Annotated in this window: 49 protein-coding genes (2 of these 49 cut by a window edge); 15 read left to right on the forward strand and 34 right to left on the reverse strand. The window is 61.4% G+C overall.

What is annotated here, in order from left to right:
- The 5 genes from M0D66_RS24895 to M0D66_RS24915 all read right to left on the reverse strand — a co-directional run.
- On the reverse strand, positions 1-703 hold the 5' portion of the coding sequence (locus M0D66_RS24895; RefSeq protein ID WP_054034792.1) for a succinate dehydrogenase iron-sulfur subunit. It extends 2 nt beyond the left edge of the window; the window shows 703 of its 705 coding nt (coding positions 1-703); the start codon lies at positions 701-703; only part of the stop codon is in view: it crosses the left edge, with 1 base visible at position 1.
- 24 nt (positions 704-727) lie between these two features.
- A complete protein-coding gene (sdhA, locus tag M0D66_RS24900) occupies positions 728-2,503 on the reverse strand; it encodes a succinate dehydrogenase flavoprotein subunit (RefSeq protein ID WP_211705674.1) in 1,776 nt (591 codons plus the stop codon).
- Between the two features lie 4 nt (positions 2,504-2,507).
- On the reverse strand, positions 2,508-2,876 hold the full coding sequence (sdhD, locus tag M0D66_RS24905; protein WP_054034791.1) for a succinate dehydrogenase, hydrophobic membrane anchor protein: 369 nt from the start codon (positions 2,874-2,876) through the stop codon (positions 2,508-2,510).
- 4 nt (positions 2,877-2,880) lie between these two features.
- Positions 2,881-3,297, reverse strand: a complete 417-nt coding sequence (gene sdhC / locus M0D66_RS24910) for a succinate dehydrogenase, cytochrome b556 subunit (protein ID WP_054034790.1) — start codon at positions 3,295-3,297, stop codon at positions 2,881-2,883.
- Between the two features lie 157 nt (positions 3,298-3,454).
- Positions 3,455-4,255, reverse strand: a complete 801-nt coding sequence (locus tag M0D66_RS24915) for a GntR family transcriptional regulator (protein WP_054034789.1) — start codon at positions 4,253-4,255, stop codon at positions 3,455-3,457.
- Between the two features lie 505 nt (positions 4,256-4,760).
- Here M0D66_RS24915 and M0D66_RS24920 point away from each other — a divergent pair.
- The 6 genes from M0D66_RS24920 to acnA all read left to right on the forward strand — a co-directional run bounded on the left by M0D66_RS24920 (position 4,761) and on the right by acnA (position 13,177).
- Positions 4,761-5,744, forward strand: coding sequence for a malate dehydrogenase (locus M0D66_RS24920; protein WP_074289036.1), 984 nt, complete (start codon positions 4,761-4,763; stop codon positions 5,742-5,744).
- A 227-nt stretch (positions 5,745-5,971) separates the two neighbouring features.
- Entirely contained in the window at positions 5,972-6,985 is a 1,014-nt protein-coding gene (locus M0D66_RS24925) for a CoA ester lyase (protein ID WP_211705675.1), read from the forward strand.
- Positions 6,986-7,148: 163 nt separating this feature from the next.
- On the forward strand, positions 7,149-8,336 hold the full coding sequence (gene prpC / locus M0D66_RS24930; protein ID WP_211705676.1) for a 2-methylcitrate synthase: 1,188 nt from the start codon (positions 7,149-7,151) through the stop codon (positions 8,334-8,336).
- Between the two features lie 105 nt (positions 8,337-8,441).
- Positions 8,442-8,942: a hypothetical protein gene (locus tag M0D66_RS24935; RefSeq protein ID WP_200617449.1), complete on the forward strand. Its 501-nt coding sequence runs from the start codon at positions 8,442-8,444 to the stop codon at positions 8,940-8,942.
- Positions 8,943-8,967: 25 nt separating this feature from the next.
- The gene (locus tag M0D66_RS24940) at positions 8,968-10,419 is read left to right on the forward strand and encodes a bifunctional 2-methylcitrate dehydratase/aconitate hydratase (protein ID WP_211699800.1); all 1,452 of its coding nucleotides are present in this window, start codon (positions 8,968-8,970) and stop codon (positions 10,417-10,419) included.
- Between the two features lie 40 nt (positions 10,420-10,459).
- Positions 10,460-13,177: an aconitate hydratase AcnA gene (acnA, locus tag M0D66_RS24945; RefSeq protein ID WP_054034783.1), complete on the forward strand. Its 2,718-nt coding sequence runs from the start codon at positions 10,460-10,462 to the stop codon at positions 13,175-13,177.
- A gap of 109 nt (positions 13,178-13,286) precedes the next feature.
- Here the strand turns inward: acnA and M0D66_RS24950 are convergent, their stop codons facing one another.
- The 8 genes from M0D66_RS24950 to M0D66_RS24985 form a co-directional block, all read right to left on the reverse strand.
- Positions 13,287-14,456 (reverse strand): hypothetical protein, encoded by a 1,170-nt coding sequence (locus tag M0D66_RS24950; RefSeq protein WP_266211820.1) that lies wholly within the window; start codon positions 14,454-14,456, stop codon positions 13,287-13,289.
- Complete coding sequence (locus M0D66_RS24955; protein WP_266211822.1) at positions 14,453-15,760, reverse strand: HAMP domain-containing sensor histidine kinase; 1,308 nt, start codon at positions 15,758-15,760, stop codon at positions 14,453-14,455. The genes M0D66_RS24950 and M0D66_RS24955 overlap by 4 nt, the downstream gene beginning before the upstream one ends.
- 408 nt (positions 15,761-16,168) lie before the next feature.
- Positions 16,169-16,804, reverse strand: coding sequence for a response regulator transcription factor (locus tag M0D66_RS24960; protein ID WP_266211823.1), 636 nt, complete (start codon positions 16,802-16,804; stop codon positions 16,169-16,171).
- Between the two features lie 306 nt (positions 16,805-17,110).
- Entirely contained in the window at positions 17,111-18,172 is a 1,062-nt protein-coding gene (locus M0D66_RS24965; RefSeq protein ID WP_211705680.1) for an OmpA family protein, read from the reverse strand.
- Between the two features lie 150 nt (positions 18,173-18,322).
- Complete coding sequence (locus M0D66_RS24970; protein WP_093634416.1) at positions 18,323-19,162, reverse strand: ABC transporter permease; 840 nt, start codon at positions 19,160-19,162, stop codon at positions 18,323-18,325.
- 24 nt (positions 19,163-19,186) lie between these two features.
- Positions 19,187-20,455 carry an ABC transporter permease gene (locus tag M0D66_RS24975; RefSeq protein ID WP_200655289.1) on the reverse strand — a complete coding sequence of 423 codons (1,269 nt, stop codon included), beginning with the start codon at positions 20,453-20,455 and terminating at the stop codon, positions 19,187-19,189.
- A 170-nt stretch (positions 20,456-20,625) separates the two neighbouring features.
- Positions 20,626-21,675 carry an ABC transporter substrate-binding protein gene (locus M0D66_RS24980; RefSeq protein ID WP_054034777.1) on the reverse strand — a complete coding sequence of 350 codons (1,050 nt, stop codon included), beginning with the start codon at positions 21,673-21,675 and terminating at the stop codon, positions 20,626-20,628.
- A gap of 123 nt (positions 21,676-21,798) precedes the next feature.
- Entirely contained in the window at positions 21,799-22,896 is a 1,098-nt protein-coding gene (locus M0D66_RS24985; RefSeq protein WP_175049712.1) for an ABC transporter ATP-binding protein, read from the reverse strand.
- A gap of 130 nt (positions 22,897-23,026) precedes the next feature.
- On the opposite strand from M0D66_RS24985, the gene M0D66_RS24990 reads away from it, so the two are divergent.
- Positions 23,027-24,580 (forward strand): PLP-dependent aminotransferase family protein, encoded by a 1,554-nt coding sequence (locus M0D66_RS24990; RefSeq protein WP_211705681.1) that lies wholly within the window; start codon positions 23,027-23,029, stop codon positions 24,578-24,580.
- Positions 24,581-24,605: 25 nt separating this feature from the next.
- On the opposite strand, the gene M0D66_RS24995 is transcribed toward M0D66_RS24990, so the two are convergent.
- Positions 24,606-28,358: a DUF748 domain-containing protein gene (locus tag M0D66_RS24995; RefSeq protein ID WP_211705682.1), complete on the reverse strand. Its 3,753-nt coding sequence runs from the start codon at positions 28,356-28,358 to the stop codon at positions 24,606-24,608.
- A 297-nt stretch (positions 28,359-28,655) separates the two neighbouring features.
- Complete coding sequence (locus M0D66_RS25000) at positions 28,656-30,077, reverse strand: DUF1254 domain-containing protein (protein WP_200654551.1); 1,422 nt, start codon at positions 30,075-30,077, stop codon at positions 28,656-28,658.
- Between the two features lie 367 nt (positions 30,078-30,444).
- Here M0D66_RS25000 and M0D66_RS25005 point away from each other — a divergent pair, with 367 nt between their 5' ends.
- Together M0D66_RS25005 and M0D66_RS25010 are read left to right on the forward strand one after the other, a co-directional pair.
- On the forward strand, positions 30,445-32,979 hold the full coding sequence (locus tag M0D66_RS25005) for a heavy metal translocating P-type ATPase (RefSeq protein ID WP_266211825.1): 2,535 nt from the start codon (positions 30,445-30,447) through the stop codon (positions 32,977-32,979).
- Positions 32,980-33,120: 141 nt separating this feature from the next.
- Positions 33,121-35,094: a methyl-accepting chemotaxis protein gene (locus tag M0D66_RS25010; RefSeq protein WP_211705684.1), complete on the forward strand. Its 1,974-nt coding sequence runs from the start codon at positions 33,121-33,123 to the stop codon at positions 35,092-35,094.
- 65 nt (positions 35,095-35,159) lie between these two features.
- Here M0D66_RS25010 and M0D66_RS25015 read toward each other — a convergent pair whose 3' ends face one another.
- Complete coding sequence (locus M0D66_RS25015; protein WP_054034774.1) at positions 35,160-35,813, reverse strand: glutathione S-transferase family protein; 654 nt, start codon at positions 35,811-35,813, stop codon at positions 35,160-35,162.
- A gap of 219 nt (positions 35,814-36,032) precedes the next feature.
- On the opposite strand from M0D66_RS25015, the gene M0D66_RS25020 reads away from it, so the two are divergent.
- Positions 36,033-37,490 carry a polyhydroxyalkanoate depolymerase gene (locus tag M0D66_RS25020; protein ID WP_211705686.1) on the forward strand — a complete coding sequence of 486 codons (1,458 nt, stop codon included), beginning with the start codon at positions 36,033-36,035 and terminating at the stop codon, positions 37,488-37,490.
- Position 37,491: 1 nt separating this feature from the next.
- Here the strand turns inward: M0D66_RS25020 and M0D66_RS25025 are convergent, their stop codons facing one another.
- Together M0D66_RS25025 and M0D66_RS25030 are read right to left on the reverse strand one after the other, a co-directional pair.
- Entirely contained in the window at positions 37,492-37,926 is a 435-nt protein-coding gene (locus tag M0D66_RS25025; protein WP_093634459.1) for a cupin domain-containing protein, read from the reverse strand.
- 182 nt (positions 37,927-38,108) lie between these two features.
- A complete protein-coding gene (locus tag M0D66_RS25030) occupies positions 38,109-38,720 on the reverse strand; it encodes a flavin reductase family protein (protein ID WP_266211827.1) in 612 nt (203 codons plus the stop codon).
- A gap of 260 nt (positions 38,721-38,980) precedes the next feature.
- Here M0D66_RS25030 and M0D66_RS25035 point away from each other — a divergent pair, with 260 nt between their 5' ends.
- Entirely contained in the window at positions 38,981-39,376 is a 396-nt protein-coding gene (locus tag M0D66_RS25035) for a helix-turn-helix transcriptional regulator (protein WP_211699821.1), read from the forward strand.
- 2 nt (positions 39,377-39,378) lie between these two features.
- Positions 39,379-40,755 carry a type II toxin-antitoxin system HipA family toxin gene (locus tag M0D66_RS25040; protein WP_211705687.1) on the forward strand — a complete coding sequence of 459 codons (1,377 nt, stop codon included), beginning with the start codon at positions 39,379-39,381 and terminating at the stop codon, positions 40,753-40,755.
- Between the two features lie 14 nt (positions 40,756-40,769).
- Here M0D66_RS25040 and M0D66_RS25045 read toward each other — a convergent pair whose 3' ends face one another.
- From M0D66_RS25045 to M0D66_RS25070, 6 genes are all read right to left on the reverse strand, one after another.
- The gene (locus M0D66_RS25045; protein ID WP_211705688.1) at positions 40,770-41,723 is read right to left on the reverse strand and encodes a 3-hydroxyacyl-CoA dehydrogenase family protein; all 954 of its coding nucleotides are present in this window, start codon (positions 41,721-41,723) and stop codon (positions 40,770-40,772) included.
- A 109-nt stretch (positions 41,724-41,832) separates the two neighbouring features.
- Complete coding sequence (locus tag M0D66_RS25050; RefSeq protein WP_093634404.1) at positions 41,833-42,135, reverse strand: hypothetical protein; 303 nt, start codon at positions 42,133-42,135, stop codon at positions 41,833-41,835.
- Positions 42,136-42,570: 435 nt separating this feature from the next.
- Positions 42,571-42,729, reverse strand: a complete 159-nt coding sequence (locus tag M0D66_RS25055; protein WP_166618131.1) for a hypothetical protein — start codon at positions 42,727-42,729, stop codon at positions 42,571-42,573.
- 192 nt (positions 42,730-42,921) lie between these two features.
- Positions 42,922-43,230: a hypothetical protein gene (locus tag M0D66_RS25060; RefSeq protein ID WP_266211828.1), complete on the reverse strand. Its 309-nt coding sequence runs from the start codon at positions 43,228-43,230 to the stop codon at positions 42,922-42,924.
- 255 nt (positions 43,231-43,485) lie between these two features.
- Complete coding sequence (locus tag M0D66_RS25065; protein WP_266211829.1) at positions 43,486-44,859, reverse strand: hypothetical protein; 1,374 nt, start codon at positions 44,857-44,859, stop codon at positions 43,486-43,488.
- Between the two features lie 132 nt (positions 44,860-44,991).
- Positions 44,992-45,678, reverse strand: a complete 687-nt coding sequence (locus M0D66_RS25070) for an MgtC/SapB family protein (protein WP_093634402.1) — start codon at positions 45,676-45,678, stop codon at positions 44,992-44,994.
- 167 nt (positions 45,679-45,845) lie between these two features.
- Here M0D66_RS25070 and M0D66_RS25075 point away from each other — a divergent pair, with 167 nt between their 5' ends.
- Positions 45,846-46,955, forward strand: coding sequence for an AGE family epimerase/isomerase (locus M0D66_RS25075; protein ID WP_266211831.1), 1,110 nt, complete (start codon positions 45,846-45,848; stop codon positions 46,953-46,955).
- A gap of 54 nt (positions 46,956-47,009) precedes the next feature.
- Here M0D66_RS25075 and M0D66_RS25080 read toward each other — a convergent pair whose 3' ends face one another.
- Positions 47,010-47,285, reverse strand: a complete 276-nt coding sequence (locus tag M0D66_RS25080; RefSeq protein ID WP_266211832.1) for a hypothetical protein — start codon at positions 47,283-47,285, stop codon at positions 47,010-47,012.
- A gap of 218 nt (positions 47,286-47,503) precedes the next feature.
- Between M0D66_RS25080 and M0D66_RS25085 the strand changes: the two genes are divergently transcribed.
- Entirely contained in the window at positions 47,504-47,707 is a 204-nt protein-coding gene (locus tag M0D66_RS25085) for a cold-shock protein (RefSeq protein ID WP_007178724.1), read from the forward strand.
- Between the two features lie 112 nt (positions 47,708-47,819).
- Here the strand turns inward: M0D66_RS25085 and M0D66_RS25090 are convergent, their stop codons facing one another.
- Positions 47,820-49,442, reverse strand: a complete 1,623-nt coding sequence (locus M0D66_RS25090) for a methyl-accepting chemotaxis protein (RefSeq protein ID WP_256457283.1) — start codon at positions 49,440-49,442, stop codon at positions 47,820-47,822.
- Positions 49,443-49,709: 267 nt separating this feature from the next.
- On the opposite strand from M0D66_RS25090, the gene M0D66_RS25095 reads away from it, so the two are divergent.
- On the forward strand, positions 49,710-50,144 hold the full coding sequence (locus tag M0D66_RS25095; protein WP_054034920.1) for a PaaI family thioesterase: 435 nt from the start codon (positions 49,710-49,712) through the stop codon (positions 50,142-50,144).
- A gap of 123 nt (positions 50,145-50,267) precedes the next feature.
- Here M0D66_RS25095 and M0D66_RS25100 read toward each other — a convergent pair whose 3' ends face one another.
- The 8 genes from M0D66_RS25100 to M0D66_RS25135 form a co-directional block, all read right to left on the reverse strand.
- The gene (locus tag M0D66_RS25100) at positions 50,268-51,116 is read right to left on the reverse strand and encodes an ureidoglycolate lyase (protein WP_054034763.1); all 849 of its coding nucleotides are present in this window, start codon (positions 51,114-51,116) and stop codon (positions 50,268-50,270) included.
- A 62-nt stretch (positions 51,117-51,178) separates the two neighbouring features.
- A complete protein-coding gene (locus M0D66_RS25105) occupies positions 51,179-51,922 on the reverse strand; it encodes an SDR family oxidoreductase (RefSeq protein ID WP_093634399.1) in 744 nt (247 codons plus the stop codon).
- A 55-nt stretch (positions 51,923-51,977) separates the two neighbouring features.
- Complete coding sequence (locus M0D66_RS25110) at positions 51,978-52,808, reverse strand: amidohydrolase (RefSeq protein WP_266211847.1); 831 nt, start codon at positions 52,806-52,808, stop codon at positions 51,978-51,980.
- 7 nt (positions 52,809-52,815) lie between these two features.
- Positions 52,816-53,856: an aldo/keto reductase gene (locus M0D66_RS25115; RefSeq protein WP_266211839.1), complete on the reverse strand. Its 1,041-nt coding sequence runs from the start codon at positions 53,854-53,856 to the stop codon at positions 52,816-52,818.
- Positions 53,857-54,096: 240 nt separating this feature from the next.
- Positions 54,097-55,413: a UxaA family hydrolase gene (locus M0D66_RS25120; protein ID WP_266211840.1), complete on the reverse strand. Its 1,317-nt coding sequence runs from the start codon at positions 55,411-55,413 to the stop codon at positions 54,097-54,099.
- A gap of 42 nt (positions 55,414-55,455) precedes the next feature.
- A complete protein-coding gene (locus tag M0D66_RS25125; RefSeq protein WP_234486463.1) occupies positions 55,456-55,809 on the reverse strand; it encodes a UxaA family hydrolase in 354 nt (117 codons plus the stop codon).
- Between the two features lie 25 nt (positions 55,810-55,834).
- Positions 55,835-56,890 carry an ABC transporter permease gene (locus M0D66_RS25130; RefSeq protein WP_154557991.1) on the reverse strand — a complete coding sequence of 352 codons (1,056 nt, stop codon included), beginning with the start codon at positions 56,888-56,890 and terminating at the stop codon, positions 55,835-55,837.
- Positions 56,880-57,671, reverse strand: partial view of a sugar ABC transporter ATP-binding protein gene (locus M0D66_RS25135; protein WP_266211841.1) — the 3' portion only. Its footprint extends 729 nt past the window's final position; the window shows 792 of its 1,521 coding nt (coding positions 730-1,521); its start codon lies off the right edge, out of view; the stop codon is at positions 56,880-56,882. Before M0D66_RS25135 ends, M0D66_RS25130 begins: the two co-directional genes overlap by 11 nt.

Below are 57,671 nucleotides of genomic sequence, written 5' to 3' on the forward strand. Positions count from 1 at the left end.
AGACTGCGCGGCGAACCATCAATTCCTTGATCTTGCCAATCGCCTTGGTCGGGTTCAGGCCCTTCGGGCAGACGTCGACGCAATTCATGATCGTATGGCAACGGAACAGACGGTACGGATCTTCCAGATTGTCGAGGCGTTCACCCGTCGCTTCGTCGCGGCTATCCGCGATGAAACGATAGGCCTGCAACAGACCAGCCGGGCCGACGAACTTGTCCGGATTCCACCAGAAGCTCGGGCACGACGTAGAGCAGCTAGCGCACAGAATACATTCGTACAGGCCGTCGAGCTCGTCGCGTTCTTCCGGCGACTGCAGACGTTCCTTTTCCGGCGGCGGCGTATCGTTGATCAGGTACGGCTTGATCGAGTGATACTGGTTGAAGAACTGCGTGAAGTCGCAAATCAGGTCGCGCACGACGGGCAGGCCCGGCAGCGGACGCAGCACGATCTTCTGCGGCAGGTCGTTCATGTTCTGCAAGCAGGCCAGACCATTCTTGCCGTTGATGTTCATCGCGTCCGAACCGCACACGCCTTCGCGGCACGAACGGCGGAACGACAAAGTTTCGTCCATCGCTTTCAGCTTGAGCAGCGCGTCGAGCAGCATGCGTTCGTGCGAGTCGATTTCGATCTCGTACGTTTGCATGCGCGGCGCTGCGTCCTTGTCCGGATCGTAGCGGTAAATTTCAAATGTACGCTTGGCCATTTCTGAATTCCTTTGACTTGTGCCTTAGAAGGTACGCGCTTTCGGCGGCACCGATTCGACGGTCAGCGGTTGCATCTGAACCGGCTTGTAGTCGAGGCGATCGCCTTCGCTGAACCAAAGCGTATGGCGCAGCCAGTTTTCGTCGTCGCGATGTTCGAAGTCGTCTTGCGCGTGCGCGCCGCGGCTTTCCTTGCGGGCTTCGGCGGAAACCATCGTGGCGCGGGCCACTTCGATCAGGTTCTCCACTTCCAGTGCTTCGATACGCGCCGTGTTGAACACCTTCGACTTGTCTTTCAGATAGATGTTGTCGACACGGTCAGCCACTCCGCGAATCCGCTCGACACCTTCGGCCAGCAGCTTCGACGTGCGGAACACGCCGGCGTGCGCCTGCATCGTGGAACGGATGTCAGCCGCAACGGTCTGCGAGTATTCGCCCGACGTGGACTTGTCCAGCTTGTTCAGACGCGCCAGCGAGAAATCGCCTGCGTCGGCCGGCAGCGGCTTGTGTTCCTTGATGTCCTTCACGTGCTTGACGATGTGGTTGCCGGCCGCGCGGCCGAACACCACCAGGTCGAGCAGCGAGTTCGTGCCGAGACGGTTTGCGCCGTGCACCGACACGCACGAGCATTCGCCCACTGCGTAGAAGCCGTTGACGACTTCCTTGTGATCCCGCGACGTGCCAACGACCTGGCCGTTGATGTTCGTCGGGATACCACCCATCTGATAGTGGATGGTCGGCACAACCGGAATCGGCTCTTTAATACAATCGACGTTCGCGAACTTCATGGCGATTTCGCGGATCGACGGCAGACGCTTCATGATCGTCTCAGCGCCGATGTGCGACAGGTCGAGCAGCACGTGATCCTTGTTCGGACCCACGCCGCGGCCTTCCTTGATTTCCTGGTCCATCGAACGCGAAACGAAGTCGCGCGGCGCCAGATCCTTCAGCGTCGGCGCGTAGCGTTCCATGAAACGCTCGCCGTTCGAGTTACGCAGAATACCGCCCTCACCACGCACGCCTTCGGTAATCAGCACGCCCGCGCCGGCCACGCCGGTGGGGTGGAATTGCCAGAATTCCATGTCTTGCAGTGCGATACCCGAACGCGCAGCCATACCCAAGCCGTCACCGGTGTTGATGAACGCGTTCGTGGATGCTGCGAAGATCCGGCCCGCGCCGCCCGTAGCGAACAGCGTGGTCTTGCCTTCGAGGATGTAAACGTCGCCGGTTTCCATTTCCAGCGCGGTGACACCAAGCACGTCGCCGTCGGCGTCGCGGATCAGATCCAGCGCCATCCATTCGACGAAGAACTGCGTCTTGGCTGCCACGTTTTGCTGATACAGCGTGTGCAGCAGCGCGTGACCAGTACGGTCAGCGGCCGCGCAAGCGCGTTGCACCGGCTTTTCGCCGTAGTTGGCGGTGTGGCCGCCGAACGGGCGTTGGTAAATCGTGCCGTCAGCGTTACGGTCGAACGGCATGCCGAAGTGTTCGAGTTCGTACACGGCGTTCGGTGCTTCACGGCACATGAACTCGATCGCGTCCTGGTCGCCGAGCCAGTCGGAACCCTTGATCGTGTCGTAGAAGTGGTAGTGCCAATTGTCTTCGCTCATGTTGCCGAGCGAGGCGCCGATGCCGCCTTGGGCAGCGACCGTGTGCGAACGCGTCGGGAACACCTTGGACAGCACGCAAACCGACAGACCGGCGCGCGCGAGTTGCAGCGAAGCGCGCATCCCCGAGCCGCCTGCGCCGACGATAACCACGTCAAACTTGCGACGCGGCAGAGAATTCTTGATTGCAGCCATTCTTTTACACTCTCCAGAGAATCTGCGCAGCGTAGCCCGCACATGCGAGCAGCCAGACGATCGTCAGCGCTTGAAGAAACAGGCGCGTGCCAACGGGCTTCACATAGTCCATCCAGATGTCGCGGATACCAACCCACGCGTGATAGAACAGCGACAGCAGCGTGACGAACGTGGCGAGCTTCATCCATTGCGTTGCAAAGATCGAGGCCCAGCCGTCATACGAGAAATCGCGCGCGCCGAAGAACCACGCGAGCAGGATCACCGTGTAGACGGCCATGATGCAGGCGGTAATGCGCTGGGCGAGCCAGTCGCGCAGGCCGTAATGTGCGCCGACGACGAGACGCTTCGGACCGATTCGGTTATTAGCTGCCATTTTTTTAGAATGCTCCGAAGAGTTTGAGCGCGAAAGCAATCGTCAGAAGCGACGAAACGACCAGCACCACGATGGAGGTTTGCTTGCCCTTCTCTTTGGTCGTGAGGCCGTGGCTCGTGTCCATGAACAGGTGACGGACACCAGCGCAGAAGTGGAACAGGAAGGCCCACGCGAGAACGAGCGTGATGAGCTTGACGATGATGTTGGAGAGGAAGCCCTTGAACACTTCGAAGCTAAGTTCGGAAGTCAGGCTCTGATCGAAGAGGTACAGCAGGAACGGAAGAAAAACAAAAAGCAGCCCACCGCTTAAGCGGTGCAAGATGGACACGCGCCCCGCTAGCGGGAGACGGTATGCCGTCAAAATCTGCCCGATACCGATGTTCCGGAATTCCGGCCTCGGTTTTTTTACGGCTTCAGCCATGCTAGACCCCTACTATGTAGTCACACTAATCCGCAATTTTAGCGCCTTTTTATATCGCGCTGCAGCGAAAACCACTACAGGTCCGTTACAGCGCGCGCGATAAAGGCGCCTTCAAACAGGCGCGCGTGTGGGACGCGACGCCTTTTTTCGTCCCGATTCAGCTCAGATCGTTCTGATAGTAATACCCGGTTGTGACATACCAACCACGGCGCACCTCAACCGGCCGGTCTCCATATGTATAGGAGACGCGTTCGACCGAAAGCAGCGGGAAACCCGCCGGCACATGCAGCAGATCGGCGACTGCCGGATCAGCTGCGACCGCGCGGATCTTCTCCGTTGCGCGGATCATGCGTGTGCCGAATTCCGTCTCGAACATGGCGTAGAGGGGACCTTTATACTCCGACAGCCGCTCAAGCGTGAGCCCGCGAAACACCGCGCCGGGTAACCAGATTTCGTCCAGTACGGTGACTTCACCGTCGAACTGCAGCAAGCGCTTGATCAATACCACCGGATCGGCGGGTTTCAGATCGAGTTGCCGGGCGATGTCCGCCGAAGCACGCAAACGCCGACACTCAAGCAGGCGGCTGACGTGCGGATGTTCCGCGCCGTCATCGGCCAGTAATCTGAGGAAGCGAAACTGGGCGCGGTCTTCATTGTGCGTTGCAACAAAAGTACCCTTGCCCTGGCGGCGCACCAGCAGGTTGTCGGCAGCAAGCTCGTCGATCGCTTTGCGCACAGTTCCCTGGCTGACCTTGAATCTGGCCGCCAATTCGACTTCACTAGGAATGATCTCGCCAGGTTTCCATTCGCCGGTTTCGAGGCTCTGCGTAATCAAGCCCTTGATCTGCTGATACAAGGGGCTGAAAGTGGGCGACGTGGCGGGCGTGGCAGCGGATACACCCTCGCCCGTGGCCCCATGGCCGTTCGGATTCGCGGTGTTCGCCTGGTTCGAAGTCATCCGCGCATTTCATCATAAAGGGCCGGGCCGCGTCTAGGGTTTTCCCCGCAACAGATATGTCTTATATAAGACATAAGATAATGTTGACTTTGTGTCTGACGGCTCCTACACTCCTTGTCGAGCAAGGGTTTGCGGGTTTTTCGGCGGCTGTTTTGCACTGTGCAATACAGCGCCGCAGCGCACCGGCAGCCACTCTGCGCCATGCTGTTCCCACGCAGTCCAGGTTTCGATTCGCCGCCATTCGTTGGTCAGACGCTTGCCGAAACGCGCTGTTTGCAGGAGCCCGCATCGTGCAGCGGCTACCCGGCGCCAGGATGCCCCGCTCCCCGCCCAGCAGCACAGGTTTCCGGCATGGCGGTCTTGCCGCAGCGCGCCGCACAGCCTCGGCACATTCCGAGGCCGTACGCAAACAGTGAATTCCGCCGTGTTTCACAACGCTTCGCTGAACGCACATATAGAATGGCGTTTTCCCTAGCGTCTAACGCATCGTCCTGGAGATTTCTCAATGGCTAAGCCCGCAAAGCGCGTTGCCGTCACCGGCGCCGCAGGTCAAATCGCTTACTCCCTACTGTTCCGCATCGCCAATGGCGACCTGCTCGGTAAGGACCAGCCGGTTATCCTGCAACTGCTCGACCTGCCGCAAGCGCAAGGCGCCGTCAAAGGCGTCGTGATGGAACTGGATGATTGCGCATTCCCGCTGCTGTCGGGTGTCGTGATCACTGACGACCCGAAGGTTGCATTCAAGGATGCAGACGTTGCCTTGCTGGTCGGCGCACGTCCGCGTTCGAAAGGCATGGAGCGTAAAGACCTGCTGTCGGCAAACGCCGAAATCTTCACGGTTCAGGGCAAGGCGCTGAACGAAGTCGCGAGCCGCGACGTGAAGGTGCTGGTGGTCGGCAACCCGGCCAACACCAACGCTTACATCGCAATGAAGTCGGCGCCGGATCTGCCGAAGAAGAACTTCACCGCCATGCTGCGCCTCGACCACAACCGCGCGCTGTCGCAATTGGCCGCCAAGTCGGGCAAGCCGGTCGCTTCGATCGAAAAGCTGGCTGTGTGGGGCAACCACTCGCCGACCATGTACCCGGACTTCCGCGTTGCAACGGCAGAAGGTCAAGACCTGACCAAGCTGATCAACGACGAAGAATGGAACCGCAACACGTTCATCCCGACCGTCGGCAAGCGCGGCGCGGCGATCATCGAAGCGCGCGGCCTGTCGTCGGCAGCGTCGGCAGCTAACGCTGCAATCGACCACGTGCGTGACTGGGTGCTCGGCACGAACGGCAAGTGGGTCACGATGGGTATCCCGTCGGACGGTTCGTATGGCATTCCGGAAGACATCATCTACGGTGTGCCGGTTACGTGCGAAAACGGCGAGTACAAGCGCGTTGAAGGTCTGGCAATCGACGCGTTCTCGCGCGAAAAGATGGACGGCACGCTGAACGAGCTGCTCGAAGAGCGCGAAGGCGTTCAACATCTGCTCGGCTAAGCCCTGATGCAGACGAACCGGAACTCCGTAGCTTTATCGCGGCGGGTTCCGGTTTTTTACGTGCGAATGCAGGTACGTCCCACGAAATTGCGGTTCACTTCGCAATTTGTCGTGCCAGTATTCGCCTCTGATTCGAACGCGCTTTGCGTCATGGCTGGTTGATCGCCGAGCAGAACGCGTCCGAATCCGATTTACCCACCCGACCACCCAGAATCCTGACGCCGAAGATGCGCGCCCTCACACCCGCCGAAGTGCTGTTTGACGGCGAAGTGCCGCCCGCTGTGCTGCCTGCCTGCGATCACTACGCCGGCAGCGAGAAGCTGATGCTGAAATCACTGGCATTGCAGCAGCAACTCGGCCCGGTGTTCGACATCACGCTCGATTGCGAAGACGGTGCACAGGTCGGCCGCGAAGCGGAACACGCGGAGCTGGTCGCATCGCTGCTGGGCAGCGAGCATGACCGCTTCGGCCGCGTCGGCGTGCGGATTCACGACTTCGATCACGCGCACTGGCGTGATGACGTCCGTCTCATTCTGCGGGCCGCAAAGCGAGCGCCTGCTTACATCACCCTGCCGAAGATCCGCAACGTCCCCGATGCCGCCGAAATGGTCGCGTTCATCGAGGCGACGCGACGTGAACTTGGCATTGCGCAGCCGGTGCCGGCGCAATTGCTGGTCGAGACGCATGGCGCATTGACGCGCGTGTTCGATCTGGCCGCGCTCCCCGGCGTCGAGGCGCTGAGCTTCGGCCTGATGGACTTTGTTTCCGCGCACGATGGCGCGATTCCCGACACCGCCATGCGCTCGCCCGGTCAGTTCGATCATCCGCTGGTGCGGCGCGCCAAGCTCGAGATTTCGGCGGCCTGCCATGCGTACGGCAAGGTGCCGTCGCATAACGTCAGCACCGAAGTGCGCGACATGAGCGTGGTTGCAAACGACGCCGCACGTGCCCGCAACGAGTTCGGCTACACGCGCATGTGGAGCATCCATCCGGCGCAGATCGAAGCGATCGTCGCTGCGTTTGCTCCGCGCGACGAAGAAATCGTCACTGCTACCGAAATTCTGCTGGCTGCGCAGTCGGCGCAATGGGGGCCGACGCGCTATCACGACACGCTGCATGACCGGGCGAGCTATCGCTACTACTGGTCGGTGCTGCGTCGCGCGCAATCCACGGGTCGCGCCGTCCCGCAAGACGCTGCGCCGCTCTTCACGAAAGTGGGCGCTAACGGGCAAGCCGCATGATGAGCACGATGGCCAATGCAGCAGTCGGCGTGGCAGCGCTGGTAGGCGCCCTCGCGTGGCGCCGTACAAGCGAATCGAAGCAGCGTCTCGCGCAGCAGGAAACAGACGTCGAATCCGTGGTTCAACCGGAAACAATGAGCAGGCACAAAGGAGATTGCGGGAGATGAGCGAGACGACGCAAACCGCCGGTGCACAAGGCGAGAACGAATCTAAAAACGGGTTCAAACCGAAGAAATCCGTCGCGCTGTCCGGCGTGACTGCTGGCAACACTGCCCTTTGCACGGTCGGCAAGACCGGCAACGACCTGCATTACCGTGGCTACGACATTCTCGACATCGCCGGTGCCTGCGAATTCGAAGAGATCGCGTATCTGCTGGTCCACGAAAAGCTGCCGACGCAGGCCGAACTGACCGCCTACAAGACCAAACTCAAGGCGCTGCGCGGTCTGCCCGCTAACGTCAAAGCCGCGCTGGAATGGATTCCGGCTGCCGCGCACCCGATGGATGTGATGCGCACCGGCGTGTCGGTGCTCGGCACCGTGCTGCCCGAGAAAGACGACCACAACCTGCCGGGCGCACGCGACATCGCCGACAAGCTGATGGCCTCGCTCGGTTCGATGCTGCTGTACTGGTACCACTACTCGCACAACGGCAAGCGCATCGAAGTCGAAACCGACGACGATTCGATCGGCGGTCACTTCCTGCATCTGCTGCACGGCGTAGAGCCGTCGAAGGCGTGGGTCGACGCGATGCATGTGTCGCTGAACCTGTACGCCGAGCATGAATTCAACGCGTCGACGTTCACCGGCCGTGTGATCGCCGGTACGGGATCGGACATCTACTCGGCGATTACCGGTGCAATCGGTGCACTGCGTGGCCCGAAGCATGGCGGCGCCAACGAAGTCGCGTTCGAGATCCAGTCGCGCTATCAGACGCCGGATGAGGCTGAAGCCGACATCCGCAAGCGCGTCGAAAACAAGGAAGTGGTGATCGGTTTCGGTCACCCGGTGTACACGATTTCCGACCCGCGCAACAAGGTCATCAAGGAAGTCGCGAAGAAGCTGTCGAAGGAAGCGGGCAACCTGAAGCTGTTCAATATCGCCGAGCGACTTGAAACAGTGATGGCAGATGTGAAAAAGATGTTTCCAAATCTCGACTGGTTCAGCGCGGTTTCGTATCACATGATGGGCGTGCCGACGGCGATGTTCACGCCGCTGTTCGTGATCGCCCGTACGGCAGGCTGGAGCGCGCACATTATCGAGCAACGGATCGACAACAAGATCATCCGTCCGAGTGCGAATTACACCGGTCCAGAGAATTTGAAGTTCGTGGCGCTAAATAGGAGAAAATAGCGGTCGCTGTGCGCTTTCGAAGCGCGTGCAGTTCAACCCTCGCGGTTGCCAGGACCGGTAGCCCGCGTACTGTTCAACTGAAACTAGATAGAAAGGTTCTCCTCCATGAATAAGCTGTTGATCGCCGCCGTAATCGGCGCTTTGTCCACGACGATGCTGACCGTTGCGACGGACGCCGCTGCACAAACCACCACCACGCCGGCTGCCAAGGCTGTGCCGAAGAAGCCGCAACCGAAGCGCCTGATCAAGCGCAAGGCCAATCCTGCCAAGGAAGCGAAGGTTGATCCGGTGCCGGAAGGTTCGGAAAAGTGGTCGTGCAACGAAGGTCTGGCATTCGACCTGAAGGGCGACATGAAGCGTGACCAGATCGTCACGGTTCACTGGGCGAACAAAAACTACAATCTGCCGCGCGAATCGACCACCACGGGCGCAGACCGCTTCCACGACGCAGCATCGGGTATGGACCTGGTCGTGATCCCGACGAAGGCAATGCTGTTCTCGGATAAGGACAGCTCGCGTCTGGCCGACGAGTGCAAGACGGTAGCCATGCAACAAGGCGCACCGGCTCCGACGCAATCGAACGCGATCGACAAGACCAGCAACTAATCAGTTACATCAGGAAAGCTCCCCGATGTCCGCTCCGATTTCCAACGTGCGACCCGACCCGGACTTAGTCCTGGTCGATATCGTCGATTACGTACTGGAATTCCCGATCGACAGCACGCTCGCGCTAGACACCGCGCGTAACTGCCTGATCGATACGCTCGGCTGCGGACTCGAGGCGCTCACCTATCCTGCCTGCACCAAGCTGATGGGACCGATTGTGCCGGGCACGATCGTCCCCAACGGCGCGAAGGTGCCGGGCACGTCGTTCCAGCTGGACCCGGTTCAAGCCGCCTTCAACATCGGCGCAATGATCCGCTGGCTGGACTTCAACGACACATGGCTGGCCGCCGAATGGGGCCATCCGTCGGATAACCTCGGCGGGATTCTGGCGACGGCCGACTGGCTCTCGCGCAGTGCCATCGCAGCAGGCAAACAGCCACTGACGATGAAAGACGTGTTGATCGGCATGATCAAGGCGCACGAAATTCAAGGCTGTATCGCGCTCGAAAACTCGTTCAACAAGGTCGGGCTCGATCACGTATTGCTGGTGAAGCTGGCTTCGACCGCCGTGGTCGGCCAACTGATCGGTTTGACGCGCGATGAGTTGATCAACGCGGTATCGCAGGCGTTTGTCGATGGGCATGCACTGCGCACCTACCGTCACGCGCCGAACACGGGTTCGCGCAAATCGTGGGCCGCGGGCGATGCGACTTCGCGCGCCGTACGTCTTGCGCTGATCGCGAAGACCGGCGAGATGGGCTATCCGTCGGTGCTGACCGCGAAGACGTGGGGCTTTTACGATGTCCTGTTCAAGGGCAATGCGTTCAAATTCCAGCGCCCGTACGGCTCGTACGTGATGGAAAACGTGTTGTTCAAGATCTCGTTCCCGGCTGAATTCCACGCGCAGACGGCGGTGGAAGCGGCAATGACGCTGCATGCGCAACTCAATGCAGCAGGCAAGCGAGTGGAAGACATCAGGAAGATCACGATCCGCACACACGAAGCCGCGATCCGTATCATCGACAAGAAGGGCCCCCTGAACAACCCGGCCGACCGCGATCATTGCATTCAGTACATGATCGCCGTGCCGTTGATCCATGGCCGTCTGACGGCCGCGGATTATGAAGATTCGATCGCGCAGGACGCGCGTATCGATGTGCTGCGCGCCGGGATGGAATGTGTCGAAGACGCGCAGTTCACGAAGGATTACCACGATCCGGAGAAGCGTTCGATCGCCAATGCACTGACGATCGAATTCAACGATGGGTCGACGTTCGACGAAGTTGTAGTCGAATACCCGATCGGTCATAAGCGTCGTCGCGAAGACGGAATTCCGTTGCTGGTCGAGAAGTTCAAGACCAATCTCGCGCGCCGCTTTCCGGTCAAGCAACAACTGGCGATTCTCGACGTGTCGCTCGATCAGGCAAGGCTCGAAGCCATGCCGGTCAATGAATACGTCGATTTGTACGTCATCTAGTTAAGTACAGTAGTTCCGCGATCAAACCAAGGAAAACACCATGGCCCACAACCTCCACAAAACGCTCAAGGAATTCGACAGCGGTTCCGGCAAAGGCAAGTTCTACTCCCTGCCGCAACTCGGCAAGGCACTGAACATCAAGATCGACCGCCTGCCGGTTTCGATCCGTATCGTGCTGGAATCGGTGCTGCGTAACTACGACGGCAAGAAGATCGCCGAAGAACACATCGAGCAACTCGCGAACTGGAAGCCGACCGCAGCGCGCGTCGACGAAATCCCGTTCGTGGTGTCGCGCGTCGTGCTGCAGGACTTTACCGGCGTTCCGCTGCTCGCTGACATCGCTGCAATGCGCGGTGTCGCGAAACACATGGGCAAGGATCCGAAGTCGATCGAACCGCTGGTCCCGGTTGATCTGGTGGTCGACCACTCGGTGCAGATCGATCACTTCCGCGAAAAAAACGCGCTCGATCTGAACATGAAACTGGAATTCCAGCGCAACAACGAGCGCTACCAGTTCATGAAGTGGGGCATGCAGGCATTCGACACGTTCAAGGTCGTGCCGCCGGGCGTCGGTATCGTTCACCAGGTGAACCTGGAATACCTCGCACGCGGCGTGCATAAGAAGGCCGAAGGCGCGGACACCGTGTACTACCCGGATTCGCTGGTCGGCACCGACAGCCACACCACCATGATCAACGGTATCGGTGTGGTGGGCTGGGGCGTGGGCGGTATCGAAGCTGAAGCCGGCATGCTCGGCCAGCCGGTGTACTTCCTGACGCCGGACGTGGTGGGCGTCGAACTGAAGGGCAAGTTGCGCGAAGGCCTGACGGCGACCGATCTGGTCCTGACCGTGACGGAACTGCTGCGTAAGGAAAAGGTTGTCGGCAAGTTCGTCGAGTTCTTCGGCGAAGGCACGAAGTCGCTGTCGCTGCCGGATCGCGCGACGATCGGCAACATGGCTCCGGAATACGGCGCAACCATGGGCTTCTTCCCGGTCGACGAAAAAACCATCGACTACTTCAAGGGCACGGGCCGCACCGACGCAGAAATCTCCGCCTTCGAAAACTACTTCAAGGCGCAGGGTCTGTTCGGTATTCCGAAGGCTGGCCAGATCGACTACACCAAGGTCGTCACGCTGGATCTCGGCACGGTGACGCCGTCGCTGGCAGGTCCGAAGCGCCCGCAAGACCGTATCGAAATTGGTCACGTGAAGTCGACCTTCAGCGACCTGTTCTCGAAGCCGGTGGCAGAAAACGGCTTTGCGAAGAAGTCGGAAGATCTGGACGCGCAATACACGACGAGCAACGGCGTCGACGTGAAGAACGGCGACATCCTGATCGCCGCGATCACGTCGTGCACGAACACGTCGAACCCGAGCGTGCTGCTGGCTGCTGGTCTGCTGGCCAAGAAGGCTGTGGAAGCTGGCCTGACGGTCGCGCCGCACATCAAGACCTCGCTGGCGCCGGGATCGCGCATCGTCACGGAATACCTGACGAAGACCGACTTGATGAAGTACCTCGACAAGCTCGGTTTCACGCTGGCCGCTTACGGTTGCACGACCTGTATCGGCAACGCAGGCGACCTGACGCCGGAACTGAACGAAGCGATCACGAAGAACGACATCGTCGCGGCAGCGGTTCTGTCGGGCAACCGTAACTTCGAAGCGCGTATCCATCCGAACATCCGCGCGAACTTCCTGGCCTCGCCGCCGCTGGTTGTGGCTTACGCAATCGCCGGCAACATCACGCGCGACCTGATGACCGAACCGGTCGGCAAGGGCAAGGGCGGCAAGGACATCTACCTGGGCGACATTTGGCCGACCAGCGAAGAAGTCAACGAGCTGCTCAAGTTCGCGCTGGACGCAGACGCGTTCCGCAAGAACTACGCGTCGCTGACCAAGAAGGGCGACCTGTGGAGCAAGATCGAAGGCGAAGAAGGTCAAGTCTACGACTGGCCGAAGTCGACCTACATCGCTGAGCCGCCGTTCTTCGGCAAGGACTTCTCGATGACGCCGGCCGACAGCATCGCTCCGGTCAAGGGCGCACGCGCACTGGGCATCTTCGGTGACTCGGTCACGACCGACCACATCAGCCCGGCAGGCTCGATCAAGGAAGACTCGCCGGCAGGCAAGTGGCTGAAGGCAAACGGCGTGCAGAAGGCCGACTTCAACAGCTACGGCTCGCGCCGCGGCAACCACGACGTGATGATGCGCGGCACCTTCGCGAACGTCCGGATCAAGAACCTGATGATCCCGGCGAAGGCAGACGGTACGCGTGTGGAAGGCGGCCTGACGATTCACCAGCCGAGCGGCGAACAAGAGTCGATCTATGACGCAGCGATGAAGTACATCGACGCGGGCACGCCGACGGTTGTGTTTGCGGGTGAAGAGTACGGCACGGGCTCGTCGCGTGACTGGGCTGCGAAGGGTACGCAACTGTTGGGCGTGAAGGCTGTGGTTGCTCGCAGCTTCGAGCGGATTCACCGTTCGAATTTGGTGGGCATGGGCGTTCTGCCGCTGCAGTTCAAGGGGTCGGATAGCGTTCAGTCGCTGGGTATTACCGGCGAAGAGACGTACGACATCGAAGGCCTGGGCGCTGACTTCAAGCCGCAACAGGAAGTGACGCTGGTAATTCGCGGCAAGGACGGCAAGGAGAAGCGCGTGCAGGTTCTGCTGCGTATCGATACGCCGATCGAAGTGGACTACTACAAGCACGGCGGGATTCTGCCGTTCGTGTTGCGTTCGCTGCTGGCTGCTTGAGGTTAAGGTATTAGGTAACGCATGCAGTAACTGCAAGCTGTTTTGCAGGTGCTGCGTCCTTGTGGAAGGACGCAGCCGATTTGAGAGCCCGGCTTTGGCCGGGCTTTTTTTATTTGTCGCTGCGGTCGGTGTGGAAGGCGGCGGGATCGTCGGTGATGCGGCGCTGGGTCATGTGGGCGTTCCAGTCGACGCCGCCCGAGACCGGTACGGTGGCGCGCGTGGTGACATGCGCGCGTGACTGCTTGGCCCAGTTGAGCAACGCTGCCTGGTCGACTGTGTCGTTTTCGGCCGACAGACGCGTGGTCCATTCTGGCTGTTTCGACACGGCAGGCCCCGCGGCTGGGCGAACGGCACGGCTCAGCGCGAGCCGCTCGTTGACATGCCCTTCGGTCATACGTGCGACCGCGACTTTGCGTTCCGTCTTTGCTAGGCGCGTCATCGTGGCTTCGCGAGTGGATGCTCGCGCGGTTGGCTGCTGCACAGTGTGCTGCGACAACTGCGCGCGCTTGCTTCGAGGTGTCGTCACCGGAGCAGTGTCGTCGCGCATCGCGGCGCTGGCCGGCGCCCCCGTTGACCCAGCATAGCTTGCGATGGAAGGTGCTGGCACGACATCTGCCGCCGCATAGCGCGTTGCTGAGCTTGCGGACGGCGGCGCTGCAACGGAACTTGGCGCCACTGCGTTTGACACCGCGCTGGCTACCGAAGGCACACTCCCCGAAATCGTCTGCGTCTCTTCGACTGCCAACTGAGCCAGCTTGATCGGTTCTTGCGAATCGACAACAGGCGGGCTGCTGACCGCAGGCACAACCGGCGGTCTCGAGGCCAGTTCGCTCGCCTTGTTGGCGTCTCGCATCGCGCATGTCGCCAACAACCAGGCCAACGCAATGCCGCAACCCACGAAGATCGCCCCACCGAGTATGTGATCCGAACGGGACGAGCGCGGACGCGCCCTGCCTGCCTCAAGGTAGCGCTTTGCTTCAGCCATCGCCACGTCAAAACGGTGGGAATCCACCCGTTGCTGCGGCACTTTATAGAACAAAAGCTTCGCGCCCGGCGGAAACGGACCGGGTCGTGCCTGTTGCGGCCGGCGTTGCACTGCGTCCTGCATCGCCTGTTGTGCTTCGGTTTGAGCGATGGGTTGGGGGGCGCGTTGCGTTGCGTCTTGTGCCGCGGCTCGCGCGGTACGTCGTCGCGAGCCGAAAGGTGGCGGCAAACCGTCGAACGGGCGCGGCTTCGGAATCACCAGAGCGCCTTCGATCAAGGCCAGAGGTCGGTTCATCGTATGGTGCTCCGGTGTGGGTCGATCGCCGTGTCGAGTTGCGTGACCAAGGTCCTGCCACGCTCGATGAGCGAGTCGATTGCACCGGTCTCGCGCTCCGGTGCCGTACTAGCGCTCCGTAGCGCTTCCATCAGACTGCCTGCACCGACGAGGCCCACGGCCCCACTCAATCTGTGCAGCAAGGTGCGTAGCTCATCGACGTCATGCTGGCGATGCAAGCCGCTCAGGCGCTCCAGATCGTCCGTCATCGAACGACGCCAGGCACTCAGAAATGTGTGGAGATTGATGCCCTCCTCCGACAACGCGTTGAGATAGCGACGTTCGAAGGGTTCAGATGAGGTGCTCGTGGCAACGTCCCGCGACTGGGCAGCAATGGCAAACAGGGGTGCCTGAGCGTTGCTCGTCAATTCCGCGGAAGGCCCCCATTGCTCGACGCTGAACGGCGCACTGAAGCTCACACGAGTGGAAGACTTTGAGTCGCTCGCGACTAAAAGTTCGCCTTGCATACGCTGCGCGAGTATTTGGCAAAGCGACAAGCAAGCATCGAGGTTGGCGCGCCATTCTCCGGCGAACGCTAGATCACCGCTCGGCCCGAAAAGTGGCTGTTGTGCAACGTGAACAGCATCGCTTCCGGTGTCCATCAATTTGATTGAAATACGCTGCGAGCCCGCATTCAACAGGTCCGCCTGCACAACGACGGCAATTTCTCCCAGCGTATTGAGTTGGATCGTACGGTTTAGCAGGTGGAAGAAAATCTGACCGAGCCGCGCGCTATCGGCGAGTATCAGCGTCGCCACCGTTTGGTCAACGCTCACGCTCGGATGCAAACCTCGCTGCGCGGCGGCCGGAGCCAACAGCGCGATGACACCGTCGATGACTTCTCGTGGATTCGTCACGCTTTCGTCGAGAACAATGGTGCGGGACTCCAGCGGCGAAATATCCAGCAGATCGTGAAGCGTTTGGGCCCACGTGCGCATCGCGGATCGGATCACCAACGCTTGCGCGCGTTGAGCGGAAGGCATGGCTGCGGTTCCGAGCGATTCAAGCAGACCCGTTACGGCGGTCAAAGGAGCTTCTGCATAGAGGCGCATCGCGCCGAGCAGCCAAAGCCGCTCCTGCTTTGCGGCGGCACTTGCCTGGATGGACGTCTCGACACGTGCAGCCTGCTCCCGCGCTTCGGCCGCATCGCACCGGCGCGCCCATTCATCTTCAGCGCGATGCCATTTCTCAGCAGCGCGCCTCAGCGCCGCGCGAGACCAGCACGCACCGGCAAACGCAACGACCGCGGGGGCCGCGAGCGCCAATAGCCACGTTTGCCGATCAATCTCGGTATCACGTGCGCCCGTTGCCGGTTGGCGCATGACATAGCGGCTATCGGCCGAAGCAAGCGCAAAAGGTGCGCGGGCGGCAGTCTCGCTGCGCGAATGAGTGCTGTGAGCCGGTTGCCCGAGTTGTGCCACTGCATCTCGCGCGGCCAACACTACAGCTGGACGCGAATTGCCGGCGTGTAGTCCCCGTGATGCGCCGTCGGCTACCAATGTCGCGTTGGCCCGTAGCGAGAACATACACAGCAGCGCAAACGCACAAAAGCTACCCAACACCGCTGCAAAGCGGATCGATGTAAGTCCCGCATTTTGCGAGATGCGCGACGCACGACTATGCGTGCCCGCTGAAGAACCAAGGCGGCCCATTTTATTCATAGCCCGCAAAACTCAGTCGATCAGTCGGTGCAATGTCGCGAACTCGATTAACGCGGCCAACGACGACAGCCCAAGCTTTTCCTGAATGCGGCTCTTGTACGTGCTCACGGTCTTGTCGCTCATAAACAGCGTGTCTCCGATCGCCTTGTTCGACAAACCCCTCGACAGCATCTGAAGAATCACGAGTTCCTTATCCGATAACAAGGTGAGTCTGTCCTCCTCTTTCGCATCACCGGCATTGGACGAAGACCCGCGGCCACCGGAGACTACGGGGAACACGGTATATCCAGCCAACACCGCCTCTACGCCGCGCATGATCTCCTTCATTTCCTGCGACTTGGCAACAAAACCCTGCACGCCGGAACGCATTGCCCGTGGCGCAAATATAACGGGATCCTGACCTGATAACACCAGCATGCGCATTGACGGATGTGCAAGCTTGAGCCGAGGGATTACATCAAGGCCGCTGATGCGCGGAATATCGAGATCAAGTATGGCAAGTACGGGCGTGTGCTGACGAGCCAATTCGACGGCCGTTTGCCCGTTATCGGCTTCGATGACCTCCTCGACGCCAAGCAGTTGCATAAGTTGCATCTTGATGACCAGCCGAAATGCCGGGTGGTCGTCGATAACTAGAATAGTAGACATACGTTGCATTCCTCATTAAAACATTCCTTGCCACGTCAACTCTTACCGCGCGTAAGCTCGAGATCTACATCGATCGAAGAGAAACGCTATGCGCCCTGAGAACCAGAAGACAGGTCGCCGGTGAGTATTCCTGCCTGACGTGTACACAGACGCAGTTCTGCCTCGCGACAAAAAACTGCAGGGAATGGAGATTACAGGGGCTCATAGCGGAGCCGGGATACAACCGAGCGAGTCGAAATATCGACCAGCTGCTGTGAGACGTCGGTATCCATAGACACCGACGGTCATTCTTGATGTACGTGGACGCTACGATGCAGCGATCACAAATTCGATCTCGACGCGCCGGTTTGGCTCAAGACACCGCACCAGTTCATCGCGCTTTGTTTGCTGGCACGTGACTAACTGATTCGCACTGCCTTGGCCTTGCGCAGTCATAGGCAACGTCACGCCGTGGTTGCGCAGATACTGCCTGACTGTCTGCGCACGCTGCAACGATAGACTCTGGTTGTGGGTATCGCTGCCGAGTCGGTCGGCAAACCCGGTGATCTTTAGCTCGCGTACCGTTGGGGCCCGCTTCAAGCCCGTGACCACCCCGTCGAGCTGTCGCTTGCCAGCCGGCAGGATCGCAGCCTCGCTGCTGCCGTCGAAACGGAACAGGGAGTCGGCCCGCAGCGTAATCTTTTGAGGCACCTGTACTGCGGGTGCCGATGCAGGCGTCGCTTTCGCCTGCGAGCATTGCAACGCCGTTTCCGCCGACTTCCGCAAATTATCCTGAACCTCGGGTAAGCGCTGTTCAGCAGCGGAGAACCTACGCGCCCAAGCGTCATGGCCTGCTTGCAGCAGTTCGACTTCAGCACATGCAAGAGGTTGTTGTGCCTGGGGACACTGGGCGAAGGCAGGATCGCCTTTGATGGTATTGACGATTTTCCACAGATCAGGACGCACCGTGGACACCGTGCGTAAGACCGGGTTAGCAGCGGACAACGGCGTGCCGTTTTCGAGGCTCATTGTGATGACCGCAGCCTGGCCGATCGCTTCCTCAACGAAGCCCCAGTGATCGTTAGCCTGCTGCGTCTGCTGACCGGCATCGATCCAGCACTGGGCCTTCGCGTGGAAGTAGCCGCTCTTGTCGCCGGGCAATTGATCGATCCGCTGTTGCAACGATGCCAGCGCGGTGCGATTGCTGACGATTGACGCGTAGGCGCCAACCCATTGCGCATTTGCCGCGCCTGCTGCCTCGTCCTGCGATGTGCCGATTCCCGCTTTCAGCACCGTGGCATCTTCAATCCCGAGACGTTCACGCGCGGCGTGATCCGCGCAGCCTGACAAGGCCAGTGCAAAAGCTAGCAGCGTTAGCTGAAATTTCATTGCTCTTCTGCGTCGAGCGCATCTTCTTTAAGAAGGCTCCGAGTATGAAGAGACGCAGCACGAGACGGAATGGGAACATTCTTAGAATCATGTCGGAAAATCCACGCTTTTGCATTCGTGTGGCATAACAGCTGTCATCGGGCGCGACGCTTACGCCGCCACCGCCCGCGCCGCATTCCTCCCCCGCAGCCATTCCAACGCAAGCAACAGACAAGTCGAGAACACAATCAAAATCGTAGCCAACGCCGCGATAGTCGGGCTGATGTTCTCGCGAATACCAGTGAACATCTGACGCGGCAAGGTAGTCTGATCCGCCCCAGCCAGGAACAACGTCACGACCACTTCATCAAACGAAGTAGCAAACGCAAACAGCGCACCCGAAATCACCCCCGGCGCAATCACCGGCAGCGTGATACGGAAGAACGTCTTCACCGGATTCGCCCCCAGCGACAAACTCGCGCGCACCAGGTTGTAGTTAAAGCCTTGCAATGTCGCCGCGACCGTCGTCACCACAAACGGCACACCGAGCGACGCGTGCGCGAGAATCAGCCCGATATACGTATTCGCCAAACCAAGCGGCGCAAAAAACAGATACATGCCGACGCCGACCACCACCACCGGCACGATCATCGGCGAAATCAGAACCGCCATCAGCAATGCCTTGCCGCGGAAATTCGCCTTGGTCAGGCCGATCGCAGCCAACGTGCCGAGCACCGTCGCCACGACAGTCGCCGACGGCGCCACGATAAAGCTATTCTTCGCCGCCATGCGCCATTCATCGGAGCCGATCAGGTTCGCATACCAGCGCATCGACCAGCCCGGAATCGGATACACCAGGAACGTGCTGGACGAAAACGACAACGGCACAATCGCCAGCACCGGCAGGATCAAATACAGCAGCGTCAGCACGGCAAGCGCGCGCAACGCGAAATACCACACGCGCTCGATCAAGGACGTATGCGGCGCAAACAAGGGCTTGGCAAGTTTCATCGCGAGTAAGCTCCGTTCAGCCAATCAGCCGAGGCTCAGGGACGAACGCGTGAAGCGTCCATAGATGACATACAGCACGAGCGTCGCGGCAAGCAGCAAACCGCCGAGTGCGCACGCCATACCCCAGTTGATCGTCACGTTGGTGAAGTACGCGACGTAGTAGCTGACCATCTGATCATTCGGTCCGCCGAGCAATGCTGGCGTGATGTAGTAGCCGATCGCAAGAATGAACACAAGCAGTGCGCCCGCCCCGATACCCGGATAAGTTTGCGGCACATACACGCGCCAGAACGCGGCGAATGGATGACTGCCGAGCGAGATCGCGGCACGTTGATAGGTCGGCGGGATCGACTTCATCACGCTATACAGCGGCAGGATCATGAACGGCAGCAGAATGTGCGTCATCGAGATGTACACGCCGGTGCGGTTGAACAGCAACGACAACGGATCGTGCAAAATGCCACTCGCAATCAGCGCCTTGTTCACCAGCCCTTCGCTTTGCAGAATCACGATCCATGCAGCAACGCGTACGAGGATCGAAGTCCAGAACGGAATCAGCACGAGGATCATCACAAGATTCGCGCGGCGGTCGGAGAGCGTCGAAATCCAGTAAGCGAGCGGATAACCGAGCAGCAGCGCAAAGAATGTCACGACTGCGCCGATCACGAAGGTGCGGCTGAATACGTGGAGATAAATCTGTTGCTCCGGATCCGTCTCGATGATGTGACCGAATCCGTCCTGCTTGTGGTCCAAAGAGGCCAGCAGATAAAACGGCGAGTAGGCACCGGAATTCTTCGCGATCGCCTGCCAGTACGCGACGTTGTTCCAGCGTTCGTCGAGTTCGGCGAACTTCGCGTGCATCTGGGCCGGCGTGAGCGTCAACGGCTTGTTGTTGTCGTCGACGAACGGCATGGCGTGAGCCGATTTTGCGACCAGCGAGCGATAGCCTGGAATTTCCACGTTCAGCCGCCGCGCCAGCGCGCCCATGCCATCGCTATCGGCAATCGCAGTCAGGTCCACAGCTAGCGCGGAGTATGCGGCGTCAGGCGGCAGCGCCTTGCGATCCCAACCGCTCAACGCATTCAGCGTATGCGGCAGGGCGTTCATCACTTCCGGATTCTGCGCGGCTCGCGTCAATAGCGCACCGATCGGCACGACAAAAATCAGCAGCAGAAAAATGGCGAGCGGTGCAATCAGCAACAGCGCCATCGCGCGCTTCTTTGCTTCTGCGGCCTTGAGTTCTCGCTTAAGTCGAACATTCGACTCAGGCGTCGAATCGGCGGCGATCGTCATCGTAGTCACACCTCGTCTCCTCGATCCGGAGTTAGCGCTTTAGCCCTTACCCCGATCCCATGCATCCGGCCGCTCGCGCACATCGCGAAGACATGCGTTTGCGTTTGTTTCATTGCATTGACGCGGCGCGGCTTCACCATAAAAAGCCGCGCCTTCTCACACCCGGCTAATTACTTCGAAGCCCAAGACGAAAAACGTTGCTCCAGCTCATCGCCATGGTCGGTCCAGAACGAGAGGTTCTGCAGCACGGCATTCTTGCCGTTAGCCGGCGAGTTCGGCAGATTGGACAGCGTCTTCGGATCGAGCGCCTTGATGGCCGCCACGTTCACCGGACCATACGCAATGTTGTGCGCGTAGTCCTGCTGCGGCTTCGACGAGATCGAATACGCGATGTACTTCTCAGCCAGCGCCTTGTTCGGCGTGCCCTTCGGAATCGCCCAGTAGTCGAGGTCGTAAATGCTGCCGTTCCACACCACCTTGAGGTTCTTGCCTTCCTTCTGCGCGGCATCGATACGGCCGTTGTACGCAGTGGACATCACCACGTCACCCGCGACCAGGAATTGCGGCGGCTGTGCGCCCGCTTCCCACCACTGGATATTCGGCTTCAGTTCGTCGAGCTTCTTGAACGCGCGGTCCTGGCCTTCCTTGGTGGCGAGCACCTTGTAGACGTCCTTCGGCGGCACGCCGTCGGCCATCAGCGCGAATTCGAGGTTGTAACGCGCGCCCTTGCGCATCGCGCGCTTGCCCGGGAATTTCTTCACGTCCCAGAAGTCGGCCCAGCCAGCCGGCGCAGTTTTCAGCTTGTCAGCGTTGTACGCGAGTGCCGTCGACCACACGAAGAAGCCCACGCCGCAGGTTTGCGGTGCTTCCGGAATCAGGTCCGACTTCTTGCCGATCTTCGACCAGTCGAGCTTCTCGTACAGGCCTTCGTCGCAACCACGGCCGATGTCGCCCGATTCAACTTCCACCACGTCCCAATTCACGTGTTTGGCTTCGACCATCGCCTTCACTTTGGCCTGCTCACCGTTGTATTCAACGGCGGTCACTTTATTGCTGGTTTGCGTTTCGAACGGCTGGTTGAATGCGACCTTTTGCGCGTCGCCATTCGCGCCGCCGAAATTGACGACCGTCAGTTCAGCTGCATTGACTTGCGCGGCGCCCAGCGCGAGCGCCACAGCACCGACAGCGATGGCGCAGCGCGATTTCCCGATCTTGCTCATGGTGTGTTGCTCTCCTTTGGTGGTGTGCTTCAAGCTACGTACAGTGCGACTTGTTATGTGCTGCTTAGGTGAACTGCTTCTTTTGCCTGCGTCGACGACCTGCAACCCGTGCATTGCACGCGCTCACGCGCCTGCAAACACTCGCAGATGCTCGGGCGCAAACTCGAGCGCGACGGGCGCGCCAGGTGCGAAGGTTTCGAGTGCATCGGTGCCGAGCGGCACCTTCACGAAGCACTCGTCCTGCTCCGGCAAACCACAACGCATCCGCACGTGGTCGCCGAAATAGATTAGCCCGCGCGCTTCGCCGCTTAGTGCATTAGCGCCAGGCCGTGACACGCCGTTGGCGAGTTTCATACGCTCAGGACGGATGCACGCGACCGCCGGCGTGCCCGCCCGCGCACCGCCAATATTGCGTCCCGTGAGTCGCGTGCCGTCAATCAGATGAAACTCGCAGTACTCGCCGTCGACGTTCGCAATCGTGCCGCGCAGCTTGTTGCTGTCACCGATGAAGTTCGCAACGAACTCGTTGCACGGCGATTCATAGAGACGATCCACGGTATCGAGTTGCTGCACGATGCCCTTATCGAACACGGCAACGCGGTCGGACATGGTCAGCGCTTCGCCCTGATCGTGCGTGACATACACGAACGTGACGCCGAGCTTCTCGTGCAATGATTTAAGTTCGTACTGCATGTGTTCGCGCAACTGCTTGTCGAGTGCGCCGAGCGGCTCGTCCATCAGCACGAGCTTCGGCTCGAACACGAGCGCCCGCGCCAACGCAATACGTTGCTGCTGGCCGCCGGAAAGCTGCGCCGGGTAGCGCTTTGCGAAGCTTTCCATGCGCACCATCTTCAGCGCGTTATTCGTGCGATGCGCACGCTCTTCCGCCGACAGTTTGCGCACCGTGAGCGGATACGCGACGTTCTGCTCGACCGTCAGATGCGGAAACAGCGCGTAGTTCTGAAACACCATGCCGATGTTGCGCTTGTGCGGCGGCACGGTATTGAGCAGCGTGCCGTCGAGCCAAATCTCACCGCCGGTGGGAAATTCGAAGCCCGCCAGCATCATCAGACATGTGGTTTTCCCTGATCCGGACGGCCCGAGCAGCGTCAGGAATTCGCCCTGATAGATATCCAGATCGAGTTGTTTGACGACCAGCGTTTCGCCGTCGTACGTCTTGCGCACACCCCGAAAGCTGACGATCACGTCATCGGTTTTCATCGCACTAGTCTCCTCTGCGGTCCGGCTGGCTCCCCCTGCAAAGCAGCGGGATTGCATTAATTGCGTGGCTCACTATAGTCCCTTACGGTTCTACAATATGGAACCATTTCATTATTCCGGATAGAACCACTTGGACACCGTGATCTTGTCGGATTGGCTTGCCGCGCGACTCGACCGCGCCGCCGCCGAACCGGTCTACAGACAGACGTTGCGGCTGATGCAGCAGGCCATCCTGACCGGTCAGCTACCGCCTGGCACCAAGCTGCCCAGTTCGCGCATGCTCGCCGAGGACCTCGGCATCGCGCGCAACACGGTGCTGCACGTCTACGACCAGCTTACCGCCGAAGGCTATGTGATCTCGACCACCGGCAGCGGCACCTATGTCGCCGACACGCGTCCGGACACGGCAGCAGTGAATGCACGCAAGAAGCCGACAGTGGCGAGTGTCAATGTTGACAGCGCCGATCAAGCCGCCGAGGCCTTGAAGCCGCCCAAACGCGATCTAGGCGACCTCTCCATGCGCGGACGCAGGCTCATCGATCAGGCAGGCGTGTCCGCCAAGCAATGGGGCGCGTTCATGCCGGGCGTGCCCGACGTCGCTGAGTTTCCGGCGCGCACATGGAGCCGCTTACAAGCAAGGTTGTGGAAGGAAGCCAATCCCGATCTGCTGACCTATGCGCCGGGCGGCGGCTATCGGCCGTTAAGGCGGGCGCTGTCCGATTACCTGCGCGTCGCGCGCTCGGTGAATTGCACGCCGGACCAGATCATCATCACGACGGGTATTCATCAGTCGATCGATCTCGCAGTACGCTTGTTGACCGACGTCGGCGATCGCGCGTGGGTAGAAGAGCCGTGCTATTGGGGCGCGCGCAGCGTGCTGCAATCGTCGGGGATTACGCTAGTGCCGGTGCCGGTGGATGACGAGGGCCTCAATCCGCGCGAGCAGGATCTGCAACAGCCGCCGCGGTTGGCGCTCGTCACGCCGTCGCATCAATATCCGCTCGGCATGGTGATGAGTCTCGCGCGGCGCCGCACGCTGCTCGAATACGCACGCCAACACAACGTCTGGATCATCGAGGACGACTACGACAGCGAATTCCGCTACGGCAGCCGTCCGCTCGCATCGCTGCAAGGACTCGACGACGCCGGCCAGGTGATCTACGTGGGAAGTTTGGGGAAGATGCTGTTTCCGGGTTTGCGGATCGGCTACATGATCGCGCCGGAACATCTGGTGGATACGTTCCGCACGGGCGTGGCCGAGCTGTATCGCGAGGGGCAACTGATGCAGCAGGCGGTGATGACTGACTTCATCATGGACGGCCATCTCACATCGCACGTACGCCGTATGCGCGCGCTCTATGGCGAGCGCCGGCAGATTCTGATCGACGCGATCACCGCGCGTTTCGGCAACGAACTGCCGGTGATGGGCGACGAGGCCGGGCTGCACCTAGTGCTTGGGCTGCCCGATCATGCGAACGATCGCGCCGTCACGGCAGCCGCTTACGATGCCGGGGTGATCGTGCGACCGCTCGCCGCTTACTACAGCAGCGAGACGCCCGCGCGACGCGGACTGTTGCTGGGCTACGCCTGCGTGCCGAACGAGAAGATCGGTCCGGCATTCGACACGCTCGCGCGCGTGATCGAGCAGACGGCGTTGAAGAAGGTGCCGACGCGAGCCGCTTAACCGGCTCGCATCGCAACACAATGCATCACTTCAACCCAAAGTCCACCCGCGTCGTGGCGCCCTTGTCCTTGATGCCATCGGCGTCCAGTTTCGGCGCGACGATAAACACGCGGCTGCTGTCGATCTTGCCCTCGAAATACTGCTGCACGGCTTGCGCCCGTTGCTGGGCGAGCTGACGCAAGCTGGCGTCGTCGATCGGAGCATTAGCGGCCATCGCCGCCTTCATATCGTCGTCCGGCAGGCTCTTGGTCAAGCCGACAAAATTGCGCGGCTTCTTGAAGTCGGCCGCCTTGTAGGCCTTGGTCAAGTACTTGTCGTATTCCTTCGGATCCACGGTAACGGTCGACAGATCCACGCTTTCGCCATTGCCCACCACGTCCTTGATCTTCTGTTGCTTGACCTGGCGGTCGACGTATTGAGCACGCAACCCCGGTCCGTCGACTGCCGGATCGACGCGGCCAATCAGATCGATACGGATCGAACTCTTATCGGCCAGCGCCTTCACGATAGTGTCGAGCTTCTTGTCCGCAGCGTCGGACAGTTGCGCCGACCCGGGCTCGAACTCGACATAGCCCAACTCCTCGCCACCGCCACCGAAGGCGTTGGCGATCAGCGAGAACGGCGCCGTTACCGCCTTCTGCAGCAGATTGAGCACCGCATGCCAGATGAGGCCGCCGATGCTGAACTCCGGATTCGACAACGAACCCGACACCGGCAGATTCACATCGATTTCACCGCGTGAGTTTTTCAGCAGCGAAATCGCGAGACGCACTGGCAGCTTGGTCGCCGTATCATTCTCGACGTGGTCACCGAACGTAAGCTGATCGATGAAAATATGATTGTTGGCATTCAACTGATCGTTATCGAGCTTGTAGTGCAGATCGACGTTCAGCTTGCCTTTGGTGATCGGATAGCCAGCGTATTTCGCCGAATACGGCGTGAGATTGGTGAGCTCAATATCGTGCGCGCTCGCAGTCAGGTCGAGTGCCGGCTTCGCAATCAGCGGATTGACCGTACCGCGAATCGATAGCGGACCATTCGCCGCCAGCTTCGCGGCGATGTCCACGGGCGCAGGCGTAGTCGACTGCGTGCCGAACGCGCCGACCGTGCCTTGAATGCCAACCAGGTTCGCGGTGAAGTTCGGCTTGATGAAGTTGTCGGTGTACGTCACGCGGCCCTGTTGCAGCACCAGTTGGCCGAAGTGCAGTTTGACGGGGCTTTGCGGCGGCGTGGCGGCCGTCACTGTGGCCGGCGTTGCCGACGACGCCGGTACCGGCGCGGAAGCCAGCTCTGGCGCCGACGCAGCCTGCGGCGTCAACGGCACCGGCTCATGGCCGCCGCTCTTGTCGCGTGTCAGCGATTGCGCGGCGCCGCTTTCATGCGCGACCACATCCTTGAGATTGAGCTTGCCTTGCGCGTCGAGCAGCACACGCCCATAGAACTTCGTGAACGTAACGCGGCCCGCATCGACCACAGTGCCGTGTTCGTCGTAGTCGGCCTTCAGATTGGTCAGCGCGAGCGAACTCCATCCTGCGAACGGGTCCGAAGTCGCCTTGTCGATCATCCGCACGTCGACGAGCGCGACATCGCCGCGGTATGTCGCCTTAAGCGCTTTCGCCTGACTCAGCGCGAGATCGCCATTCGCATTGAGCAACGCGCTCGCGATCAGCGCATTCAGCTTGCTGCCGAAGTACGGTTCGAAGGCCGCCGCATCCAGGCGGTTCGCGTTCACCTTGACGGCCACCTTGAGCGGCGTCGCCGTGACATTGCCCTTTACGCCAAGCGTGCCTTTCTTGTTGAGCGTGGCTTGCAGATCGACCGGCAACGGCTTACTCAGATCGTCGCTGATCTGCTGCACCTTCAATTGCAACGGCGTCACGCTCAGCTTCACTGGATTCGGCGTGGTGTTGTCGGTGAAATTCGCGGTCGCGTCTTTCAGGTTAAGTTCGCCGATCTTGTAGTGCCACGCGGGCCCCGCTGCCTCCGCCTTCTTCACCGCATGGATCGCCGTGCGCTGTTGCTCGGCCTGATGCGGACCCGCGAGCGCGGCGAGGTCGATGCTGCCGTCCTTCAGACGTTGCGCATTGACCACCAGGCCGGTCGTATCGACGCCGGTGATATCGGCAGTACGCCCCGCCACGTCCACCTGTTTGACCGTCACCTGGCCTTGCGCGAGCGAGACGACCGGTTCCTTGCTGCCGCGCGCTGCAAGTTTGAGCGACTGCAGATTGAGTTGTGTGTCGGTGACCATGATTGCGACCGGTGACTTCGACCAGTTCGCGCCGACATTCGCGTTGGCGGACAGCGCGCCGTCCACCACTTGCGAGGCGGTCGCGGTGTCGAGGTACGGTTGCAGCAAGGGCAACTTCAACGACTTCAAATCGAGCTTTGCGCTGGCGGTCTTCGCAACAAGGCCGAACGCGCCGGCCACGCCGAGCGAGCCGCCGCCGTCCTTGAAATCGGTGTTGAGCGTGTAATGCGCGGGGGCGGTAGCGAGCGTCGAGAAATCGGTCAGCGTGACGGCCAGTTTCTGCAGGCCGGCGTCAACCGGACGCGAGGCAGCTTCATCGTGAACGTTCACGGTGCCGTCGTTGAGCACGAAACGCTTGATCGACAGGTCCAGAGGCTGTGCGGCCTTTTCCGTGGCGCCGCTACCCGACGCCGCAACGGACGCAGACGCTGGCGCCGATGCCGAAGCCCCCGCAGCAGGCGCAGGCGCGAACATCCGCTCGACACTCAACACGCCGTCTTTATCACGCGCAAGATTGGCGCTTGGCGCGTCGATGCGGATCTCGTCGATGTGATACAGGTTCTTCAACGGCTCCAGCGTCCCGGCAGCCACATGCAACGCGCGCGCCGCGAAGAACGGCGCCTTGCTCTGATCGCGCACGTCCACATCGTTCAGGTCGACAGTGCCGGCCACGCGTAACGAGGGAGCGTCGTTAGAGACCACGAAGTTGAGCTTGAGATCGGTGGACAGCTTGCCGCTCTGCACAACCACAGGCAGCTTGGTCGGCGCGTAGGAGATGAGCTGCGGCACGTCGAGCCCGTCGAAGCGCAGCGACACCTCCGACTCGCGCGACGCTGCAAACGGCTTGGTCTTGCCGTCGATCGCGAGCGGGCTGCCGTCGATACGCGCACGCAGCAACGGCTCGACGAAGATGTCGGTTTTCGAAGGCAGCGTAGCGATGAAAGGAATGCCGAGCTTCCATTGATCGATCACGTGCGTTGCGCCGAGCAATTTGTCGTCGAACGTAATCTGGCCGTTTTCGAGGCGAATGTTCGACACTGAAAACAGCGTTGGCTTGCTATCGGGCTTGGCCGGCTGCTTCGAGAACTTCTCGATCAGGTCGGTGAAATTGAAGCGCTGCGCGTCGTAGCGAACGATATGAAAGCGTGGTGAATCGAGTTGCACTTCATCGACGATCGGCGCGCCGCGAAACAGCGAGCTCCATGACGGCTTCACGATGAGCCGCGCAATATCGACAAAATCGCCCGCGCCGCCGCGCTCGCCAATATGCACGCTGTCGGCTTCGAGCTTGAGCGTGTACGGATTGAGTGCGATGCGGCCGATCGTAGCCGGCCGGTCGAGTTGCTTGCTGAGTTGCTGCTCGGCAATATGGCGAATCAACGGCGGCGCCGCGAAAAAGCCCAGCAGACCGAACAATACGAGGAAGATCAGCAGACCCGTCATGACACGCCGGGTGCGGCGTGACTGCGCGACATCGCGCACGGTCTGCATGGAAGAGGCGATTGATGCTTTATTGAGGCTTGCCATGCTCGGTCTTGGGTAATGCGGCGGCAAGCCCGCCGCGAAACGAAAATCCCGCAAGCGGCAGTATAAGTGGTGAATCTTACGCGGCCTAGAAATGTAAGCCGTGGCTTACACATTGTTGCACGCCGCAGCAGTGCATGTCCGCCGGCACGAAGCGGTGGACATGCACTGGTTTATGCGTCACTCATACCTCACTGTCACAGCAGTGACGCATAACATTCATGGACTTCACACCAGCACTTCGCTGCCCCGCTTCACTGAGGCATTTCACTGGCCAACTTCAACGACGTCGGCGGCAATTCACTGACGCACGACGGCCGGCGGCTGCCAGCTGCCATCGGTCGCTTGCGGCTTCGGTGCGTACAAACGCAGCATCAATTGCAAATCGGCGCGCGGCGCCGGCAGCCAGTTGCCACTCTTGCCGCGCGTGGACGACACCGTCACGTCGAGCGAGCCGTCGCGGTTACGGCGCGCACCGTTGCGATCGCCGACTGCGAGACGCGCCGGCGCGCTTTCCCCTAACGCACCGTCCTTCGTGTAGGCGGTGATCGACCAGAAGCCGCGCACCGGCGGCAACTGGTTCGGCGCGAAGTGGATCACGTAGCGATTTGCGCCGTTGAGCGCATGACCGTCGCTGTCCTGAGTGACGACCGCGCGCACTTCATCATCCTTCGTGCCGATGCCAGGTTGGGTCGCCGCGGCGTAAGCGCGCATTGCATAGTCGGGGCCGTAGTTGCCCACGCCGTCGCCGAACCAGTTCCAGCCGTTGCCGGTCAGCAGATTGGAAGGTGGCGTGACGACACGCAGGTGGCCGTCGGCCAGGCCCGCGGCGATCGCCTCGGGCGGACTCGGCAGCTTCACCGGATCGCCTGGCGTCACACCAAGGTCCGAAAGGATTTTCAGCGCATGCGGATCAGCCGGCGCCGGCGGGTTGTCCGGCAAGGCCTGCGCGAGCCGGCTGAAGAAGCCGTTCGCGTCGAGTGCGGCGACTTGCGCGGCCGGCGTGCCGGAAGCGGCCGCGGCGGCAGCATCGGCGGCATTGCTGCTAGGCGGCGTAATCGATGCCGAGCGCGTGTCGCCCGCGTAGACGCTCAACGGTGCAATACGGATGGCGCGTTGCAGCTTGCGCACCGCCGTCAGGTCGCGGGTGCCGTTCGACTGGATGCGTACGCTCACCCAGGCGTTGCGGGTCGGAACGTCGACACGCGTCACGCCCTTGGGCAGATCGCCCTGCCAGCCCGGGCCGACGAAGGCAATCGTTTGCGCCTTGATGCCCGCGGCGCGGGTAGCGAACTGTGAGCTGGTCGACCACACCACGTTGGTCCACATGTCGAGCACGCGGGCGTCCACGTAGCGGCCGCGCGAATCGGGCAGCGACACGATCACCGGCTCAGTGCCGACGTCCAGCCAGCCGGTCGAGTCGAGCGTGTCGAGACTCGGCTGCAGCGGATTGGACGCGCCGATCGGCGGCAAGGCCTGCGCGTGACGCAGCGTGTTGATCGGCGCCTGGCCTGGATCGGTGCCGACCGCCGCGTCGCGCGCGACGCCCATCAGCACCAGCGGATAGCCGAATACATACGAATCGGCGACTTCGTCCTTGACCCAGCTGTCGGCTTTTTGCGTCGTGGACGGAGTCGACGCACAACCAGCCAGAAATGCGAGGCCTACGAGCGATGCGCAGGTCCAGTGAAGCGAAAACAGTTCTCGGCGATTTTTTATCATTCGTTCAGGTGGCAGAACGTGCGGTCCTAAGGGAGACGTCGGTGCGCAGCGAAACCGGTTTGCGTGGCCTCCCAAAGCCCAGCGCAGCCAGGCGGTGGCTCGCGATTCCGACAACATCGGGTTGTATCGTATCCTTGCTCACCAGGCAAGCGCAAAGGCAGGAATAGCGCCTGGCAATGCGCGCGTGGCCATCATTTAGCGTACGGTTGACGGTTTTTGTCACTCCCCCACTGATTCTTGCTCTGCTGGCCAGGTCACGCGACAGGTCGGCAAGGCGCACCGCAAAAACATCCTTGACCTTCCCACCATGGGAAGGTCAATACTGGGTTCATGATGCGGCCCAATGCCGCGACGAGCCTTGCCTGCCATGACCGAACTTGTCACGCCGCTGCGTCCCGCGGACGCCACACCCTCCAGAACCACCGAACTCGACATCGGCGGGATGACCTGCGCCTCATGCGCGATGCGTGTAGAAAAGGCGCTGGCCAAAGTGCCAGGGGTCACGCGCGCGTCGGTGAATCTCGCCACAGAAAAAGCCAGTATCGACAGCGACGCTGCCGTCGACCCCGAAACGCTCGCTGGCGCCGTGCGTAAAGCGGGCTACGAAGCGACGCCGTCGGCGCTGCCCGACGTTGCGCCGGCGCAAACTTCGCACGCGACGGAACTGGCGATCGGCGGGATGACCTGCGCCTCATGCGCGATGCGCGTGGAAAAGGCGCTCGCCAAGGTGCCGGGCGTCGCGGGCGTGTCGGTGAATCTGGCGACCGAAACGGCGACCGTCAATCTCAGCGACGTGGCTTCGGATGACGATGTCGCCTCCGACGCATTGATCGCAGCCGTCAAGAAAGCCGGCTACGAGGCAACGCTGATCGCGCCGGCGTCGGCGGCCGGAAATTCCGCCCTTGCCTCCTCTGCCGACAGCAAACGCAGCCAGACGCGCCGCGAACTGGCGGCCGTGCTCGCCTCCGCCGTGCTGACGCTGCCGCTCGTCCTGCCGATGGTCGGCGAATGGTTCGGTTTGCACGCGATGCTCTCCCCGTGGCTGCAGTTCGCCCTCGCCTCGATCGTGCAGTTCGTATTCGGCGCGCGTTTCTATCGCGCGGCCTTCCGTGCGGTGCGGGCCGGCGCCGGAAACATGGACTTGCTGGTCGCGCTCGGCACGTCGGCAGCCTATGGAATCAGCGTCTACGAACTGGCGACCCATCCGGGCGACATGACGCATCTGTATTTCGAAGCGTCGGCGGTCGTGATTACGCTGGTGCGTTTCGGTAAATGGCTCGAAGCGCGCGCCAAGCGCCAGACCACGGATGCGATCCGTGCGCTCAACGCACTGCGCCCCGACCGCGCGCGTATCCGCGTCGGCACGGACGAACGCGAAGTACCGCTCGCGCAAGTGCGGGTCGGCACGGTGGTGATCGTGCGTCCGGGCGAGCGCGTGCCGGTGGACGGCGCGATGCTCGAAGGCCGCACTCACATCGACGAATCGCTGATTACCGGCGAAAGCCTGCCGGTGCCGAAGCAGGCAGCCGATCCGGTTACCGCCGGGTCGATCAACGGTGAAGGCGCGATTGCGGTGACGACCACCGCGATCGGCGCGGAGACGACCCTCGCGCGAATCATCCGGCTCGTTGAAAGTGCGCAGGCCGAGAAAGCGCCGATCCAAAGGCTGGTCGACCGCGTCAGCGAGATCTTCGTGCCGGCGATTCTGGCGATTGCGGCGCTCACGCTGGTGGGTTGGCTGATCGCCGGCGCGGGTGGCGAAACCTCGATTCTGAATGCGGTCGCCGTGCTGGTGATCGCCTGCCCGTGCGCGCTCGGACTGGCGACGCCCGCGGCCATCATGGCCGGCACCGGCGTCGCTGCGCGCCGCGGCGTGCTGATCAAGGACGCCGAGGCGCTGGAAACCGCGCATCGGGTGAATATCGTCGCGTTCGATAAAACCGGCACGCTGACGCTCGGGCAACCGTCGGTGACGGCGTTCGATGCGATCGGCGGCATTGGGCACGACGAGGCGCTGGCGCTCGCTGCGGCTATGCAGCGGCATAGCGATCACCCGTTGGCGCGGGCAGTGGTGAAGGCGTATGAAGTGGCGTCGCCGGCCGCGGCGGAGTCGCGAGTTCCGACGCTCACGGCCAGCGCCGCTCGTGCGGTGCCCGGGCGCGGCGTGGAAGCCGACGTCGAGGGCCGCACCCTCGCGCTCGGCAGCACGCGCTGGCTCAACGAACTCGGCATCCAGTTGCCGCCGCAACTCGCCGAGCGCGCAAAACAGCTCGAAGCCGCCGGCAACACGGTCTCCTGGCTGATGGAGCGCGCGCCGCTTGCGCCCACCGCGCTCGCCTTGATCGCCTTCGGCGACACCGTCAAGCCGACCGCCCGCGCGGCCGTCGAGCGGCTTGCCCAGATGGGCATCAAAAGCGTGCTCGTTACCGGCGACAACCACGGCAGCGCGGCGAGCGTTGCCCAGGCGCTCGGCATCGACGAATTCCACGCCGAAGTCCTGCCCGACGACAAAGCCCGGGTGATCCGCGATCTGAAAATCCGCAGCGCCGGCATCGTCGCGATGGTGGGCGACGGCATCAACGACGCTCCCGCGCTCGCTGCCGCCGACATCGGCATCGCGATGGCGACCGGCACCGATGTCGCGATGCAGGCGGCCGGCATCACGCTGATGCGCGGCGATCCGGCGCTGGTGGCCGACGCCTTCGATATTTCGCGCCGGACGTGGCGCAAGATCCAGCAGAACCTCTTCTGGGCGTTCGTCTACAACCTGATCGGCATTCCGCTTGCCGCCTTCGGTTTGTTGAATCCGATGCTGGCCGGCGCGGCGATGGCGTTTTCGAGTGTGAGCGTCGTGACCAATGCACTACTACTGCGCACCTGGCGCGGCGCGTCGGCGCGCTGAAAGGCAGGGCAAGGGGCAGTATTACGTAAGGCTTTCGAAAATACTAAAGATATGGGCAAATCGGCCGTAATCCTGACATAGGTGTAAACCACGCATTCGCACGGTTTGCGCACCTCATGTCACTCCTTACTCCGAACGCCCATGGAATTTCTCTCTTTGCGCCGCGCCAGTGTTGGCGCCCGGCTTGCCGTACTGTCGTGCGCGCTGGTGGCATTGATTTTTGCCGCCTTTACATGGGCGCTCACGCGCAGCGCCGGCAAGCAGGTCAGCGATCAGGTGCTCGAACGCATCGCCGATAAGGACCGCTCGATCGCCGCAATGATCACTCTGTTCGACAAGGCATTGTCGGCCGAAGTCGATCGCTCGATGTCGCTGTTCGCAAGCTTCCTTCCCACCGGCTACACGCTCGACGACGCCCAGAAAGTCGACATCAACGGCGTCGCCACCCCGACCATCAAGGCCGGCGACAAAGTCCTGAACATGGACTTCTCGATTCCCGACCAGTTTCTCGAACGCAGCGGCGCGGTGGCTACCGTGTTCGCACGCAGCGGCGACGATTTCGTCCGCGTGACGACTTCGCTGAAGAAACAGGACGGCTCGCGCGCGATCGGCACGTTGCTCGACCGCAAAGCGCCGGCCTACGGGCTGATCATGGCGAACAAGTCCTACACGGGACTTGCCGCGCTGTTTGGCAAACGTTTAATCACGCAATATCGGCCGATCACGGACGCGAGCGGCCGCGTGATCGGCGCGCTGTTTGTCGGCGTGAACGTGGACAAGGAAATCCAGTCGGTCCAGGACGGCATCAGCAAACTGAAAATCGGCGACACCGGCTACTACTTCGTGGTCAATGCCTCGAAAGGCGCGGATCGCGGCAAGCTGATCGTGCATCCGGCCGCCGCCGGCCAGAACGCGGACAACGCGAACGCGCCGTATCAGCAGATGCTCGACATGAAAGAAGGCCAACTCGAATTCAGTTCCGCCGACGCGACGCTGGGCGAGCGCAACGCGCGCGACAAATTCGTGTCGTTCGTCACCGTGCCGGAATGGCAATGGCTGGTGGGCGGCGTCGCACCGCGCGACGAAGTGATGGCGGACGTCGTCGCGACGCGCGATCAATTCCTGGTGATCGGTTTCGTGCTGGTCGGCGTGTTCGCGATCGTGTTCCTGATCGCTGTGCGCCGCCTTGTTAGCCGTCCGCTCGATGAAGCCGCGAAGGCGTCCGAGCGCTTCGCCTCGGGCGATCTGAGCGTGCGCGTGGGGAAAGGCGCGAATGCGCGTGCCGACGAAATCGGGCGCCTGATGCAGTCGATCGACGGCATCGGCGAAGGCCTCGCGCGCATCGTTTCGCAAGTGCGCAATGCGTCGACGGATATATCGGGCGGGACTGAAAAGATCGCTACCGGCAGCGGCAACATTGCCGCGCGTATTGCCACGCAGGCTAGCAGCCTTGAAGAAACGGCGGCCAGCATGGAACAGATCACGTCGACCGTGCAGCAGAACGCCGACCATGCCGCGCAGGCCAACACGCTCGTCACGAATGCCGCGGACGCCGCAGTCGAAGGCGGCCGTGCCGTCGAACGCGTGGTCTCGACAATGGGCGAGATCAGCCGCTCGTCGCAGAAGATCGCCGAGATCACCAGCGTGATCGAAGGCATCGCGTTCCAGACCAATATCCTCGCGTTGAACGCCGCCGTGGAAGCGGCGCGCGCCGGCGAACACGGCCGGGGCTTTGCGGTGGTGGCGTCGGAAGTGCGCGCGCTGGCGCAGCGCAGTGCGGCTTCGGTGAAGGAGATCGACGGGCTGATCGCCGCCTCCACGGCGACCGTGCAAAGCGGTTTCCGGATCGCGGAGGAAGCGAGCTCGACGATGCAGGGCATCGTTCAACAGGTCGGCCAGGTGCGCGCGATCATGGCGGAAATCAGCGTTGCGTCACGCGAGCAATCGGGTGGCATCGAGCAGGTCAATCTCGCTGTCACGCAGATCGGCGAGGCGACTCAACAGAATGCGACGATCGTCGGCGAGGCCGAACACGCGGCGGCTGAGCTGCGCGATCAGGCTGCGCGGCTGGCGCAGGTGGTGAGTGTGTTCAAGCTGGGGGCTGGGCGGGATTAACGCGTTGCCTAGGTCGATGTAACGGCGCGGCGCCCTGCCGCGCCGCCGTGCGCCCTGCGCCGTGATCAAAACTCCACATCCAGTTCGTCGATCTCCTCGACTTCCTGCTGCGCGTCCGCGATCCACTGCTGCATTTCCGGCAGCGCCATGATGCGCTGCCCATAGTCGACGATCTCCGGATCCAGCTTGACGTCGTAGGTCACGAAACGCGTCACCACGGGCGCGTACATTGCATCCGCCGCACTGCGCTCGCCGAACAGAAACGGTCCGCCATACTGCTTCAGGCACTCGCTCCAGATCGTCACGATGCGGTCGATATCCGACTGCGCCCGCGCCCACACCTTGAAGCCCGGGAAATGCGCTTTCAGATTCATCGGCAACGCCGAGCGCAGCGAACCAAAACCCGAATGCATCTCGCCGCAGATCGAGCGGCAATGCGCTCGCGCGCGGATGTCTTTGGGCAATAGCGCCGCTTCCGGCTTCAGTTCGTTCAGATATTCGGCAATCGCGAGGGTGTCCCAGACCTTGATGCCGTCATGAAAGAGACATGGCACCAGAATCGACGGCGACAGCAGCAACAATTCGGCGCGCGCGGCGGGATCGTCGATCGGCATCACGATCTCTTCGAACGGCAGGCCGCTAAATTTGGTCAGCAGCCAACCGCGCAGCGACCACGACGAATAGTTCTTGCTGCTGATGGTGAGCGTGGTATTCGCCATACGATTCTCCTCCAGATGAGGCGTTCGTCCGACGCCTGACGATGCGCATGCACGTTGCCGTGCGTGGGCGCACCAAAGCGCGGCAAAATCGGCCCGCTCCCATGACCGGCGCAAATGCTATGCCAACGTGCAGCGAAGGCGGCGCCAGTGCGACTGCACGATTGGCACATGACTTGCCTCTATTCGGGTTCCTTCTCTTTCTGCATTCGTGCGAAGGTTATGAACCTGTTCGCATATCCCACATACCAGGCTTTCGCCGACATGATGCTGCCGATGCGGCACGGCGCAGCGCTGGTGAATCATTCGCTCGACGCGTGGCCCGCGTTTGGCGATACGTCGCATGGTCGTTCGATACGCGCGGCTTGCGAATTGCTGACGCTTGCCGGACTCACGCCTGTCAGGCCGCCGTTCGGCATCGATAGCGTGGTGACGGAAGGCAAACCCGTACAGATCGTCGAGGAAGTCGCGGCGCACACGCCGTTCTGTTCGCTGTTGCATTTCCGTAAAGACACCGCGCCTTCTCATCCGCAACCGCGCGTGCTGGTGATCGCGCCCATGTCCGGCCACTTCGCGACGCTGCTGCGCGGCACCGTGCGTACGATGCTTGCCGAGCACGATGTCTACATCACCGATTGGCACAACCCGCGTGACGTGCCGCTGAGCCAGGGCCGTTTCGGCTTCAACGAATACGTACGGCACGTGATCGATTTCATCGAAACGATCGGGCCGGGCGCGCATCTGCTCGCGGTGTGTCAGCCGACAGTCGCCGCTTTGGCCGCAGTCGCGCTAATGGCCGCCGACGACAACCCCGCGCAGCCCGCCAGCATGACGCTGATGGCCGGCCCGCTCGACACGCGCATTAACCCGACGCGCGTCAACGAACTGGCTAAAAGCAAGCCGATCGAGTGGTTCGAGCAGAACCTGATCAGCGCCGTGCCGTTCGGTTTTGCGGGTGCGCACCGTCGCGTGTATCCCGGCTTCGTGCAACTAACCGCGTTCATGGCGATGAACCTCAACCGCCATCTCGACTCGTTTGAGACTATGCATTACGAGCGCGCCAAAGGCGATCCGGCGAAGGCCGATACGATTCGCACTTTCTACGAAGAATACTTCGCGACCATGGACCTGACGGCCGATTTTTATCTGGAGACCGTCGATACGGTTTTTCAGCGGCACGCGCTGCCCTTGCATGAACTCGAGGTGGAAGGACGGCTTGTGGAGCCTTCGAAAATTCGACGTACTGCGCTGCTGACCGTAGAGGGTGAAAAAGACGATATCTGCGCGGTTGGTCAGACGCTCGCTGCGCAGGATATGTGCGACAAGTTGAGGCCTTATTTGAAGACGCATCATGTGCAGACCGGTGTGGGGCACTATGGCGTGTTCAATGGACACCGGTGGGAGCGGCAGATTTATCCGCGTGTGCGGGCCGTGATTTACGACAACGAACCGCGTGCGGTAGTGGTGAGTTCGCGGGCGCGGACGATTCAGCCGGTGTCGGTGGCTGCGGCTTCGGAAGCGATCGCGTCAGCCCCGGCTGCTGCTGCAGTGGTCGATGTCGAGGTGGATTCGGCAGCGGCGGTAACTGCCTCGCCGAACGGCGTTGGCTCCGGCTCCGCCGCCAAGACTCAGAAGGCGTCACGGGCACCGCGCCGGCGGCCACCCGCGACGCAATCGTGAGTCAGGCCACCGCGCTCTTCCACGGCTGCACCGCCGGGACTTCGCACGGACCTTCGACTTCAATCGATTTGAAATCGGCCGGCGACACGATCTCGATGTACTCCATATCTTCGGAGTAATCGAACAGATAGTGGACGATGCCCGGCGCCTGATGCACACAATCGCCGGCGGCGACGAGCGTCTCCTTGTCGCCGTACATGAAGCGCGCCCAGCCCTTCAACATGATCACAATATGGAAATCGGCCTCATGACGGTGCCAACCGGTGCCTTGCTCTGGTGCGTGATTCGCCTTGACGAGTTGCGCGAGCACCTTGCCGCCGGTTGCCTGCGCGATGCCTAAATCGCGGTAAAGAAAAAAATCGCGTAGGCCCTGATCCACGTAGGACGTGTCTTGCGGACGGACATGGCTGAACTGCGTAGCGAATTCGGTGGACATGATCGCGCTCCTCTTGAGTGAGCCGGCAGTTGAAAACGACGCGTTGGAGCGTCGGTTGCAAGCATCAAGCGGGCCAGTTTGCGGGGCGCTGGCTTTGCGTTTCGCGGAGGTGATCAGGTGAGTGCCGCGCCGCATTGCGCGGCGCGAGATGATTCAAACGCTTTGGGTGCCACTTTGGGTACTTATGCGGTTGGGCGGAACATCTGGAACATCTCGCCGATTTCCGCGTAGTCGGCGCGATAGCCCGCGCGCATGATCGGCTGCGCAGCGTGGGTGTCGAACAGACCGTCTTTCAGATAGGCCTCGTTAATGTGGACGCCGACTACTTGGCCTAGCGACAGGTAGTTGTCCATGGGCTTGCCGTCGAGGGTGTGCAGACGGACCACTTGCAGCAACTTGCATTCGAGCGCGGCCGGCGATTCGGCGACGTGCGGCACGGCTACGTTGCGACCAAGCGCGGGTGTCAGGCCCGCGAGTTCGAATTCGTCGACGTGGGGCGGGACTGGCGCGGAGGAGCGGTTCATCTGCTCGGCGAGTGGCTTGCTGGACAGATTCCAGACGAATTCGCCGGTGGCCTCGATGTTGGCGATGCTGTCTTTACGGCCTTCGCTGCAGAAGCCGATGATCGGCGGGAAGCTCGCGAACGCGCCGAAGAAACTGTAGGGCGCGAGGTTGAGAGTGCCATCGGTAGCGCGTGAGGAAATCCAGCCGATCAGGCGCGGAGCGACGATTGCCTTGAATGGGTCGTGCGGGAGGCCGTGGCCGGTGGCGGGGTTGTAGAAGTAGTGGGGCATGGTTTGTGTTGGGGTTTGCGGGTGAGGCGGGAGGTATTTATACCGCAGACTTGCTGGGGCTGCTGAAGGCAGCAGTGAAGCGGACTACGGCTGTTCGCGCTTCCGTGAGTTCCAGTTCATCGGTTGGGTTCGCGCTCGTATTAACAGGCTTTAAGCTGTAAATTACAAATACAGTCTACAACCTGTATATTTGCTTTACAGCTTATTGACTGTATTTTCGTGATACAGTCCAGAGACTGTACGAGCCTGAAGAAAATCCAATGGATTACGCTATCAAGACGCTAAGTCAGCTCCGCCCCATTCTGCTGGGCTTCCGCAAGTCCGCAGGGCTCACACAAGCTGCGATGGCCGAACTGCTAGGCATCACGCAGCAAAGCTACGCGCAGCTGGAAGCCAATCCGGCATCGGCAAGCGTCGAGCGGCTTTTTAAGGTCATGCGTTTGCTCAACGTCGAGTTGCGTATGAGTCAGACGTCGTCCGCGCCTGACAGTAAACCAGCGCAGGCCGAAACGCCAAAGCTTCAACGACACGTCCCTGCCGCCCAGAAAGCGAAATCTCCGTCTGTCGCCAACCGCTCAGGCCGGACTCAGAAGGCGTCGAGTTCGAAGCAATCCCTTGGGACAATCACGACCAAAAAGAAACGGGAAAACTGGTAATCATGGCGCGCCGCTCTCAGACACAACGACTCAACATCTGGATGAACGGGCTGCCCGTAGGCTACTGGGAAAAAGCACGGGAAGGGGACCGCCTGAGTTATCTCGACGAGTGGATCGAAGACGAACAAGGGCGTCCCCTTTCCCTATCGATGCCGTTCACGCCCGGGAACCAACCGTACCGCGGCGACGTGGTCAGCGCATTCTTCGACAATTTGCTTCCCGATAGCGATGCGATCCGCCGGCGATTGGCTCAACGGCATCGCACGGGCAGCACGAACGCATTCGATCTGCTGGTAGCGCTTGGCCGGGACTGCGTCGGTGCGATCCAACTACTCCCGCCTGACGAACAACCCACCGACCTCTATGACATCTCCGGAACGCCGTTATCCGAGCCGCAAATCGCGCTGCTACTGCGCAATGCCACCTCAGCGGCGCCGCTCGGCCAATACGATAGCGGTGCGGATTTAAGGTTATCGATTGCCGGGGCTCAGGAGAAAACGGCACTGCTGCGCCACGACGAACAGTGGATCTACCCGACTGGCAGCACGCCGACCACGCATATCTTCAAGCTTCCGCTCGGGCTGGTTGGAAACATGCAGGCGGACATGCGGACCTCAATCGAGAACGAATGGCTGTGCTCGAAAATCGTATCGGCGTATGGACTTCCCGCGGCGAACTGCGAGATTGCAGCGTTCGAAAATCAAAAAGCGCTCGTGGTCGAGCGTTTCGACCGTAGATTGTCGAGCGACGCGAGCTGGATCGTGCGCCTTCCGCAGGAAGACATGTGTCAGGCCACCGGAAGGCCCTCACATCTGAAGTACCAGGCCGACGGCGGGCCGGGCATCGCAGAGATCATGGACGTGTTGCTCGGCTCGGAAAACGCGGACCAGGATCGGCGGCAGTTCTTCAAGACTCAACTTGTGTTCTGGCTATTGGCAGCAACGGATGGGCATGCGAAGAACTTCAGTATTTTTCATCTGCCAGGCGGGTTGTACCGGTCGACGCCACTTTATGACGTGCTCTCCGCGCATCCAATCATTGGCCCCGGGCGAAATCAGATTGCGCGTCAGAAGGTAAAGATGGCGATGGCTGTTCGCGGTAGTACCAATCACTATCTGATCGAAAAGATTCAGCGACGGCACTGGATCGAACAGGCTCGACAGGTTGGGTTGGGAAGCGAGACGGCGCAAGACATTATTGCTGAAGTGGTCGACGCGACTGATCATGTGATCAGTGCGGTAAGCAATCAGGTCCCTTCGGGATTTCCTGACGGGTTGGCGGAATTGATTCTGGGTGGGCTTGCGAAGCAGCGGGATAAGTTGGCGATGACGGTCGGTCGCCGCCAATGCTTACCGCAATCCTCTATGTCTGATCGTTGATTGCCGCGCGATAGTTAACCGCGACTAATCACCTGCTTGCGGCCAGCTTTGACGCGCGCCAAATGAGCCTCGTCCCACTCATAGAAACCAGCACCGCTGCGCACGCCAACACGCCCCGCGTTCACCTGCGCCCGCAGCAGATCGAGCACGTCTTCGTCCTTGGCGAGTTCCGGCATCAAATGCGTGGAGATGTCGAGAAAGGTATCGAGGCCGCCCATGTCCGCGCCCTCGAACGGCCCGACGATCCCCCACCGGCGCCCGAGCGATGCCTTCATGACCCGATCGACCACATCAGGCGTCGCCGCTCCCGAACGCACGATGTTCAACGCCTCGCGGAGCACCGCGAACTGCAACCGGTTGCCGACAAAACCCGGAATCGCCTTCGCCAGCACGACCGGCTCCATACCGATCGCGCTCATCAACGCAGCGGTACGTTCGGTTACTTCCGGAGCGGTCGCGGTACCCGGCACGACTTCGACGAGCGGGATCATGTGCGGCGGATTCCAGAAATGCGCGATCAGAAAACGCTCCTTCGCGCGCAGCGGAGCAACCAGTTGATCGGGCGGAAAACCGCTGGTGTTGCTCGCGAGAATCGCATCGTCTGCCATCAACTCTGCCAGCGCCGCATACAGGCGATGCTTCAGTTCGAGCACCTCGGGAATCGCCTCGATCACGAATTGCGCCGACGCCATGACATCGAGTTGCGCATGTGTCTCGATGCGCGCGAGCGCCGCCTGTTTGGCGGCTTGGTCGATGCGTCCGGCGTCGATCAGTTCGTCGAGCACCGCCTCCGCCTTCGGCGCAACGCTCGCGAGGCGCGCCGGGTCGACGTCGTGAACGATCGTCCGATGTCCGTGCAACGCGCTTTGCGTCGCAATGCCGACGCCCATCAATCCCGTGCCCACTACGCCTATGACTGCCTTGTCCACGCCGCTCTCCTGCTGCCGTCGATGAAAGCGTTCAAGCATAGCGCAGCGCGCCGTTTTCGAAGACCGGATGCGACAAAGCCGGTCTTCCGTGAAGAAGGACCGGCTTTGTGGACTTCACGCCGCGTCACGCGGCGCCGTCATGCGCGCATTAGTAGCGCGGGGGCGGCGGCCGACGGTCGTCGTGGTGATGCGGATCGTAGTCGTGCGGATGATGGCGCATCCAATCGTCATGAGCCCAGTAGCGGTGGCCGTCGTAGTAACGATCGCCGTGCCAGCCGATATTGATCGACACGCCCACCGGCGTCATGTGCGGCTGACCGTAAACCGCCGGTCCCGGACCATTCTCGATAACCACCCGTTCCTGGGCGAAAGCACTGCCGGCTGCGAGCAGCGCGCCGCCCGCCAGCAAGGTTGCAACGATCGAACGCGACGTCTTGTTAAAGGTTTTCATAGTGACCTCCCATGCAAAGTTTTGTATCAAGCCAGCGCCCGTGTTCGGCCAACATCGAACCGCGATTTTGGGTTCGGACCAGACGCCGTACGCTTGAAACCAACTTTAGCGGCGCAAACCGCATGAAGACGTGAGCACTTGTAAGCGCACATTTCAATGAAAGGGACTGATGAATGGCCGTGTTTTGGACCTTCGCCGCCCGTCTACTGCGCATGCGCGGTGAATCAACTGAACGACACTACGGCGCCGTGTGAGCTGCCGTTACATTCATTTCGGCCAGGAAATATTCGGAAAAACGGGGAATTGGGCGGTAACCGCACAAAAAACAAAAGCCACGGCACGCGTTTCGCGGGCGGTGGCTTCGATGATGCGGACGCACTCGACGTGCGTGCCCATGCGCGATGGTCCGCGCTCAGGCCGTACAGCTTTGCTTTATTAGTCGCTCAGCTTGATGCCGAACAACGTGGATTGCGCTTTGCGCATGCGTTCTGCTTCGCGGCTACGTGCTGCGTACGAGTAGTCCGAATCCAGCGGCAGATGGGGCGACGCAAAGAGGTCGCTGACCTTTTGGAACAATGCAAAAATGAAGCTCATGGCGACTCCCGGTTGGTTACTGCATTAGCTAGGGTTTTCCCTTAATAAGAATTATAGGGTTTTCCCTAGGCAAAAGCTAGTGCAATGCAGCAATTTCTCGGATGTGGTGTGTTGTCACAGGGTTTTTATCCATGGTGCGTCGCACCATGACAACGTCCCCGTTTTTTATATTTCAGGGTCAAAAGCTTCCGTCTACTGAAGCGTGGTCGACTGTGGCTTCCTGCTGCGCGTGGGTTTCGCGCTCGTCGTGGTTTTGCGAGGGTTCACTACGGCGGCATCGACGGCGCCCTCTGCTGTGCTGTCCGCACGCATCAGCGTCGTGCTGTTGACGGAGACGATCAGCCCCGGCAAGGTCCGCGCGGGGTTCTCTTGCGGCTTGACGGACGCGCCCGTCGCCGAAAACTCGACGTTCAACGCCCAGTGCCCTTCGTGGATGCCCTGATCGCGCAGAAGCGCGGCTAGCAGGTCCTCGATCGAATATTTGTGCGTGCTGGTCGGCATGATGGCTCCCGTCAGAAGATGCGCTGGCGTATCCGTTCCGGCTTCGCAGCAGCAACGAGAGTTTAAAACGTGAAGTTTGGCTTGCGAGGCGTTGGCGGCGGGTGGTTCCTTACGGCGCCTATCCTGGGAGGCAGGGAGCGAGGGTGGGACTGGAAGCCGGGGAGCTGGGGGCGGAAGTAGACGCCCGGCTGTTTGTTTGCGCGGGCAAAACGAGTTGCCGCAGCCGACTAACGCCGGCGCGGCAGTCACTGACGATCAGTGCGAATTGGCAGCTTTCGGCTTGTGCGCGTGCTGTGCGCGCGTGCCGCGTTTGCTATGAGCGGGCGTGGCCGCGGCTGGCTGAGGCGCCGCGGTTGCGGCTGCGTCAGAAGCCGCATTGGCCGCCGCCGCGTTGGCCATCGCGATGTGCGTGTCGAGCAAGCTGGCCATGGCGGCCTGCTGGTTCTGCATCATCTGTTCGATGCGGTGTTGCTGGGCGGTGGTTTCACGCGTCAGGCACATCAGAAGCACGGTCTGCGTGATGCCGATCGCGACCGTCATCAGCAACGCGCCCACCACGATCGACAACATCCATTTCATGCGACGTGAATGATCGGTCGCGGCGAGGCGTTGATCGGCGATCACGCCGTACAGCGCATCGACGGTATCGGCGAAGGCTGTCGCGCGGGCGCGGTCGAGCTCAGGCGCGGCGCGCAGTGCTGCCGCGGCTGCTTCGGCACGCTGGGCTTCGCGGAAAGAAGGTGCAGAGAAAGACGCGTTTGTGTGCGCGGAGGATGCCGACGCTGACGACGCGGATGCAGACACGTTGCCCGACGGCTTCACGGCCGACGTCGGCTCAGCAACCACCGCACCGGAATCAACCCCAGACTCGGAGGAAGAGGAAGACGAAACACCCTCCGCTCCCGCATCCGAGCCTTCCACGCCGGCCGCTTCTCTCGAAGCCGTCGTCGCCTTGGCAAAAGTCGCCGCGAAACGCTGCGGCGGCACAGCCGGTTTGGCACCACCCGAGGTCGATGCAACCGCTGCATCCGCCGTCGCTGCACCCGGCTCAGCAGCCTGACGCAGCGCAGTCACGCTGCGCGCCACAGTCGCGGCCGCCATCGCAGACGTAAGCGGCGCAGCCGCGTCACGTGCCGATGCCGCCGGCTTCTCTTCGGCCGACGCTTCTGCCGCCGCCTTCACATCGCCGAAAGCCAACTCGCCGACCGGCGATGCCGCTGCCTCCACGGCCTCCGTCTCCAGGCCGCTCAATTGCGCATTCACCGGCACCGGTTCATCGGATTTCGCAGCGCGAGGCGCGCGGCGCGCCGCCCTTGCCTCGGGCGACATGCCGTCGGAATCGATCACGCCAACCGCGGCCAGCACGACATCGGGTAATTCAAAGCCATGCAGCGTACCTTGCCGGACGTCGATATTCATCGCCTCCAGCGTGGCGCGGGTGGGATCGTCGGGGAACAGGTCGAGGGTGCTGTCGTCGCGCGAGGCATCGCTCAGTTGCGCGAGACGTTGTGCCGAGCGCGCAGCGCGCGCCAGCTTGTTTTCAGTTTCGGTCGAGACGGTGGCCTGCCGCCGCTTCTTCGAAGCGGCGCGCTGAGGCCGGGACTGCGTGGATGCTGCGGAATCTGCCATAGAGAAAAAAGCGGTCGCCGCCGGAAAGCGGGCGCCGAGCACCGCTCGTCAATGCCATTGGAATTTTTCGAGACCGCATTGTCGCATGGCCGCCCGCCCCTGCCGAAGCCATTCGCGGAGGTTTTTCCGTTTTTAAGACGACGCCTCGTCCTGCCGGAACTGCTTGACGCCGTGCAACTGACGCAAGCGCGAGCAGATCGCTTCATATTCGGTATTCGACACGCGGTGCAACGTGATTATCACTTCGTCGCACTCCGGCGCGTCATCGCTTTGCTGCATCACGAATTGTTTGACGCGCGGGCTCGCGGCGCCGAGTTCGTCGTGCAGGGAATGGAATGTCATGGCGCCGCGCTCGACGATCATCGTCAGCTGGCGCCGTTGCTTCACCGTGATGAAGCGGCGCTCGAGCGGCTTGATCCCGGCGAGGATGATCAGAATGATGATGGTCGCGGCGATCGACGCCGTGTACAGCCCGCCACCGACCGCCAGCCCGATCGCCGCGACCGACCAGAGGCTGGCCGCCGTCGTCAACCCGCGCACGATTTCGCCGCGCAGCAGGATCGAACCCGCGCCAAGGAAACCGATGCCGGAGACCACCTGCGCGGCCATCCGCGACGGATCGAGCACGACGTGATCGCCCGACAGCACTTCGGCAAACCCATAGGCCGACACGATCATGATGAGCGTCGAACCGACGCAGACCAGCATGTGCGTGCGCAAGCCCGCGGCCCATGAAAGCCGTTCGCGCTCGAAGCCGATGACGCTGCCGAGCGCAGCGGCCAGCATCAGACGGGAAATGAGTTCAAGGTTCCCCAACATTGTTTTTCCTCCTCTTCTGAAATTATTTGAAGCGTATTTCGCAGCTGTGACGGAGTGCCAGCGGCAGCCGTTTGCTTTATGCTTGGCCGCACGTCGCCAGCGGCCTCGCTGCGGCGAGAGCCAAAATCCGCAGGCGCTTCGAATGACCGCGTTTGACCAACCGAACTATGCAGAGCATGACCCCTTTCACCGCTTCCACGATCCCGCTTGCCAACACACTGCGTGACCACTTCGCTCACGTGGTGCTGCCGCTGTGGCGCGGGCCCGGTTTCAACCCCGCGCTGAAGCTGCCCTACGAAGCGGTCAGCGCCGAGGGTCCTGAACCTTTGCCCGCGGAGCGTTACCGGGCAATGGCGTGCGCGCGACAATTGTTCGTGTTCTCGCAAGCAGGCGATGCGGCGCATGCCCAGGTGCTGTTCGATTCGCTGATGCACACCTTTCAGGACACGCGCCACGGCGGATGGTTCTATAGCGTGGATGCGCAGGGCGCGCCGCTCGATACGACCAAAGACTTGTACACGCACGCGTTCGTCGTGTTCGCCTGTGCGGAATATGCCGGCCGTTCCGGCAACCGCGACGCGTTGGAAGTCGTGCATCGCACGTCGGCACTGATCCAGTCGCACTTCGTGGCCGACGGTGATTTGTTCAACGCCGCGCTCACCGCGGACTTTGCCAGCGTGACCGGCACGCCGATCCAGAATCCCTTGATGCACCTCACCGAAGCCTGGCTGGCCGCCCGCGAAGTCACGCGCGACAACGTCTTCGACGCCGCGTTGGGCCGTCTTGCCGGCGCCATCGCGCATCACTTCGTGCATGCGCCGACCGGCTGCGTCGCCGAATTGCCGATTGGCGCGGACGACAACCGTCTTGAACCGGGGCATCAGTTCGAATGGTTGTGGCTGGTCAAGCAGGCGGGTGCGTTGTTCGAAGCCTCAGGTCTCAACGAATCGCTGACGCGCGCGTTCAGCTTCGCGCAGCAATATGGCGTGGACCCGCAAACGGGCGGCGTATACGCCTCGCTCGACGAAACCGGACGCATCAAGGACCCCACCCAGCGGATCTGGGCGCAAACCGAGTATCTGCGCGCACTGGCGAGCCATGACGACCCGGCTGCGCACGCCGCGCTGCCGCGGCAAATCGAGCTATTCCGGCAACGCTTCCTGCGTCCGCAAGGCTGGTTCGAATGCAAAACGGCCGCCGGTGACGTGGTGCGTGCCGACATGCCGTCAACCACCCCCTATCACCTTGCGACCGCCTATCACGCCTTGCCGGGCTAGGCGCCGGCCGCCGTCTTCCCGTGCATCGGCGTCAAAAGCCGACTGACCGGTCAATCAGTATTCTTCGCGTTGCCAAGGTCCCCAATCGGCGTCGGCAGTTTTGAATCGCGTGTACGTCGCGCTGTGTCCGGTGGGGACATCCGATGTGTCGCCGTGCGGTTTTTTATCGGTGGTGTGAAGGGCGAAAGCCTGGTGCTCTTCGGTATCGACCGTGATTCGGCCGACCGGATCCGGGGCGCCTTCTTGAGGTGATTTCGACTCCAATATCGTGAGATAGGGGGTCAAACGACTCCAGAATGAGGTAAGTTCATCTTGCAAATAATGTGTCAATGTTTTTCCTGGAAGAGTAATACAAGCAGTTTACCCTACCGGCTGGGCCCCCTTGGAAAATGGTTTCCGGACCTCAAAAGGGTCCAATCAGGGGAATACCCGAATACTTGTTGATTGGCGTCCATCATAAAGACGTGATACAACTCGTACTTCGCGCTCGATCTCGTGTTGAGAAATAGCGGTCGCGAATGCAACACACAACATTTACTGGATTAAAAATGGCAACAGGTACTGTGAAGTGGTTTAACGATGCAAAGGGCTTTGGCTTCATCACCCCGGACGACGGCGGCGAAGACCTGTTTGCACACTTTTCGGAAGTTCAAGGCAGCGGCTTCAAGTCCCTGCAGGAAAACCAAAAAGTGACGTTCGAAGTCAAGCAAGGCCCGAAGGGCAAGCAAGCTGCGAACATCCAGCCGGCCTAAGTACCTTCAGGTACGTTGAGGCACCCTTAGGCGCTTGCGTCTAATGCAAAATGGCCCGCTTTGGCGGGCCATTTTCTATTGCAGATGCCCTCTTTTTGGGCACGTTCGCGGCCTAGATCGCCCGCATCCCTGACAGCGCAAACGCCGCCGTTTGCCGGTGCAGGTCGTCCATTTGTTGCATTCGCAACACAGTCTCAGAAATTTCGAACACAGAAACAGCGTCCTTCAATTGCTGCGTCTGCTGATGCAGCGAGGCTGCCGCTGCAGCAGCTTCTTCGACGAGCGCCGCATTCTGCTGCGTCATCTCATCCATTTGCACCACCGCCTGGTTGACCTGCTCGATGCCCGTGCTCTGCTCGAGCGACGATGCGCTGATTTCCGCCATCATCTGCGTGACGCGGGAGATCGATGCGGAAACGTTCCTCATCGCCTCACCGGCATGCTCGACCAGCGTCGAACCGCCCTGAATCTCGGCGACCGATTCGCTGATCAGCGTCTTGATTTCCTTCGCCGACTGCGCGCTGCGCTGGGCAAGCCCGCGCACCTCGCCCGCCACCACGGCGAAGCCACGGCCCTGTTCGCCCGCGCGCGCCGCTTCGACGGCCGCGTTCAGCGCGAGGATATTGGTCTGGAACGCGATGCCGTCGATCACCGAAATGATCTCGGCGATCTTGTCCGAGCTTTGCGCGATGCCGCGCATCTTGTCGACCACCTCGTTGACCACTTCGCTGCCGCGCGAGGTCGCCTCGAGCGCGGTTTCGGCGAGTGCATTGGCTTCACGGGCGTGATCGGCGTTCTGGCGCACCGTGGCGGTCAATTCCTCCATGCTCGACGCAGTTTCTTCGAGCGATGCCGCCTGGTTTTCCGTGCGCGCCGACAGGTCGGCGTTGCCGGTGGCGATTTCGTCGGCGCCGAGGTGAATCGAGTCCGCGGATTCGCGCACGGTTTGCACGGTGCGCGCCACGCTCGCCTGCATTTTCGCGAGGCCCGAGAACAGGCGGCCGATCTCATTGGTGCCGCGCGAAGCGATCGGCTGGTCGAGACGCCCTTGCGCGATGCGGTCGAAGTGACGGCCGGCTTCTTCCAGCGGCGCCACCACACCCTTACGGAGCGCCGCGTACACGCCGAATGTGCCCGCTACCAGCACCAGCAGGATCGCGACGCTGACGGCGCGGAATGTGGCCATGCGGGCGTCGATCGAATCAAGCGATGCCTGGCTAGCAGCAGCGCCGAATTGCACGAAGTTGTGCGACTCGGCGAGATAGGCGTCCTGGAAGCCCTGAGTCGGCTGGTCTAGAAAAGCCTGGATATTGTTCGCGTCAAGAAACTGCACCAGCTCCGCGAGCGCGTCGTGAAATTTTTTGTAGCGCTCGGCGAGCGCAGCGGCACGGGTGCTGTTTTCGTCGCTGGTCTTCTGCGCGCTCATGAACGCGCCGAACGACTGATCAGCTGCCGTCAGCTGGTCGCGGGCATGCTGCACGATATCGGCCGGCTCGGCGCCGCCGCGCACCATGCGCGTACTGGCGCGCGACAGGTTGATGCGCGCATCCATCAGGTGCTGGGTCGTTTCATTGACCGCGTCCACCTGCTTCAAGGCGACATTCGACAGATCCCCCACGTCGTCATGCGTGCGCGTGAGCGACCAGAACCCCAAACCCACCGTGACAAGCTGGAAAACGCAGAACGCGGCCAGAACACACAACAGGCCGGATGCGACCTTGATCTTGCTGAACATCGTGAACACCTAAAGCAAAGAATGACGGGACCTACGTCCGGGTTAACGGCAAGGCCAAACTTTGCTTGAGATCAATGTCGTCAAAAATCGTCTTACGTCCCCGTTTCATCGGCCAACTTCGCAATTCCCGTCATTTTCCGCAACAATGCTCCACAGATATTTTGGATTCACCTTGACGCGATGCGTCAGCGCTTCCTAGAGTGGGTAGGGACTGCACAATGGACGCCGGTGCAGATGCCACTGCGGGCCAAGCCCGAAGGACTCACGATGACCGACATCCTCGACCGGGCGCGCGGCGCACTGCATGCCCAGCCGTTCAGCATGCTGCTAGGCACCGAACTCATGCACACCGGCACCAATGAACTGACGCTGTGTCTGCCGATCCGCGACGAGTTGCGGCAACAACATGGTTTCGTGCATGGCGGGGTCATCAGCTATCTCGCCGACAATGCGCTGACGTTCGCCGGCGCGCTGTCGCTGGGGCCGAAGGTCGTGACCGGCGAGTACAAGATCAACTATCTGCGGCCGGTGATGAACGGCACGCTGATCGCGCGGGCGAAGGTCGTCTACGCCGGGCGGCATCAGGCAACCTGCCAGTGCAACGTGTATGTGATGGACGGCCAGCGCGAGAAACTCGTCGCCGTTGCGCAAGGGACGATCAATCGCATCAGCGAGAACGGCGAGCACGAACCGGCGGGCTGATCGGAGCCTGAGATGGGCGAGTCGACCGGCTCGCACCGGGGTACATAAAAAAACCGCGCCTGCTGGGAAGCAGGCGCGGTTTTTCATTCTGAACAGCGCTGATTGCTTGGCTTACTGCACCGCTTATTCCGCCGCGTAAGTCTTCTGCGTCTGTTCGCCGAGACCTTCGATACCGAGACGGATCGTCTGGCCCGGCTTCAGATACACCGGATTCGGCTTCACGCCCATACCGACGCCCGGCGGCGTGCCGGTCGAAATCACGTCGCCCGGTTGCAGGCTCATGCACTGCGACACATACGACACCAGCTTCGCGACGCCGAACACCATCGTCTTCGTGCTGCCGTTCTGATAGCGATGGCCATCCACTTCGAGCCACAGGCTCAGGTTCTGCGGATCGGCAACTTCGTCGCGCGTCACGACCCACGGGCCGATCGGGCCGAAGGTATCGAAGCCCTTGCCCTTATCCCACGTACCGCCCTTCTCGATCTGCCACTCGCGTTCCGACACGTCGTTGATCACGCAGTAGCCGGCAACGTAATCGAGCGCGTTGGCTTCGTCGATATATTTCGCGGGCTTGCCGATCACCACGCCCAGTTCGACTTCCCAGTCGGTCTTCTTCGAGCCACGCGGAATTTCGACGTCGTCGTTCGGGCCGCTGATCGCGCTCGTCCACTTGTTGAAAATCACCGGTTCCGCCGGCACCGGTAGATTCGATTCGGCGGCGTGGTCCGCGTAGTTCAACCCGATGCAGATGAACTTGCCGATCTTGCCGACGCACGGTCCCATGCGCGGATTGCCTTCGACCAACGGCAGCGAAGCCGGATCGAGCGCGCGCAGCTTGGCGAGGCCTTCGTCAGTCAGCGCGGCGCCGTCGATATCGCCAACCACCTTCGACAGATCGCGAATCTTGCCTTGCGCGTCGAGCAGGCCCGGCTTTTCCTGGCCTTTCGGCCCATAACGAAGCAGTTTCATCGTTGCACTTCCCTTTCCGTTCAGTGGTATTCGGTTCGTGTGTCAGCGTCGATCAGTGTGCGTCAGTTCGACCAGCCGCCGTCGATCACATGCGCGTGGCCGGTGGTGAACGACGATTCGTCGGACGCGAGATACAGCGCCAATGCGGCGATCTCTTCCGGCTTGCCGATGCGGCCCATCGGCTGACGCGCCACAAAAGCCGCCTGCACGACGTCGAGCGTCGCGCCCTGCGCCTTGGCCTGCTCAACGATCCGCTGTTCGAGCGACGGCGAATGCACCGTGCCCGGGCAGATCGCGTTACAGCGTACACCACGTGTGATGAAGTCTGCAGCGACGGACTTGGTCAGCCCGATCACCGCGGCTTTCGACGCGCTGTAGGCAAAGCGGTTCGGCACGCCCTTCACGCTAGAGGCCGCTGACGACATATTGATGATAGAACCGCCGCCCTTCTCCAGCATGGCCGGCAAAAACGCGCGGATCATGCGGTACATCGCCTTCGCGTTCAGGTCGAAGGCGAAGTCCCAATCTTCTTCGCTGCATTCGAGAATCGAGCCGGCGTGCACGAAGCCCGCGCAGTTGAACAGCACGTCGATCGCGCCGAGCTCGGCGGCCAGCGCCTTGATCGCCGCGTTGTCGCGCACGTCGAGCTTGCGCGCTTCGACCGGCTTGCCGGCGAGTCCGTCGATGCGGATATCGGTGGCGATCACGCGCGCGCCTTCGCGCGCGAACATTTCCGCGGTGGCGAGACCGATACCTTGTCCTGCAGCGGTGATCAGGGCCGTCTTGCCGGCCAGTCTTTGTGTCATCTACGACTCCAGTTGAATGGGCTTTCTCTTGTCTTCGTAACTCGTCTTCGTCACATCAAAGTCGATAAAACGCAGCGGCGTTGCCGCCGAAAACCGCGTCACGCTCGGCGTCGCTCAAGGACGCGAGCAAGGTGTTCGCCACCGAGTGCCAGACCTGATAGTCGCCGTTCAGATCGAGCACGGGCCAGTCGCTGCCCCACATCAAACGCGAGGGGCCGAATGACTTCAGCAGATGCTCGACATACGGATGAAGCGTTTCTTCGCTCCAGCCAGGCGACGCTTCTGTGACGAGTCCCGACAGCTTGCAATGCACTTGCGGCAACTTTGCGAGCCGCGTGATTGCGTCGGCCCATGATTGCCAACCCGCGCGACCGTAACGGATCGGTGGCTTCGCGCCGTGATCGACGACGATGCGCAGCGCGGGGAAACGCGCCGCGAACGTTTCGAAAGGCTCGACATGCCGCGCGTAAATCAACGCGTCGAACGCGAGGTCGTGCTCGATCAGTGCTTCGATTGCGGGCGCGAGATCGGGATTCGCAATCCACGTATCGTCGGGCAGATCCTGCAGCATCGGCCGCACGCCTTTGAACTTCGGCTCATGCGCCAGCGCTCCAATCACGGCCGGCGCCGTGGGTAACAGCAACGGCACCCAGCCGACCACACCGGCAATCGATGGCTCATGCCGCGCGATGTCCAGCAAGTAGCGCGTTTCATCGATGGTCGGCGCTGCCTGGACCACCACCGTCCGTTCGACGCCCGCTGCTTCTCGCAGTGGCTTGAGATCGTCGGGACCGAACAGCCGGTACAGGATTTTCAGTTCCGGCGTGAGCCACTCGTAGTCGCCACGAGCGGGGTCCCAGTAGTGCTGGTGGGCGTCGATACGTATCGTCAAATCAATCCTCCGGCGCGGGCGCGCGGCTGTCGAGCAAGCCCTTGTCACGCAACGCGGACCACAGATCCGCGGGGATCTGCTGCTCGAACGACGCGGCGTTCTCGCGCAATTCATTGGCACTGCGCGCGCCGGTCAACACGGTTGCGACCGCCGGATGCGCATACGGAAACTGCAAAGCGGCGGCGGCAAGCGGCACGCCATGCACCCGGCACACCGCTTCCAGCCGCGCGACGCGTTCGATGATTTCGCTCGGCGCGTCGCCGTAATTGAATTTCAGATCACCTGAGACGCCGCGCGCCAGAATGCCTGAGTTGAACGCGCCGCCTAACAGAATGCTGACGCCGCGTTGTTCACATGCTGGGAGCAGATCGTTGAGCGTGGTCTGTTCGAGGAGCGTATAACGGCCCGCGAGCAACGCGCAATCGATATCGAATTCGGCCATCACGTCGAGTATTGCCGCGCCTTCATTGACACCGAGCCCGACAGCCTTGACCGCGCCCGAGGAGCGCAGATCATCGAGCGCACGAAAGCCGCCGCCTTCAGTCAGTTGCCGCCAGTAATGGGGGTTCTTGTCGCCATGCGTGACAACGCCGATATCGTGCACCAGCAGAATGTCGATATCGACCATGCCGAGACGCTGCTGGCTGTCTTCGAACGAACGCAGAATGCCGTCGTGCGTATAGTCGAAGATCGCCTGGAACGGCAGCGGGTCTTGCCAGCCTTCGCTGCCGTCGTAGGGCGTGGTGCGCGGTACGAAGCGGCGCCCGACTTTGGTGGACAGCACGTATTCACTGCGCGGATAGCTGCGCAACGCGTCGCCCAGACGGTGCTCGGCTTTCGTGTGACCGTAGTGCGGCGCGGTATCGAAAAAGCGCACGCCGACGTCCCACGCAGCGGCGATAGTCGCATGCGCTTCTTCTTCGGACAGATCGCGGTACAGACCACCCAACGGCGCCGTACCGAGCCCCAATCCGGATACCTGCAATGCACGACGGCCAATGTTGCGCCGCTGTTCGATCTTCGAACCGATCTTTGCCGTCATGGACCACGTCTCCTATGTCGACCAGAGTTAGCGCTTTAGCGCTTACTCTGGTCCCATGCAAAGCTGTCGACCAGAGTTGGCGCATCAGCGCTTACTCTGATCCCGTTTATGTTTTAGCACGTGCCGACGATGTTTGCCCGCTGCCGCGCTAGTAGCGACGGACTTGGCGTGCCGATGGCCGCTGAATCGATTACGGCTCGGGCTTGCGGTCGTACTGATCGCTGAGGACGCTAAGCCCGCTCAGTGCGGCTCGATCGCAACAACCCGATGCGGCGGTGCAGCGCTCGACGGCAAACAAGCCGGGCCTACTGGTTCGAAAGTCTTGTACGTCAGGATGAATTCCTGATGACCGAGCATTTCCGATTTCGACGCCGCACCGAGCGACACCGCCACCGTTTGCTCGAACACCTCGCGGCCGACGTCGTCGAGCGTGCCGCGGCCTTCGAGAATGCGCCCTGCATCGACGTCCATATCGCCGGCGAGATTGCGGTAGGTCGCGGGATTCGCGCACACCTTGATGACCGGCGAAATCGCCGAGCCGACAACCGATCCGCGTCCGGTCGTGAACAGAATCACATGCGCGCCGCATGCGATCAGCTCGCCGATTTCCGCGTTGTCGCTGATGTTCGGAAAGCCAAAGCGCGGTTCGCCGTCAGGGACGACGTCGAGAAGATAGAGGCCACCGGTCGGCGGAACGTCGCCGGGTTTGATAATGCCGACAATCGGCGACGCGCCGCTTTTCGCATACGCGCCCAACGATTTCTCTTCCTGCGTGGTGAGGCCGCCGTCCGCATTGCCGACGGCAAAACTGCCATGCCCAAGAATCGAGTAGTACCGCGCCGCCTTCGCCACGCACGCGACAATTTCATCCCCGAGTTCCGGTCTCGCGGCACGCGTTTTCATATGAAACTCGCAGCCCACCAGCTCGCCGGTTTCTTCGAAGATGCAGGTCGCGCCCGCATCGATCAGATGATCGAACGCACGGCCCACGGCCGGGTTTGCGGTGATGCCGCTGGTTCCGTCAGAGCCGCCGCAAATCGTGCCGATCACCAGTTCGCTCAGCGCCATCGGCACTTTCTTCTGCGCGGCAAGTTGCTTGCGTGCGTCGCGAATCCAGTCGACGCCGTATTGAATCGTGCTGCGTGTGCCGCCTTTTTCCTGGATCGTCAGGACTTCGACGGGACGGCCGCTCGCGCGCACCACGTCTACAAGATAATGCTTGTTCATGCTCTCGCACCCGAGCGACACGAACAGCACCGCGCCTACGTTGGGATGCGTGGTGAGGCGCTCGAGCATCTTTTCGGCGTACCCATTCGGATAGCAACCGGGAAAGCCGATCAGATGCACGGGCGGCTCGCGCTCGGCGGAAGGATCGTCGAACGCGTCGAGCGGTTCGCGGAACTGCGTGACGATCTCGCGCGCGACGTGATGCGCGCACTCGACCAGATACGCCACCGCAACCACATTGCGGATGCCCTTGCGGCCATCCTTGCGCGGATAGCCCTGCAACAAGGGCTGATGCTGCGCGGCGGCGGATGCTACGGAAGTGTCAGTCATGATCATTCCAGCGCGGCGCAAGGCCACGTCAATGTGCTCAATTCAGTGATGGACGAACTCGTGGCCCGCGTCGTGCGTATACGTGGGCAGGTAATCGCTTTCGAGGTTGTGCGTATGCAGATGCGCACCGCGCGCCACCGCCTCGGTCACGTGACCGATCACTGCGCCGTAACGCAGCACCTTGTCGTCTTTCGCAAGTTCATGGCGCGCGACCTTGTGACCGAGATCGATGGTTTTGGTGAGCGTCACGCGCTCGCCTTCGATCTCGACTTGCGTGCCCGCATCGAGACGCGCCGCCGCGATCAGGCAGTTATCCGCGGGGCTGAGCAGGATCAAGCGTGGATCGGTTTGCAATGTTTGGGCCGTTTGCGGGGTCTGCGTTTTGCTGCTGGTCAAGTGCGTTCTCCGTGATGCGTGTGCATTAGTTCTGGCCTTCGCCGCTGGCGAGCCGTGCCACCATCAGCGAGCCGAGGATGATCGCGCCGTAGATCGCCTGAATCCAGAACGACGGCACCTGGGCCAGCGTCAGCAGGTTCTGCACGACGCCGAGCAGCAACACGCCGGTGAGCGCACCGAGCATCGAGCCCTTGCCGCCGTCGAGCGAAATGCCGCCAATCACCGCCGCCGCGAACACCGTGAAAATCATGCCGTTACCCTGGTTTGCGTTGATCGCGCCAACATAGCCAGTCACGATCAGACCGCCCACCGAGGCAAGCATACTGCCGAGTACGAATACGCCCCACGTAATGCGCTCCACGCGAATCCCAGCTGCGCGCGCCGCTTCCGGATTACCGCCGATCGCGTACAACGCGCGACCCAGGCGGTGATAGCGCAGCACGAACGCAGCGATGGCAAACGCTGCCGCCGCAAGCCATACCGACAACGGCAAACCGAGCACGATCGTGGTGGCGAGCGAGAAGAACGACGGCGGCATATCGAACAGCGTGCCGCCTTTGGTCGCACCGACCAGCATGCCGCGCAGCACGATCAGCATCGCCAGCGTAACGATGAAGGCGTTCAATCGCAAACGCACCACCAGGAAACCGTTGACGAAGCCAATCACCGCGCCAACCACGAGGATAGCCAGCAAACCCGCCGCCGCCGGCCATTGCAACCCGAAGCCCGCGGACGCCGCCGGCATCACCAGCATCGCGCCGATAGCCGGCGCAATGCCCACCGTCGATTCGAGCGACAGATCGAACTTGCCGGTCAACACGATCAGCGATTCGGCGAGCACAACCAATGCCAATGCCGCGGACGCCCCCAGCACGCTGATCAGATTTGCCTTCGTCAGAAAGCTCGGGCTGACAAACGCGCCGATCACGAGCAGCAACGCAAGCGCGGGCAGCAAGGCCAGCTCGCGCAGCCGGGCGAGTTCGCTGCGGGCACGTTTTCCGCTTGAGGCCGCCGCGATCGGCTGCGGCTGTGCTTGAGCTTGCGCGGTGCCGAATGCAGGGCTGGGCACACTATTCTTCATGAAGACTGACTCCTTCAACGGATGCGATCAGGTCGTGGTCTTGCCAACCCGCGGGAAATTCGGCCGCGACACGGCCACGGAACATGACCAGCACACGGTCACAGGTACGCAGATCGTCGAGTTCGCCGGACACGACCAGCACGGCCTTGCCCTCCTCTCGCACGCGATCCACCACTGACAGCAACGCTTCTTTCGATTTCACATCGACGCCTGCCGTAGGGTCGATCAATACAAGCACGTTCGGATCGGTGGCGAGTGCGCGGGCCATGACGACCTTCTGCTGATTGCCGCCCGAGAGCCCTGACACGACATGCTCGGGGCCTTGCGCGACGATGCCGAGCGCGTCGATCATCTTCTGACCGAAGGCGTTCTTCTTCGCCGGCGGCGCAATGCCGAATTTGCCGAGCAGGCGCGCGATCGTCATCGAGGCGTTTTCGGCAACCGATTGCGTCAGCACCAGGCCTTCGTGATGGCGATCCTTCGGCACGCAGCCGATGCCGTGAGCCAGCGCAGCGGGTACATCACCGCGTGGCAGCGTCGTGCCATCCACGCTGATCGAGCCGCGCCTGGCCGCACGCAAACCGGCAATCGCTTCGGCCACGCTGGTGCGGCCGCTGCTCGTTGCGCCGGTCAGCCCGACCACTTCGCCGCGCTTCACCGTGAACGACACACCTTCGTAATCGGAACCCACAAGATCTTTGACTTCCAGCGCAATGGCTGTATCCGCAGGCAACGCAGCGCGCGCCGCCGCATCGGCGACGGCCAGGCCGCCACGCTCGCC

It is taken from the genome of Paraburkholderia sp. SECH2 (assembly GCF_030464795.1).
GTDB classification, from domain to species: Bacteria; Pseudomonadota; Gammaproteobacteria; order Burkholderiales; family Burkholderiaceae; genus Paraburkholderia; species Paraburkholderia aspalathi.

Excerpts from the sequence above, each read along its gene's own strand:
- sdhA (WP_211705674.1), bottom strand. The coding sequence starts at position 2,503 with ATGGCTGCAATCAAGAATTCTCTGCCGCGTCGCAAGTTTGACGTGGTT.
- sdhD (WP_054034791.1), bottom strand. The coding sequence starts at position 2,876 with ATGGCAGCTAATAACCGAATCGGTCCGAAGCGTCTCGTCGTCGGCGCA.
- sdhC (WP_054034790.1), bottom strand. The coding sequence starts at position 3,297 with ATGGCTGAAGCCGTAAAAAAACCGAGGCCGGAATTCCGGAACATCGGT.
- M0D66_RS24915 (WP_054034789.1), bottom strand. The coding sequence starts at position 4,255 with ATGACTTCGAACCAGGCGAACACCGCGAATCCGAACGGCCATGGGGCC.
- M0D66_RS24920 (WP_074289036.1), top strand. The coding sequence starts at position 4,761 with ATGGCTAAGCCCGCAAAGCGCGTTGCCGTCACCGGCGCCGCAGGTCAA.
- M0D66_RS24925 (WP_211705675.1), top strand. The coding sequence starts at position 5,972 with ATGCGCGCCCTCACACCCGCCGAAGTGCTGTTTGACGGCGAAGTGCCG.
- prpC (WP_211705676.1), top strand. The coding sequence starts at position 7,149 with ATGAGCGAGACGACGCAAACCGCCGGTGCACAAGGCGAGAACGAATCT.
- M0D66_RS24935 (WP_200617449.1), top strand. The coding sequence starts at position 8,442 with ATGAATAAGCTGTTGATCGCCGCCGTAATCGGCGCTTTGTCCACGACG.
- M0D66_RS24940 (WP_211699800.1), top strand. The coding sequence starts at position 8,968 with ATGTCCGCTCCGATTTCCAACGTGCGACCCGACCCGGACTTAGTCCTG.
- acnA (WP_054034783.1), top strand. The coding sequence starts at position 10,460 with ATGGCCCACAACCTCCACAAAACGCTCAAGGAATTCGACAGCGGTTCC.
- M0D66_RS24950 (WP_266211820.1), bottom strand. The coding sequence starts at position 14,456 with ATGAACCGACCTCTGGCCTTGATCGAAGGCGCTCTGGTGATTCCGAAG.
- M0D66_RS24960 (WP_266211823.1), bottom strand. The coding sequence starts at position 16,804 with ATGTCTACTATTCTAGTTATCGACGACCACCCGGCATTTCGGCTGGTC.
- M0D66_RS24965 (WP_211705680.1), bottom strand. The coding sequence starts at position 18,172 with ATGAAATTTCAGCTAACGCTGCTAGCTTTTGCACTGGCCTTGTCAGGC.
- M0D66_RS24970 (WP_093634416.1), bottom strand. The coding sequence starts at position 19,162 with ATGAAACTTGCCAAGCCCTTGTTTGCGCCGCATACGTCCTTGATCGAG.
- M0D66_RS24975 (WP_200655289.1), bottom strand. The coding sequence starts at position 20,455 with ATGACGATCGCCGCCGATTCGACGCCTGAGTCGAATGTTCGACTTAAG.
- M0D66_RS24980 (WP_054034777.1), bottom strand. The coding sequence starts at position 21,675 with ATGAGCAAGATCGGGAAATCGCGCTGCGCCATCGCTGTCGGTGCTGTG.
- M0D66_RS24985 (WP_175049712.1), bottom strand. The coding sequence starts at position 22,896 with ATGAAAACCGATGACGTGATCGTCAGCTTTCGGGGTGTGCGCAAGACG.
- M0D66_RS24995 (WP_211705682.1), bottom strand. The coding sequence starts at position 28,358 with ATGGCAAGCCTCAATAAAGCATCAATCGCCTCTTCCATGCAGACCGTG.
- M0D66_RS25000 (WP_200654551.1), bottom strand. The coding sequence starts at position 30,077 with ATGATAAAAAATCGCCGAGAACTGTTTTCGCTTCACTGGACCTGCGCA.
- M0D66_RS25005 (WP_266211825.1), top strand. The coding sequence starts at position 30,445 with ATGACCGAACTTGTCACGCCGCTGCGTCCCGCGGACGCCACACCCTCC.
- M0D66_RS25010 (WP_211705684.1), top strand. The coding sequence starts at position 33,121 with ATGGAATTTCTCTCTTTGCGCCGCGCCAGTGTTGGCGCCCGGCTTGCC.
- M0D66_RS25015 (WP_054034774.1), bottom strand. The coding sequence starts at position 35,813 with ATGGCGAATACCACGCTCACCATCAGCAGCAAGAACTATTCGTCGTGG.
- M0D66_RS25020 (WP_211705686.1), top strand. The coding sequence starts at position 36,033 with ATGAACCTGTTCGCATATCCCACATACCAGGCTTTCGCCGACATGATG.
- M0D66_RS25025 (WP_093634459.1), bottom strand. The coding sequence starts at position 37,926 with ATGTCCACCGAATTCGCTACGCAGTTCAGCCATGTCCGTCCGCAAGAC.
- M0D66_RS25030 (WP_266211827.1), bottom strand. The coding sequence starts at position 38,720 with ATGCCCCACTACTTCTACAACCCCGCCACCGGCCACGGCCTCCCGCAC.
- M0D66_RS25035 (WP_211699821.1), top strand. The coding sequence starts at position 38,981 with ATGGATTACGCTATCAAGACGCTAAGTCAGCTCCGCCCCATTCTGCTG.
- M0D66_RS25040 (WP_211705687.1), top strand. The coding sequence starts at position 39,379 with ATGGCGCGCCGCTCTCAGACACAACGACTCAACATCTGGATGAACGGG.
- M0D66_RS25045 (WP_211705688.1), bottom strand. The coding sequence starts at position 41,723 with ATGCTTGAACGCTTTCATCGACGGCAGCAGGAGAGCGGCGTGGACAAG.
- M0D66_RS25050 (WP_093634404.1), bottom strand. The coding sequence starts at position 42,135 with ATGAAAACCTTTAACAAGACGTCGCGTTCGATCGTTGCAACCTTGCTG.
- M0D66_RS25055 (WP_166618131.1), bottom strand. The coding sequence starts at position 42,729 with ATGAGCTTCATTTTTGCATTGTTCCAAAAGGTCAGCGACCTCTTTGCG.
- M0D66_RS25060 (WP_266211828.1), bottom strand. The coding sequence starts at position 43,230 with ATGCCGACCAGCACGCACAAATATTCGATCGAGGACCTGCTAGCCGCG.
- M0D66_RS25065 (WP_266211829.1), bottom strand. The coding sequence starts at position 44,859 with ATGGCAGATTCCGCAGCATCCACGCAGTCCCGGCCTCAGCGCGCCGCT.
- M0D66_RS25070 (WP_093634402.1), bottom strand. The coding sequence starts at position 45,678 with ATGTTGGGGAACCTTGAACTCATTTCCCGTCTGATGCTGGCCGCTGCG.
- M0D66_RS25075 (WP_266211831.1), top strand. The coding sequence starts at position 45,846 with ATGCAGAGCATGACCCCTTTCACCGCTTCCACGATCCCGCTTGCCAAC.
- M0D66_RS25085 (WP_007178724.1), top strand. The coding sequence starts at position 47,504 with ATGGCAACAGGTACTGTGAAGTGGTTTAACGATGCAAAGGGCTTTGGC.
- M0D66_RS25090 (WP_256457283.1), bottom strand. The coding sequence starts at position 49,442 with ATGTTCAGCAAGATCAAGGTCGCATCCGGCCTGTTGTGTGTTCTGGCC.
- M0D66_RS25095 (WP_054034920.1), top strand. The coding sequence starts at position 49,710 with ATGACCGACATCCTCGACCGGGCGCGCGGCGCACTGCATGCCCAGCCG.
- M0D66_RS25100 (WP_054034763.1), bottom strand. The coding sequence starts at position 51,116 with ATGAAACTGCTTCGTTATGGGCCGAAAGGCCAGGAAAAGCCGGGCCTG.
- M0D66_RS25105 (WP_093634399.1), bottom strand. The coding sequence starts at position 51,922 with ATGACACAAAGACTGGCCGGCAAGACGGCCCTGATCACCGCTGCAGGA.
- M0D66_RS25115 (WP_266211839.1), bottom strand. The coding sequence starts at position 53,856 with ATGACGGCAAAGATCGGTTCGAAGATCGAACAGCGGCGCAACATTGGC.
- M0D66_RS25120 (WP_266211840.1), bottom strand. The coding sequence starts at position 55,413 with ATGACTGACACTTCCGTAGCATCCGCCGCCGCGCAGCATCAGCCCTTG.
- M0D66_RS25130 (WP_154557991.1), bottom strand. The coding sequence starts at position 56,890 with ATGAAGAATAGTGTGCCCAGCCCTGCATTCGGCACCGCGCAAGCTCAA.